Annotated in this window: 62 protein-coding genes and 3 riboswitches (1 of these 65 running past the window's edge); of the genes, 10 read left to right on the top strand and 52 right to left on the bottom strand. The window is 36.3% G+C overall.

Going from position 1 to position 57671, the window contains the following annotated elements; translation table 11 throughout:
- The 16 genes from ACFSCX_RS07940 to ACFSCX_RS07865 form a co-directional block, all read right to left on the bottom strand.
- On the bottom strand, positions 1-72 hold the start of the coding sequence (locus tag ACFSCX_RS07940; protein WP_377927651.1) for a nitrilase-related carbon-nitrogen hydrolase. The gene continues 819 nt to the left of window position 1, outside the view; the window shows 72 of its 891 coding nt (coding positions 1-72); its start codon is at positions 70-72; the stop codon falls past the left edge of the window.
- Positions 73-827: 755 nt separating this feature from the next.
- On the bottom strand, positions 828-1538 hold the full coding sequence (locus ACFSCX_RS07935; RefSeq protein WP_377927650.1) for a toast rack family protein: 711 nt from the start codon (positions 1536-1538) through the stop codon (positions 828-830).
- Between the two features lie 243 nt (positions 1539-1781).
- A complete protein-coding gene (ribB, locus tag ACFSCX_RS07930) occupies positions 1782-2426 on the bottom strand; it encodes a 3,4-dihydroxy-2-butanone-4-phosphate synthase (protein ID WP_377927649.1) in 645 nt (214 codons plus the stop codon).
- A 116-nt stretch (positions 2427-2542) separates the two neighbouring features.
- Positions 2543-2688, bottom strand: a riboswitch (FMN riboswitch).
- A 65-nt stretch (positions 2689-2753) separates the two neighbouring features.
- Positions 2754-3635 carry a GNAT family N-acetyltransferase gene (locus tag ACFSCX_RS07925; protein ID WP_377927648.1) on the bottom strand — a complete coding sequence of 294 codons (882 nt, stop codon included), beginning with the start codon at positions 3633-3635 and terminating at the stop codon, positions 2754-2756.
- A 12-nt stretch (positions 3636-3647) separates the two neighbouring features.
- Entirely contained in the window at positions 3648-4088 is a 441-nt protein-coding gene (locus ACFSCX_RS07920) for a MarR family winged helix-turn-helix transcriptional regulator (protein WP_377927647.1), read from the bottom strand.
- Positions 4089-4228: 140 nt separating this feature from the next.
- Positions 4229-4414, bottom strand: coding sequence for a hypothetical protein (locus ACFSCX_RS07915; RefSeq protein WP_377927646.1), 186 nt, complete (start codon positions 4412-4414; stop codon positions 4229-4231).
- A gap of 310 nt (positions 4415-4724) precedes the next feature.
- Positions 4725-6608 carry a molecular chaperone HtpG gene (htpG, locus tag ACFSCX_RS07910; protein ID WP_377927645.1) on the bottom strand — a complete coding sequence of 628 codons (1884 nt, stop codon included), beginning with the start codon at positions 6606-6608 and terminating at the stop codon, positions 4725-4727.
- A 491-nt stretch (positions 6609-7099) separates the two neighbouring features.
- Positions 7100-8293 carry a hypothetical protein gene (locus ACFSCX_RS07905; RefSeq protein WP_377927644.1) on the bottom strand — a complete coding sequence of 398 codons (1194 nt, stop codon included), beginning with the start codon at positions 8291-8293 and terminating at the stop codon, positions 7100-7102.
- Complete coding sequence (locus tag ACFSCX_RS07900; protein WP_377927643.1) at positions 8277-8852, bottom strand: sigma-70 family RNA polymerase sigma factor; 576 nt, start codon at positions 8850-8852, stop codon at positions 8277-8279. Before ACFSCX_RS07900 ends, ACFSCX_RS07905 begins: the two co-directional genes overlap by 17 nt.
- A 314-nt stretch (positions 8853-9166) precedes the next feature.
- Positions 9167-10300: a GerAB/ArcD/ProY family transporter gene (locus tag ACFSCX_RS07895; RefSeq protein ID WP_377927642.1), complete on the bottom strand. Its 1134-nt coding sequence runs from the start codon at positions 10298-10300 to the stop codon at positions 9167-9169.
- Positions 10301-10302: 2 nt separating this feature from the next.
- Positions 10303-10488, bottom strand: coding sequence for a hypothetical protein (locus tag ACFSCX_RS07890; RefSeq protein ID WP_377927641.1), 186 nt, complete (start codon positions 10486-10488; stop codon positions 10303-10305).
- A 66-nt stretch (positions 10489-10554) separates the two neighbouring features.
- On the bottom strand, positions 10555-11754 hold the full coding sequence (locus ACFSCX_RS07885) for a Ger(x)C family spore germination protein (RefSeq protein ID WP_377927640.1): 1200 nt from the start codon (positions 11752-11754) through the stop codon (positions 10555-10557).
- A 1-nt stretch (position 11755) separates the two neighbouring features.
- Positions 11756-13381, bottom strand: a complete 1626-nt coding sequence (locus ACFSCX_RS07880; protein ID WP_377927674.1) for a spore germination protein — start codon at positions 13379-13381, stop codon at positions 11756-11758.
- 509 nt (positions 13382-13890) lie between these two features.
- The gene (locus tag ACFSCX_RS07875; protein ID WP_377927639.1) at positions 13891-14334 is read right to left on the bottom strand and encodes a MarR family winged helix-turn-helix transcriptional regulator; all 444 of its coding nucleotides are present in this window, start codon (positions 14332-14334) and stop codon (positions 13891-13893) included.
- A 107-nt stretch (positions 14335-14441) separates the two neighbouring features.
- A complete protein-coding gene (locus ACFSCX_RS07870) occupies positions 14442-14642 on the bottom strand; it encodes a hypothetical protein (RefSeq protein WP_377927638.1) in 201 nt (66 codons plus the stop codon).
- 368 nt (positions 14643-15010) lie between these two features.
- The gene (locus tag ACFSCX_RS07865; RefSeq protein WP_377927637.1) at positions 15011-15319 is read right to left on the bottom strand and encodes an NAD-dependent epimerase/dehydratase family protein; all 309 of its coding nucleotides are present in this window, start codon (positions 15317-15319) and stop codon (positions 15011-15013) included.
- Positions 15320-15600: 281 nt separating this feature from the next.
- Here ACFSCX_RS07865 and ACFSCX_RS07860 point away from each other — a divergent pair, with 281 nt between their 5' ends.
- A complete protein-coding gene (locus ACFSCX_RS07860; protein WP_377927636.1) occupies positions 15601-15807 on the top strand; it encodes a small, acid-soluble spore protein, alpha/beta type in 207 nt (68 codons plus the stop codon).
- Between the two features lie 346 nt (positions 15808-16153).
- Here the strand turns inward: ACFSCX_RS07860 and ACFSCX_RS07855 are convergent, their stop codons facing one another.
- The 6 genes from ACFSCX_RS07855 to ACFSCX_RS07830 all read right to left on the bottom strand — a co-directional run bounded on the left by ACFSCX_RS07855 (position 16154) and on the right by ACFSCX_RS07830 (position 20200).
- Positions 16154-17404, bottom strand: coding sequence for an EAL and HDOD domain-containing protein (locus ACFSCX_RS07855; RefSeq protein ID WP_377927635.1), 1251 nt, complete (start codon positions 17402-17404; stop codon positions 16154-16156).
- A gap of 297 nt (positions 17405-17701) precedes the next feature.
- The gene (locus ACFSCX_RS07850; protein ID WP_377927634.1) at positions 17702-18625 is read right to left on the bottom strand and encodes an MBL fold metallo-hydrolase; all 924 of its coding nucleotides are present in this window, start codon (positions 18623-18625) and stop codon (positions 17702-17704) included.
- Between the two features lie 20 nt (positions 18626-18645).
- On the bottom strand, positions 18646-18906 hold the full coding sequence (locus ACFSCX_RS07845) for a hypothetical protein (protein ID WP_377927632.1): 261 nt from the start codon (positions 18904-18906) through the stop codon (positions 18646-18648).
- Between the two features lie 353 nt (positions 18907-19259).
- The gene (locus ACFSCX_RS07840; RefSeq protein ID WP_377927631.1) at positions 19260-19691 is read right to left on the bottom strand and encodes a DMT family transporter; all 432 of its coding nucleotides are present in this window, start codon (positions 19689-19691) and stop codon (positions 19260-19262) included.
- 171 nt (positions 19692-19862) lie between these two features.
- On the bottom strand, positions 19863-20036 hold the full coding sequence (locus ACFSCX_RS07835) for an H-type small acid-soluble spore protein (protein ID WP_377927673.1): 174 nt from the start codon (positions 20034-20036) through the stop codon (positions 19863-19865).
- 26 nt (positions 20037-20062) lie between these two features.
- Positions 20063-20200 carry a hypothetical protein gene (locus tag ACFSCX_RS07830; protein ID WP_377927630.1) on the bottom strand — a complete coding sequence of 46 codons (138 nt, stop codon included), beginning with the start codon at positions 20198-20200 and terminating at the stop codon, positions 20063-20065.
- 134 nt (positions 20201-20334) lie between these two features.
- On the opposite strand from ACFSCX_RS07830, the gene ACFSCX_RS07825 reads away from it, so the two are divergent.
- Positions 20335-20607 (top strand): hypothetical protein, encoded by a 273-nt coding sequence (locus ACFSCX_RS07825; RefSeq protein WP_377927629.1) that lies wholly within the window; start codon positions 20335-20337, stop codon positions 20605-20607.
- Positions 20597-21592 carry a potassium channel family protein gene (locus ACFSCX_RS07820; RefSeq protein WP_377927628.1) on the top strand — a complete coding sequence of 332 codons (996 nt, stop codon included), beginning with the start codon at positions 20597-20599 and terminating at the stop codon, positions 21590-21592. Before ACFSCX_RS07825 ends, ACFSCX_RS07820 begins: the two co-directional genes overlap by 11 nt.
- On the opposite strand, the gene ACFSCX_RS07815 is transcribed toward ACFSCX_RS07820, so the two are convergent.
- From ACFSCX_RS07815 to ACFSCX_RS07805, 3 genes are all read right to left on the bottom strand, one after another.
- Positions 21582-21995 carry a YugN-like family protein gene (locus ACFSCX_RS07815; protein ID WP_377927627.1) on the bottom strand — a complete coding sequence of 138 codons (414 nt, stop codon included), beginning with the start codon at positions 21993-21995 and terminating at the stop codon, positions 21582-21584. The genes ACFSCX_RS07820 and ACFSCX_RS07815 overlap by 11 nt on opposite strands.
- Before the next feature lie 135 nt (positions 21996-22130).
- On the bottom strand, positions 22131-23480 hold the full coding sequence (locus tag ACFSCX_RS07810; protein ID WP_377927626.1) for a glucose-6-phosphate isomerase: 1350 nt from the start codon (positions 23478-23480) through the stop codon (positions 22131-22133).
- A 463-nt stretch (positions 23481-23943) separates the two neighbouring features.
- Positions 23944-25107: an iron-containing alcohol dehydrogenase gene (locus tag ACFSCX_RS07805; RefSeq protein WP_377927625.1), complete on the bottom strand. Its 1164-nt coding sequence runs from the start codon at positions 25105-25107 to the stop codon at positions 23944-23946.
- Between the two features lie 161 nt (positions 25108-25268).
- On the opposite strand from ACFSCX_RS07805, the gene ACFSCX_RS07800 reads away from it, so the two are divergent.
- Entirely contained in the window at positions 25269-25502 is a 234-nt protein-coding gene (locus tag ACFSCX_RS07800; protein ID WP_377927624.1) for a DUF378 domain-containing protein, read from the top strand.
- 38 nt (positions 25503-25540) lie between these two features.
- Here the strand turns inward: ACFSCX_RS07800 and yugI are convergent, their stop codons facing one another.
- Positions 25541-25930 (bottom strand): S1 domain-containing post-transcriptional regulator GSP13, encoded by a 390-nt coding sequence (yugI, locus tag ACFSCX_RS07795; RefSeq protein WP_377927623.1) that lies wholly within the window; start codon positions 25928-25930, stop codon positions 25541-25543.
- A 294-nt stretch (positions 25931-26224) separates the two neighbouring features.
- Between yugI and ACFSCX_RS07790 the strand changes: the two genes are divergently transcribed.
- Positions 26225-27055: an alpha/beta fold hydrolase gene (locus tag ACFSCX_RS07790; RefSeq protein ID WP_377927622.1), complete on the top strand. Its 831-nt coding sequence runs from the start codon at positions 26225-26227 to the stop codon at positions 27053-27055.
- Between the two features lie 931 nt (positions 27056-27986).
- Here the strand turns inward: ACFSCX_RS07790 and ACFSCX_RS07785 are convergent.
- From ACFSCX_RS07785 to ACFSCX_RS07770, 4 genes are all read right to left on the bottom strand, one after another.
- A complete protein-coding gene (locus tag ACFSCX_RS07785) occupies positions 27987-28247 on the bottom strand; it encodes a DUF1871 family protein (protein ID WP_377927621.1) in 261 nt (86 codons plus the stop codon).
- A gap of 94 nt (positions 28248-28341) precedes the next feature.
- Positions 28342-28929 carry a superoxide dismutase family protein gene (locus tag ACFSCX_RS07780; protein WP_377927620.1) on the bottom strand — a complete coding sequence of 196 codons (588 nt, stop codon included), beginning with the start codon at positions 28927-28929 and terminating at the stop codon, positions 28342-28344.
- 148 nt (positions 28930-29077) lie between these two features.
- Positions 29078-29287 (bottom strand): hypothetical protein, encoded by a 210-nt coding sequence (locus tag ACFSCX_RS07775; protein ID WP_377927619.1) that lies wholly within the window; start codon positions 29285-29287, stop codon positions 29078-29080.
- 11 nt (positions 29288-29298) lie between these two features.
- Positions 29299-30021 (bottom strand): peptidylprolyl isomerase, encoded by a 723-nt coding sequence (locus ACFSCX_RS07770; RefSeq protein WP_377927618.1) that lies wholly within the window; start codon positions 30019-30021, stop codon positions 29299-29301.
- Positions 30022-30112: 91 nt separating this feature from the next.
- Between ACFSCX_RS07770 and kapB the strand changes: the two genes are divergently transcribed.
- Entirely contained in the window at positions 30113-30499 is a 387-nt protein-coding gene (gene kapB, locus ACFSCX_RS07765) for a kinase-associated lipoprotein KapB (protein ID WP_377927617.1), read from the top strand.
- Between the two features lie 149 nt (positions 30500-30648).
- Here kapB and ACFSCX_RS07760 read toward each other — a convergent pair whose 3' ends face one another.
- Complete coding sequence (locus tag ACFSCX_RS07760; RefSeq protein WP_377927672.1) at positions 30649-31032, bottom strand: hotdog fold thioesterase; 384 nt, start codon at positions 31030-31032, stop codon at positions 30649-30651.
- A 352-nt stretch (positions 31033-31384) separates the two neighbouring features.
- On the opposite strand from ACFSCX_RS07760, the gene ACFSCX_RS07755 reads away from it, so the two are divergent.
- Entirely contained in the window at positions 31385-31558 is a 174-nt protein-coding gene (locus ACFSCX_RS07755) for an asparagine synthase (RefSeq protein WP_377927616.1), read from the top strand.
- Positions 31559-31879: 321 nt separating this feature from the next.
- Here the strand turns inward: ACFSCX_RS07755 and ACFSCX_RS07750 are convergent, their stop codons facing one another.
- From ACFSCX_RS07750 to ACFSCX_RS07725, 6 genes are all read right to left on the bottom strand, one after another.
- The gene (locus tag ACFSCX_RS07750) at positions 31880-32047 is read right to left on the bottom strand and encodes a hypothetical protein (protein ID WP_377927615.1); all 168 of its coding nucleotides are present in this window, start codon (positions 32045-32047) and stop codon (positions 31880-31882) included.
- 368 nt (positions 32048-32415) lie between these two features.
- On the bottom strand, positions 32416-32658 hold the full coding sequence (locus tag ACFSCX_RS07745) for a YueH family protein (RefSeq protein WP_377927614.1): 243 nt from the start codon (positions 32656-32658) through the stop codon (positions 32416-32418).
- A 25-nt stretch (positions 32659-32683) separates the two neighbouring features.
- Complete coding sequence (locus ACFSCX_RS07740) at positions 32684-33244, bottom strand: GNAT family N-acetyltransferase (RefSeq protein ID WP_377927613.1); 561 nt, start codon at positions 33242-33244, stop codon at positions 32684-32686.
- Between the two features lie 75 nt (positions 33245-33319).
- A complete protein-coding gene (locus tag ACFSCX_RS07735) occupies positions 33320-34642 on the bottom strand; it encodes a cytochrome P450 (protein WP_377927612.1) in 1323 nt (440 codons plus the stop codon).
- 29 nt (positions 34643-34671) lie between these two features.
- A complete protein-coding gene (locus ACFSCX_RS07730; RefSeq protein WP_377927611.1) occupies positions 34672-35049 on the bottom strand; it encodes a hypothetical protein in 378 nt (125 codons plus the stop codon).
- A gap of 206 nt (positions 35050-35255) precedes the next feature.
- Positions 35256-35516 carry a stage VI sporulation protein F gene (locus tag ACFSCX_RS07725; protein WP_377927610.1) on the bottom strand — a complete coding sequence of 87 codons (261 nt, stop codon included), beginning with the start codon at positions 35514-35516 and terminating at the stop codon, positions 35256-35258.
- 184 nt (positions 35517-35700) lie between these two features.
- Here ACFSCX_RS07725 and ACFSCX_RS07720 point away from each other — a divergent pair, with 184 nt between their 5' ends.
- The gene (locus ACFSCX_RS07720; RefSeq protein ID WP_377927609.1) at positions 35701-37296 is read left to right on the top strand and encodes a hypothetical protein; all 1596 of its coding nucleotides are present in this window, start codon (positions 35701-35703) and stop codon (positions 37294-37296) included.
- A 25-nt stretch (positions 37297-37321) separates the two neighbouring features.
- Here the strand turns inward: ACFSCX_RS07720 and ACFSCX_RS07715 are convergent, their stop codons facing one another.
- From ACFSCX_RS07715 to ACFSCX_RS07695, 5 genes are all read right to left on the bottom strand, one after another.
- Entirely contained in the window at positions 37322-38305 is a 984-nt protein-coding gene (locus ACFSCX_RS07715; RefSeq protein WP_377927607.1) for an ABC transporter permease, read from the bottom strand.
- Positions 38302-39792: a sugar ABC transporter ATP-binding protein gene (locus ACFSCX_RS07710; protein ID WP_377927671.1), complete on the bottom strand. Its 1491-nt coding sequence runs from the start codon at positions 39790-39792 to the stop codon at positions 38302-38304. The genes ACFSCX_RS07715 and ACFSCX_RS07710 overlap by 4 nt, the downstream gene beginning before the upstream one ends.
- An 81-nt stretch (positions 39793-39873) precedes the next feature.
- Entirely contained in the window at positions 39874-40950 is a 1077-nt protein-coding gene (locus ACFSCX_RS07705) for a sugar ABC transporter substrate-binding protein (protein WP_377927606.1), read from the bottom strand.
- A 175-nt stretch (positions 40951-41125) separates the two neighbouring features.
- Positions 41126-41230: riboswitch (SAM riboswitch) on the bottom strand.
- Positions 41231-41329: 99 nt separating this feature from the next.
- Positions 41330-42010, bottom strand: a complete 681-nt coding sequence (locus tag ACFSCX_RS07700) for an HAD family hydrolase (protein WP_377927605.1) — start codon at positions 42008-42010, stop codon at positions 41330-41332.
- Positions 42011-42324: 314 nt separating this feature from the next.
- Entirely contained in the window at positions 42325-42474 is a 150-nt protein-coding gene (locus ACFSCX_RS07695; RefSeq protein ID WP_377927604.1) for a hypothetical protein, read from the bottom strand.
- Positions 42475-43012: 538 nt separating this feature from the next.
- On the opposite strand from ACFSCX_RS07695, the gene ACFSCX_RS07690 reads away from it, so the two are divergent.
- On the top strand, positions 43013-44080 hold the full coding sequence (locus ACFSCX_RS07690) for a DUF3900 domain-containing protein (RefSeq protein ID WP_377927603.1): 1068 nt from the start codon (positions 43013-43015) through the stop codon (positions 44078-44080).
- 302 nt (positions 44081-44382) lie between these two features.
- On the opposite strand, the gene ACFSCX_RS07685 is transcribed toward ACFSCX_RS07690, so the two are convergent.
- The 5 genes from ACFSCX_RS07685 to ACFSCX_RS07665 form a co-directional block, all read right to left on the bottom strand.
- Positions 44383-44994, bottom strand: coding sequence for a DedA family protein (locus ACFSCX_RS07685; protein WP_377927602.1), 612 nt, complete (start codon positions 44992-44994; stop codon positions 44383-44385).
- Positions 44995-45607: 613 nt separating this feature from the next.
- Positions 45608-47470, bottom strand: a complete 1863-nt coding sequence (locus ACFSCX_RS07680) for an S-layer homology domain-containing protein (RefSeq protein ID WP_377927601.1) — start codon at positions 47468-47470, stop codon at positions 45608-45610.
- A 153-nt stretch (positions 47471-47623) separates the two neighbouring features.
- Positions 47624-49732 carry a PAS domain S-box protein gene (locus tag ACFSCX_RS07675; RefSeq protein ID WP_377927600.1) on the bottom strand — a complete coding sequence of 703 codons (2109 nt, stop codon included), beginning with the start codon at positions 49730-49732 and terminating at the stop codon, positions 47624-47626.
- A gap of 359 nt (positions 49733-50091) precedes the next feature.
- Positions 50092-50343, bottom strand: a complete 252-nt coding sequence (locus ACFSCX_RS07670) for a hypothetical protein (protein WP_377927599.1) — start codon at positions 50341-50343, stop codon at positions 50092-50094.
- 108 nt (positions 50344-50451) lie between these two features.
- Positions 50452-50537: riboswitch (cyclic di-GMP riboswitch) on the bottom strand.
- A gap of 124 nt (positions 50538-50661) precedes the next feature.
- Positions 50662-51222: a Type 1 glutamine amidotransferase-like domain-containing protein gene (locus ACFSCX_RS07665; RefSeq protein ID WP_377927598.1), complete on the bottom strand. Its 561-nt coding sequence runs from the start codon at positions 51220-51222 to the stop codon at positions 50662-50664.
- 282 nt (positions 51223-51504) lie between these two features.
- On the opposite strand from ACFSCX_RS07665, the gene ACFSCX_RS07660 reads away from it, so the two are divergent.
- Entirely contained in the window at positions 51505-51939 is a 435-nt protein-coding gene (locus ACFSCX_RS07660) for a YndM family protein (protein ID WP_377927597.1), read from the top strand.
- A 32-nt stretch (positions 51940-51971) separates the two neighbouring features.
- On the opposite strand, the gene ACFSCX_RS07655 is transcribed toward ACFSCX_RS07660, so the two are convergent.
- From ACFSCX_RS07655 to ACFSCX_RS07635, 5 genes are all read right to left on the bottom strand, one after another.
- A complete protein-coding gene (locus ACFSCX_RS07655; RefSeq protein ID WP_377927596.1) occupies positions 51972-52568 on the bottom strand; it encodes a sulfite oxidase-like oxidoreductase in 597 nt (198 codons plus the stop codon).
- Positions 52569-52580: 12 nt separating this feature from the next.
- On the bottom strand, positions 52581-53369 hold the full coding sequence (locus ACFSCX_RS07650; RefSeq protein ID WP_377927595.1) for an SDR family NAD(P)-dependent oxidoreductase: 789 nt from the start codon (positions 53367-53369) through the stop codon (positions 52581-52583).
- A gap of 35 nt (positions 53370-53404) precedes the next feature.
- Positions 53405-54550: a thiolase family protein gene (locus ACFSCX_RS07645; protein WP_377927594.1), complete on the bottom strand. Its 1146-nt coding sequence runs from the start codon at positions 54548-54550 to the stop codon at positions 53405-53407.
- Complete coding sequence (locus ACFSCX_RS07640) at positions 54547-55959, bottom strand: AMP-binding protein (protein ID WP_377927593.1); 1413 nt, start codon at positions 55957-55959, stop codon at positions 54547-54549. The genes ACFSCX_RS07645 and ACFSCX_RS07640 overlap by 4 nt, the downstream gene beginning before the upstream one ends.
- A gap of 289 nt (positions 55960-56248) precedes the next feature.
- Entirely contained in the window at positions 56249-56812 is a 564-nt protein-coding gene (locus ACFSCX_RS07635; RefSeq protein ID WP_377927591.1) for a biotin transporter BioY, read from the bottom strand.
- Positions 56813-57671 lie beyond the last annotated feature (859 nt).

Here is a 57671-nt window from a genome sequence, read left to right as displayed (position 1 = left end):
AACCTGTACTGGTTCTTGGCCATCCACATCATTTGAGGCTTGAATTAAACCAATTTTCACTAGATCTGACACCATAAATTCCCCCTTTTGATCATCACATTAGTTTCTAGAACAAAATGGAACAAACAAAGTAAACGCATCTAATGAAAACGCTTTCATTGTTAGTGAGAACCTAACTGGCAATCGACACATTTACTTACATAAAAATTCTGAATGTTCTATTAATTTAACCTACTTTCATCAAAAATTATGTAAAATTAGGTCGTCCAGTAAAATTTTTAACCCTATATTAAAAAAATGTTACCTTCTCTTGTAACACCTTGTACGAAGCACATTAATAGTTGAAATAACTAAAATAATACAGTTATTCACATACAACCCGTTATTTTTATCAAATAGTAATCGTCTAAAAATCGTTCGACAAACTTGTTTTTTTGCCATGCTTGTCATTTAAGAATGGCCATTTCATTAAACATCTCTGATTTACTGTCACATTCGACACAGATTGATTAATTTCCCGGGAAAGTCAGTTTATTTTACATAACAACTGCAATGAATGCGTCATAAGTTGTAGGAATATGTTATTAATAAGGAACAAAAGGCTCAGGGCGCCCCGTTTAGCCTCAGACATAGCAAATGTTCCTTGAAGAGAAAAAGGGCGCTCTTCCTTTTACTCTTCAAGGGTTATTTGACCTCGAGTGGCTAAACGGGGCGCTGGAGCCGGATTACTACGTACATCACTCAGTTATCCACAAATAGTGAGTTTTTATCATTTCCTAAGCAACAAAAAAGAAAGAGAGAACCTGATCATGGTTCTCTCTTTCTTCTTATTCTTCTCTAACATCGATGGACCCTACTCCAACCTTTAAGTCAATTTCAATTTTCATTTCTGATGAATCATACAAATCGTTCACATAAACATTATCTTCTTTCGATATTAAACCATTTATATTTGTATCACCAATACCGTTTTCAATCTTTAATTTTACACCTGTGCTTTTGGGAAGGATTAACTCTGTCTCTCCTACACCTGCATTAATTTTAGCATGAAAGCCCTGTCGCCAATCCCCGCTAAGGTCAATCAGTGTTCTTCCAACGCCCGCATCAACCCCGAGTTCGTTTAATTGAAGTCCTGATAAATGGAGTTCAGCTTCGGATGCTCCCGTTTTTACATTTAGGGAAATAGGAATTTCTTGAGTAAGGTATAAATCCCACTTATTTTTGTATTCCTTAATTGAGGTTAAATGGGCTGTACTTGGCTGTTCAATATCTAAATGCCCTGTATCTCCTTTTAACTTGTATGACACTTCAGGTTTCATATTAGGTTTGCTAAATTCGAATGCTCCTTCTGCCCATTCATTGGATCCACTCGTTACAACCATTTCACCTGCACCAAGATGTAAATCAACCTTTAACTCCTTAGCACCGTCTTTTTCGATTATATCTTTAGAGGATGTCATATCACCATTAACAATATTGGTACAGCCCATCATCAAAAATATCGCTATCACACTTAATCCTATTAACCATTTTCTCATAACAAACACTCCTTATTCCTTAACTACTCTTAGTATCCCATCCTAAATTGTTAATGGATAGATGAAGACAGTAATAACTTTATATGATGAAAGTCATATTTAGGTAAGACTAAGGGAGTAGCAAATTTTTAAAGGTACAAAAAAACCGTCCTTTCTGGTTAAATGTAAGTGACAAAACCAACATTCAAGAAAGGACGTTTTTTTGGGGCTTATCGGACAGCCCTATCAACTAAAGTTAGTTATTTATTTATTTAATTGGAATTGGAGTAATCCTTTTTCTTTTCGATAATTAACAATATCTTGTACAGTAAGTAAGACTAAATGATGTTCATTCGCAAACGCTTCTAACTCTGCTCTTCTTGCCATATGACCGTCACTCTTCATAATCTCACAAATGACAGCAGCTGGCTTTAACCCCGCGAGTCTCATTAAATCGACGGACGCTTCGGTTTGGCCTCTTCTATCTAGTACACCGTTTTGTCTTGCTTTTAATGGAAAGACATGACCTGGACGAACAAAGTCTGTTGGCTTTGCTGCTGGATCTATTAATTTTTGGATGGTATGTGCACGTTCAAAGGCTGATATTCCTGTTGTAATTCCTACCTTTGCATCAACTGAGACTGTAAATGCTGTTCTCATCGATTCTTCATTATCCATTACCATTTGTGGCAGATTAAGAGAATTGAGCTTTTCTTCTAGCATCGGAGTGCAAATCAAGCCTTTTCCATAAGTCGCCATAAAATTAATGTTTTTCCCCGTAGCATACTCCGCAGCAACTACTAAGTCTCCTTCATTTTCTCTTGATTCATCATCTTGAATGATAACCATTTTACCCTTTCTTACTTCTTCCATTGCTTTTTCCACGATTGAAACTGTTGTTTGAATCATTCAAAAACCCTCCCGTTAAGATTTTTGAACTGATACAACCGGAAAGTGCCCTAAATCGGTGTTTTAGGACACAGGAAAGTAAACCTAGAGTCTTGGTCGTTTTTTATCTAGGTACACATAACCTTCTCCCATCCGGACTTTAACCGTCGGCCTTAGGTTTTCACTAAGTCAGTCATCATATATCTATAATGAGTCGCGGGCTTAAAAACAAATATGTTTTATCACCGCCGGTAAGGAATTCCACCTTGCCCCGAAGGTTGTATTCAATTCTTTACCATTATATTGTAAAGATGCGAACTATTTCCAAGATTATGCTTTTAAAGATTATTATGCTTGTGATGTAATGGGATGCTTAAAATATAATGGCAAAGTTACCGCATTTGTTTTCACAAACAATACTTCACTTCCATAAAACTTTTCCCTCGTAAACGACTCTTGGTCACAATGGTAAGGAGTAAAATGAAGAATTACCTTTTGGGTTTCCATCATAGTAATTCTATCAATGACTTTTAACATATCCGTCTCTTTTTTACATATTACATCATAAATATGTATTTCATCACCAGCGCCTTGATAAATAACAATTGTATCATCCTCTTCTATATAGTGAATATGCTCTGGAAATACATACATACAGTAAAACATTAGTAGATTCTCAGTATGGTCTGTTCCAAACTTATTGGAACAGGGAATTCTTTCTGTTGCAAATTGATAGATAAAGTCCAAATCATCCTTATTACGACCATTTAATCTTTGAAGTGATCTACTAGGAGTCTGTTTTCTTGAATAATTCATTGTCCACTTGTATTCGTCTACAGCTCTAAAGCCAAATTTAGGATAATAATCTAAAACAGTTGAATTAGCAAACAGATAGAACATGTCATAATGGCTTTCATATTCATCTGCTATTTTTTTCATCAGGCTAGCCGATAAGCCTTGATTTCGGTAATCTGGATGTGTCATTACTGTTCCAAGTTGGATGGCTCTTTTCCTTTCACCATTAATTATCAAATCTAGCTTATTAACCGAAACATTAGCAACGATTCGATTTGAGATTGTATAACAGTATGGCTCATACCTATCTGTCCAATACCCGTATTGATACCAGGGTTCAAAGTCTATTCCAAAGATTTGAGAAGCTAACTCATTAAAGCCACTCCTATACTTCTCATTATTTTTAATCTCTTTAACAAATTTTATCTCTTCCATGCTCTCGCTCCCTTATTCATGAACAATCCCGTATAATTTTTTTACTAAATCTTTAAACACAATTACTTCTTCAACGGTAAACTTTGAATAGTACTTTTCTATAATATAGTCATCTACTTTCTGGTACGCTTCAAATAGTTCCTTTCCTTTTTGGTCTGTCGTTACAAAAATCTCACGTCTATTGTCTGGATTGATTTCACGCTTTATATAACTGCCCTTTTCCATTTTGTTTAGCAATTGACTAATAGAACTTGCTGATAAATCTAATCGTGTAGATAGCTCATTTACTGTCATTTTCCCCTCTAAGAAAATGGTCTTTAAAATCAGCAATTGTTTCGCTGTTAAGTTGTGACTAATCAATGATTTGTGCTCATTCATTACTTTTGTAGTAACTTTATCTAATAATTCAAAAGCTTCTTTGACGTTCTTTCTTATTTCATTCATGGAATTCATTTAAGAAATGACACCTCTATTTCTAAATAAAAATATATTTTATGTACTTAAACTATTAATATAGTTAAATAATAAATTTGTCAAACTCTATTTAAAGAAAAACCCCAACAGCCACGTACGGCTGTTAGGGTTCTGAGTATTCATCTACTACTAAAAAGAGCCTTAATTCCTGCAAATATGATAACGGAAGAGAATAATAATATCGTTAAAGCTCCAACTAAATGAACAAACGGACTAAAAGGTTCTAAAAATACAGGTAATGGCACCTTTAATAAGGCATAACCAGCCAAAATACACGCTGCCCAAAGCATTGAAAAGCGTTCCATCTCAATCCATCCCTCCTCTACTAAAAAAATATGTTAAGGTTCTTAAAAGTAGAAGTTTACTCGTGAAATTGTTCCTCTTTCTTTTAGAGATAACTATATTCACGAAATATTAAATATCTTGTACTATAAAAATTAGTAAAGCTGTAAATTGGTTAACCGCATCCTAGAGAGGAGAAGTATAATGTTGTTGAATCCCTCATAAGATGACGGTGATTGACTTAGATGAAATTGGTCAATTTAATATTGTTGTATAGGATGAAAAATATAAGAGTGCCCAGATTAAGTAGATCTGGGCACCTTGCTTATTTCTTTATACCATTACCTTACAAATATCATTTGTGAACTCGACTGGGTCTTCAAGTGGCAATCCTTCAATTAGAAGGGCTTGATTGTACAATAAGCTCGTAAATAAATCTACTTTTGCTTTGTCGGTTTCGAAGGCTTTCTTTATAGATTGAAATACCTCATGGTTTGGATTGATTTCTAGTACTTTATCTGCCTTTACATTATCATTATTGTTTGGCATCGCTTTTAGAATCTTTTCCATTTCGATTGAAATCTCACCCTCAGTCGTCAAGCAAACTGGATGAGATTTTAACCGTTTTGAAACTCTGACATCTTTTACCTTACTTGATAACACCTTTTTCATGTATTCAAGTAGATCTTTGTTTTCATTATTTATTTCTTCTGACTGTTCCTTATTATCATCAGCATCAATACCTAAATCCCCACTTGAAACAGACTTGAAGTCTTTTTCTTTATAGTTCATTAACATTCGAATCGCAAATTCATCAATTTCATCGATAAAATATAAAATTTCATAGCCTTTATCAGATACAAGCTCAGTTTGAGGAAGTCTTTCGATTCTTTCATATGATTCACCAGACGCATAATATATATATTTTTGGTCTTCTGGCATTCTTGAGACGTATTCATCTAGAGAGACTAATTTCTTTTCTTTTGAGGAGTAAAATAGCAGTAAGTCTTGTAATGTTTCCTTATTACTACCAAAGTCACTATATACACCGTACTTTAATTGTCTACCAAATGACTTGTAAAACTCCTCGTATTTTTCTCTATCGTCTTTTAGCAAACTCAATAATTCACTTTTAATTTTTTTATTGATATTCTTTGCAATTAATTTCAATTGCTTATCATGCTGTAGAATTTCTCTAGAAATGTTCAAAGAAAGATCTTCAGAATCAACCATACCTTTTACAAAGCTGAAATGATCAGGTAATAAATCTGAGCACTTTTCCATAATAAGGACGCCGTTAGAGTATAGCTCTAATCCTTTTTCAAATTCTTTCGTGTAGTAATCAAATGGCATTTTTTCTGGAATATATAGAATGGCATTATATCTAATTGCACCGTCAACGCTTATGTGAATATGCTTAATTGGTTTATCAAAACCGAAATGCTTTTCATTATAGAAGTTCTCATAGTCCTCAGACGATAACTCGCTTTTATTTTTTCGCCAAATTGGTACCATGCTATTGATTGTTTGTTCTTCTATTACTTCTTCAAATTCGTTGTCGCTACCTTCTTTCAGCTTTCTATCCGAAACCTGCATCTTAATTGGGTAACGAATAAAATCAGAATACTTCTTAATAATTCCTTTTAAGCGATACTCTTCTAAATACTCATCAAAGGTCTCATCTTCATTGTTCTCTTTTATTTTTAACACGATTTCTGTACCAACCTCTTCTTTATCGAATGGTACAATGCTATATCCATCTGCACCCTTTGACTCCCATTTATAGCCTTCCTCACTTCCAAGGGCTTTGCTATAAACCGTTACAACATCAGCTACCATAAAGGCTGAATAAAAACCAACACCGAATTGACCAATAATATCATGACCATCTTTTGCTTCATTTTCTTTTTTAAACGCAAGTGAGCCACTCTTTGCAATGGTCCCAAGATTTGTTTCTAGATCCTCTTTTGACATACCAATTCCTGTATCCTTGATGGTAAGTAAGCGATTTTCCTTATCCACTTCAATCTTGATAAAATAATGATCTTTGTCAAAGCGTAATGTATCATCAGTTAGTGCCTTGTAATAGATTTTATCAATTGCATCACTAGCATTCGAAATTAATTCTCTAAGAAAGATTTCCTTTTGTGAGTAAATAGAATTAATCATCATTTCAAGTAATCTTTTCGATTCTGCTTTAAATTGCTTTTTTGCCATTTCTGTTTCTCCTTTCTTGTTTTCACAAATAAGTCGAGCTATTAATTCGCAATTAGCACTCTAGCACAAAGAGTGCTAACCACTATTTTAATACCATATATTGACTAGGCTTGTCAATTGATTACCTAAATAGACGCTGTTCAAAATTCTTGGTAACTGGCCTTTCGAATTCCCTCTTATTTCTAGTCTTTTTGTTAATAAATTTGTCTGTTGATTTGCTCTCCAGGCACTTCGCTTTCCGCGGGCGGTATGGGGAGCCTCCTCAATCGCTATGCGCCTGCGGGGTATCCCCTGGCCCTAACTCCCTCAGGAGTCTTCGTGCCTTCGGCTCCAATCAATAGCGTGCACATTTATCGAGAGCAGGCTTTTACATAACAAATTTTTATAAGGCACAAAAAAATTGTCCTATCTAGTAGATATGTATGTGATAATACCTACTTCAAGAAAGGACAATTTTTAGGGACTTACGGAAAGTCCCAGGTTTATACACTTTATTGATACGGCATCCAATTAACTCTCCATATCCCGCCTGCATCTTTTACTAAGCCAAATCCCATCTCGAGATTCACTACGATAATGCGTGCGCTTTCTTCCCCTATCTCTTCTTTTATAAAAATGTTCTCGACTAAATCACTTGTTATAACATTTTGTAAAATTCTCTCTCTCTCGTGCAAATTGTCGCTTTCAACTGCCTCTAAATATTCATCATATGTTTCAAACACCTTAACATACTGTTCATCCTGGATAAACAACTCATATTGTGTTCGAAAATCCTTTCTTTCCTCTGCTGTATAATAGAGTCTAAAGATTTCTAAAGGACTAAGACCTCTTAAGTGCTCTTTATTAAAATCCTTACTAATAGCCTCATAGATATCTTCAAGCTCCGGGCTTAGCATAATACTTGAAGCGCCGTGAGAGAATTCAATCATTGCAGAATCTAAAATATCTGATTCAAAGAAATTAACTTTATAGTCTGTAAGCGTTACTTTCATCCCCTCTAATATATCTCCTTGCGATGTTTGAAGGAGCTCTTTCGCTTTCTCTTGATTTTCAAACATAATCCATTTATTCGGATTTCTCGTATCATGATGAGAAACCGGTAGAAGTTTGGCCGATTCCTCCGTAGGAACGAATATGATCAGGTTCCCGTATAATTCGTTGGTTGCAGGAATATGTTCTATCGTTCCTGTAATCGTTACTTTCCCATCAAAGTGGGCTTTCGTCATATCATATGGATATTGTATGTTACCAGGTGTTACATCTATTTCTGTAAGCTTCCAGCCAGCGACAAAATCACCTTTCTTAATAGTAGTTGGGTTAAATATGTTATTCCCCTCATGAGGTAACCCTTGTCTTGATAGCTGCTCCTCTATTTTCTCTTCATTTGTTAGTTCTTTAATTGTTTCAGTAGGATTTTCTATATTCGTAGGAGATTGCGGTTGTTCTTCCATATTTCCTAGCTTAATTAATTCTGTTTTTATTCCAACTATGCCAATTGTTAAAATAAACATGGCCGCAAGAACAATATATGACACCGTTCTTGGAAAGACATGTCTTACAGATTTGGTCATCTGATTTCCTTGAATTCTCTCTCTAATCCTTTCTTTATCTGCTTCTTTGAAAACCGGGTACAAAGGCACGATTGAATTGTATTCTTCAGATAGTTCTTTAAGCTTTGAGTCCATTAATGTTGCCCCCTTCCAAAACATAGCTTTTCCTTAGCTTTTCACGACCTCTGTTCAGTCTCGTTTTAATGGTAGAACTATTCATTTCGAGGATGTCACTGATTTCTTCTATCGATAATTCTTTTAAATAAAATAAAATGATGACTTCACGATATTTCACTGGAAGCTTATATATTTCAGCTAATAATTGCCTATTTTCTAGATTTTTTAATAACTCCTCTTCTGGTTGCAAACGAGGGTCACGTTTATTCTCTGAAAATTTATCTGCTAACACAAATTTTCGATATGAAAAGCTCCTCAAATAATCTTTTGCTTTATTTATAGCTATACGATATATCCATGTTTTTAAGGACGATTCTCCTCGAAATTCATCTAGTTTCAAATAAACGGTTACAAATGTATCTTGTGTTAAATCATCGGTAATGGACCAGTTTTTCGTATATCCATATAGTATTCGTTTAATGTCTTCACCATATTGAACCATAACTTTTTCCAGTAGCTGTTCATTCGTTTGTTCAGGAACCAATTGATCTGGCACCTTCTGTTTTTGGGTTTTCATTGTCCCGCATCCTTTTCCGAATTAGTTTTTTCATATTTTCAAGTTTTTTGTTTGCTAGTTCGTATTGTTATTAGTTTGACGTTTCTCCTTTTTAACAGGTTTCATCTTTTTTAGAACAAAAGGCGCAAAGCGCCCCGTTTAGCCTCAGGCAGAGCAAATGTTCCTTAATAAAAAAAAGGGTGCTTTTCCCCTTTTACTCATTTGGAACATTTGACCTCGAGTGGCTGGGTGCTGGAGCTGGATTCCAAGTCACTAGCCCATTCACTTGCTGAAAACTTAATAATAATAAAATAACCGTCAAATAAAACGGTTATTTACGTAGATGTATGTTGGTCGACTTCCTTCTTATCCTTTTTGTTCAATCTCTCTTTTCTCATAAGTGCAATAAACACAATTAAGGGTATGATGACACAAATAAAAAAAATGTAAGGTCCTTGAGCCTTTTGATCAAATTCTGTTAAAAATATTGAATTTGGAATCATGATAATGGTTGAGATTACTAAAAGAACAGCATATGGTAGCGTAAGAGGACGATAATCCTTTAACCCAAGTATCTGACTAGTCCCCAAAACAAGTGAGTAAAAAGCAATAGCTAACTTAAATAAAATACTTAAAAACCACATGATTGCAATAACAATCTCGATTCTTTGGAGAAATTCCCCAATTGCCACCTTTTTCCCAAGTATATATACAGGAAAGGCATTTCGGGCTGTGAAATCTGGTCCAAGTACATAAATACAAGCCATTGTTACAATAAACAATACAAAGGTTCCTCTGAAAAATCCATTTAAAAAAGCACTTTTTATTTTACTTGGGTCATAGATGTTTTTGGTTACCATTAAAAACAAACTTAATTCTAGAATTGGAAAGCTCATCATATGATAGGAACCAAGTAAGACAGGGCGAATACCATTTTCCAAGATCGGTAGAAGATTTGTTATTTGAATGCTTGGTATGACAAAAATGATAATGATAAAGAATAGCCCATACACCCAAGGGACAAAAATCTCAGCTGTCCTCGCTACACTTTCGATACCAGATCTGACCGTATAGACAATGGTCAAGATGAACAGTATAAACACTGCCTGAATAGGGGTTTCCACGATAATTTGAGTAACCATAAAATCTCCAATATCCCATAACAGGAAGGTACAGAGCAAAAATGGAAAAGTCAAATAGAAAGCAGCAAGAATACCTCCAATTTTTTTGCCTAAGGCATATTGACATGCCTCTATAAATGTCATATTTTTTAGTGTGGTTCCGACCTTTGCAAAAAATAAGACAAATCCAATACCTATAGTTGTAGCTAACAAAGCAGAAATCCAACCGTCTTGTTCAGCAATTCCTGTTAAAGTGGCAGGTAAAAACAAAATAGCACTTCCAATTGTAAAAAGAGCAACTAAAATTGCAAATTGTCTAGGACTTATATTCTCCTTTTGCTTAGTCATCTCTATCCCTCCACACTGCCACTTATGAATGAACGAATTGCCATTGTTATGGGCTCAAGTAATACAATTAACCCTTCTAGAGGGTTTGGTATGTGTATCTCAAATCCCTCTAATATTGATAAAGCTACTCCTATTCCCAATAGGAGTAAAAAAACAATGACTTCTTTTTTCATGTTTTCCTTTTTCATCTTTGGTATCTCATATAAACAGATGAGACATGAAACTGCTAAAATTCCAATCGCTTGAAGCATATATTATTCCTTTCCTTGTTCTTGAAACGATTCTGTGATGGTTCCTAATCTTCGTATAGTGGATTCTGCTCTTATTTCAATTTCTAAATTTGGAAATAGTTCATCGTTCCAATTGTCTCTCATACCTTTCCATGCCTTTGGATTGGCACGTCTAATAGTATCACCGAATCCAAACACATCTGCCTTATGTTCCTTTGCTTTATTTATAGAAGCAAGTAAGATTTTTTTTATTTGTTTATTACTCTTCTCTTCAATCCACTTGATCGTGTCCTCTTCACTTAATTTCCTTTCACACTTACTAACTTCCTCCACTTTAAGTTCACACTTTATGTCTATAATAATTTTTGGTTTTCCCTGCTTAACTTGTCCCTCTACATTCGTATTCGAATTAAACAGTTGTATGGTGATCCTCCCATTATTTTCCTCGCACTCAATAACTCCAACGGTTTCTTTTATATTATCAGTTATATAATTAAACCCTTTTGCTTCAATTGTATTAAACCAACCAACAAGCCGATCCCCTCTAAACAATGCAAGATTTTCAAGTTCAACCCTCGTAGGGGACGACACACTTTCTATATTCTTTAATGAAGAGCCTTCTTCAAGATTCCCCTCATACTTAATCCCCGTTAATACCGGATTATTTCCATCACTGATGATTTTCGAGATCAAATCATCTAGCTGCACGCCCTTTGTTGGTGCCCAGTTTCCTTCTGATACCTTAATGGAATTAAAGATCTTGTTGGCAGGGATTTTTTCTATAGGTGTTAAGATGGATAAAATATCGTGCGCAGTTTGGTCTTTTGTAACAACTAAATAAAAATCAGTCCGCGCTTCATAATATCTAGACAAATAATCAAGTATTTGCTTTAATCCTTCTTTTGCTATCGTTTCACCTATCACAACAATCCTTACATGTGATAAATACATTCTTCTTGGTGCTTCTTTTGACATTTTACGAAATGCTTCAGATATACTTCTTCCTTCTACCTCATAAGTACTTACTGCTGTTCGATTTGAGAGGGCTTTTCCAGCTATTTCACCCGGATTAATGATTTGAGCCGAAACTAAATATTGATCCTCCTGTTTATCGATACCTATGGCAGTTGTAATAGCTAAATCTGACAATTCCTTTTTACTCCAGCATCCTGAAAGCGCAATGAAGATCAATGTAAAAACGATGATTCTTATAAGCTTTATCACGCTACTCAGTCTCCTTTGTCTTGTCTGTTGTTTTCTCACTTTTACTTTCTGAAGCATTAGGTTCTGGTTCTGGCGCTGGAGTTTGATTTCTCTTCGAATCTTGTTGACTTATTAAACGAGGTCTAGTTCCTAGCGCCCAATGCGGTAGGCGTATGATAGCATCCTTTTGATCCTCCCTAATGTAAGGTGCCATCGGAGTCAGGTAAGGAACACCAAATGATCGTAAATTCACTAAATGAGTGATCATGACGATTAATCCCAATATAATTCCAAATAATCCAAATGATGCAGCAAGAATCATAAACATAAAACGTAGTATTCTAATTGAAATGGATAAATTGAACTCAGGTAGGACGAAGCTACTAATCGCTGTTAGAGATACAACGATAACCATTGTTGCAGAAACAATTCCCGCTTCAACGGCTGCTTGTCCTAATACTAGCGCTCCAACTATAGAAATAGCGCTTCCGACCGCCCTAGGCATTCGAATCCCAGCTTCACGAATAATTTCAAAGGTAATTTCCATTAGTAACGCTTCTACAAATGCTGGAAACGGCACACCCTCCCTTTGAGCAGCTAAACTAATAAGTAATGTGGTGGGTAGCATTTCCTGGTGAAAGGTTGTTACAGCAATATAGGCAGATGGGACTAATAATGCTAGTAGAAAAGACATAACCCTCAGTAACCGTAGTAATATTGAAATGTCAGATCTTTGATAATAGTCTTCTGGTGATTGAAAGAATTGAACAAAGATGGCAGGTGCTAATAGTACAAACGGTGTTCCATCTACGATAATCCCAATCCTACCCTCTAAAATTCCTCCACAAATGGCGTCCGGTCTTTCCGAATTATAAATGGTGGGAAAAGGGCTGTATGTCTCATCTTGAATGAATTCTTCAATATAGCCACTCTCTAAAATCGAATCAACTTCAATTCTGTTAATCCGATCCTTTAACTCTTTTACGATACTATCAGTTGCTAGACCATGAATGTAAGCTATTGCAATGTCTGTTTTCGTCCTCTGACCAACCTGCATATGATCAATTCGTAAGTTAGGGTCTTTTATTCGTCTTCGGATGAGAGCTGTGTTTGTTCTTAATGTTTCGGTAAATCCTTCTTTTGGACCTCTTACTGTAGTCTGAGACGATGGCTCCTCAACAGCCCGCTTGTCCCATCCCTTTGATCCAACAGAAAAACCACAATCCCATCCATTTAGCAAAATAACAGTATCCCCTGATAGAATTGAATTGTAAATGTCACCATACGTCTTGACTTCGTTTAATTCACTAACTGCTAATGAAAACTTTTCTATGATTTCCTTCTGTTTAAAATTCAAAATTGATGAGTCATCAATAGAAGTAGCTCTTATATCGATCATTAATGTTTTTAAGATAAAATCTTGTATAAGCGTTTGATTTACGAGACCATCAACATATATAACAGCAAGTGATTGTTTCCCTTGTTCCCCTAAAACAAATTCTCTCACAATAATATCCTTACAATTTCCTAAGGTAGATTTAATAGTTGTAAGTGCTAGTTTTAAATCTTTATCTATGTTTATATTTACTTTATATGTAGATTGTTCCGTTTCCATATCGGAAGAAGATGGAGAATTAGATTTGTTCATGCTTCTTTTATTCCATGATTGAATAACATTTTGTTGTTTTTTTTCTTTTATCTCATCTAACCAATCAGTAAGCTTTTTCAAAAATGATCGCTCCCTAACGAATGGTTATATACTACATTCATTTTCGTATTATTTCCTGAACATTCAATTACTAGTCGCATTATTATTTCTTTGTTTATAAAAGTTAGATCATGCGAGAAGATTGTGTGAGGAAATTCACTTAGTTTGGGGAAGAACAAAAGGCTCAGGGCGCCCCGTTTAGCCTAAGGCAGAGCAAATAACCTGTCATGAAAAAAAGGGTGGTTTCCCTTTTATTCATGACAGGTTATTTGACCAAGGAAAAAGTGATTTTCTTTTTCCCTCGAGTAGGATGAAATGGCAAAGATCGTCGCCATTTCATCTTGGCTGGGCGCTGGAGCTGGATTTAAACGTAACTTTGTATAAACTAAACACCAGAAACTTATACTTCTAACTTATAAAAAAACCGACACTTTGTCGGTTTATTCTGCCTAATGAGATTTACAACATGCGTTTGACTTTGCCATACTTTCATTTAGTAAGTGTATCGACTTAACGACAATTTCCTTTTCATATTCACTCATTTCAGAAAATATTCCCTCTAAATATTTATTCATCTCGTCACTAATACTTGATACAACATATTTTCCTTTTGGTGTAAGAGATAAAATATACGTTCTTTTATCTTCACTATGCTGCTTCTTATCTACTAAGCCCATACTCTTTAGCTTTTGAATTTGTCTACTAAATGTTGACATGTCAATACCTAGAGCTTCTGCTATTTGATTCATAGATGGTATATCACGTGTACTAATTTCATATAGAATATGACTTTGAACAATAGAAACCTCAATATCATCTACGATGCAACAATTTTTGTTCAACAATCCAATTCGACGTGTTAGTTGTTGAAATAGTGAACGATAGTTCTTCATCCTTCCACCTCAAATCCAAATTATTTGCATTATTCAACTAATTACCGGATGATCAAAGGAAAGAATCTCTTTTGAAATTTCCTTTTCAGCCAAATCGAAAGACACACTTACATATCTGCTAGATAATAAAAACGAACAAGCTTTTCTATTAAGTGCTCCAAAGAAGTAAACTTAAATCCTAGAGAACGCGCACGAGCGTTATTTACCGACCAATCTCCAGGAAAGTTATAAGGAGATGGACTTCCGTTCAAATGAGCAATCGCCTCTTTTCCTATCACATTTTCAATTAATGTAAGCAATTCTTCCAAACTCATATCTCCTTCAGACCCAGGATTAATAGGACCTCTGAAATCCGAGTTTGCTATTTGGTAAAGAAACTGAGCCGCCTCCGTTGAGTCGATAAAGCTATATCTACGCTTATGATTTTCGATAAACATTTGACTCTGATTTTTAATATGTTCCATATGGAATTTTAATCTATTTGTATAGTCATCTTGTCCAACAATAATTGGAAATCGAACTGCAACAACAGGAACATGCGCATTCTGAAATAATACCGCTTCTGCGGAACGTTTCGCTTCTTGGTAGCCTTCAGCCTATATATTCTCTTCTCGCTTTTAACACTGGTTGATAGATCCACGGATTAAAATTTTCTTCAATATGATTTGTACCAAAATCATACCGCTTGGCTTGAAGTAATTACGTACTTTGCTATTTTTCCTTCCAAAGCTTTTGCTGATCCTAGTGCCTCTAATGGAGAGTAGCATGTTTGATCAAACACAACATCCCACTTTTCACCTTCAAAAGCTTCTACTAACGACTCATTATCTTCACGTTCAATAATCAATCTACTAACTAAATTACCAAATGCATCATCCGTCTTACCTCTTGTCGCAATCGTAACTCGAACACCTTTATCTATCAGCAGCTGAACTAACCTTTTTCCTACAAATTGTGTTCCACCAAGTATTAAAGCAGTTTTCATAGACTTCATTCCTTTTAATAGCTTTACTTGTTAAAACCTAATTAAAAGCATACACTTTTTACATAAAAATTCCAATAAAATACTTGAAATAATCAAATATTTTATTTCGATTTTCAAAAAATGAGTGGAGAAAAGAGAGGAAGAAGAGGATAAAAGGTTAAAGGTCGCTGTGGAATAAGAAATATCATCTTTTCCACTAAATACCATGAATAGAATGTACAAATCGAATTAAACTATTCCCAAGTAACACCATTACAATATTTAGGAGGAATAGATAAAAAATGGCTAGAAATAATAATTCTAATCAATTAGTTACTCCGAATGCAAAGGCTGCAATTGAACAAATGAAGGTTGAAATTGCTCAAGAATTTGGTGTTAATTTAGGACCAGATACAACTGCTCGAGCAAATGGGTCTGTTGGTGGAGAAATCACGAAGCGTCTAGTTCAGATGGCTGAACAACAAATTGGTGGACGTTTCACTCGTTAATGATTCAAGAAGTAGACTGGTTCATATACGAAGTCATACATGATAGCTATACGAGTTCGGGATATATTCCTTCCCAACATGAAGTTTATCATTATCAAAAACAAACTCGAGCAACTGAAGTTCCTATCAATCAAATCGAAACAATGATTCAAACATACTTACACATCCAATTACATGCAATATAGCTATCTCCACCTGAAAAAAGCAATCGCCTGTATTCATGAACTTGGCGATTGCTTTTTTATTTATAGATATATGATTTTAATCAATCAGTCATCCATTTTCCAAAAGATATAACATCTTTTTTAGTACTATACCTAGCTGTTTATACTGAGTATTAATTATATTAGTTCACTTCAATCCCGTCTACTTCTTTCATTAATTGATCAGCCCATAAACTTGCTTCAGAATAAAGGGCAAATAAATCAACGTCCTTCAATACTGTAGAGAAGGAATTCACCACTTTAGCTTTCAGTTGCATCCGTTCAACAGACTTGACAACATCTAAAAGTTCCTTTAACTCGTTTGGTTTACCGAGAAGTGCTTCTTTAATATCAGAAGCTAATGGTAATTCAGATAGAATTTTTTCCATCGGCACATGTAAAATTGAATCTACTAACGAAAACATTCCAAGTAAAAAATATTTTGAACCATTTAATTGTTGTCCTAAGGAACTACCAATGAGTTCACCTAGCTTTGCTCTTAGTAAACTTAGATGAATGATTTCCTTTGAACTTTCATCTTGTTCACTACTTTCTCCTTTAATAGCCAAAACATAAATCCACTTTTTTATTTCAATTAATCCTAATAGAACAACAGCTTGCTTGATTGAACTGACCTCGTATTTTGGTCTAATCACGGGTGAGTTAATCAGCTTTAATAGTTTATAGGAAATGGATAAGTCTCTCTCAATAACCTTAGTAATATGGTCAATATCAGGAATTGGCATATCTAGCTCTTCTAGCACTAATAGATAGGAATAATAATAGGGTGGTATATCATGACTTTGTAAAATAACGGGCTTACTAAAAAAGTAGCCTTGGAAATATGTATATCCATCTCTTGTTGCCTGATCATATTCATCTCTTGTCTCAACCTTCTCAGCAAGAAACTTAAGATTATAAGGTTTTAAATACTCCATTAATTGATTTCGCGCTTCTCTAGTTGTGGATCGAAAATCAATTTTTACAATATCTACGTAATGGAGAAGTGATAAAACATTTTCATCACCATGGAGTAAGAAAAAGTCATCTAAGGCTATCGTATAACCGTGTTGTTTTAACTCTTTGCAAATGGAGATAATTTCATCAGTCGCCTTCACATCTTCTAATACTTCAACCACAATGGACAACGGTGTGAAGTATGTTGGTAGCTTTAGCTTTAATAGATTTTCTGTAAAATTGATAAAACAAGGCTTGCCTTTAGAAAGCTCACCAAGACCAATATTCAAAAAGCTGTTAACGATTACCTCTGATGTCGCCTTATCACCATTTGTATGAGAGTACCCATTATGAGGACTATTTCGATACAAGAGCTCATAGGCTGTTACTTCTTCCTTTTCATTGAAAATTGGTTGTCTTGCAACATATACTTCCATGTAGTAACCCACCTCTATATTAGCTGCTTCCAGAATGTCTTACTTTAATAATAATATAAATGATATCAGTTGAGGTATGAAAATTTATTAGGTTTTGGTTTTTTTTATAGATTTGCCATGATACACCAAAAACAAGAAGAGACAGATAATCATCTGCCTCTCCTTTTAGTAACTTTAAAAAATGAAACTTCAATCAGTGGAGGTGTTCCTCATGCTCCACTGATTGTTAGATGATGCCCACACGAAGTGGGTCATGTTGTCAACACCCATTCACCAAAGTTATTTATCAATTTATAATTATAGCCAATACGTTTCTCCTATTGCTAATACCTTCAACTTATCACTCTCTATACCTATACGCTCCCATTCATGAAGCAAACGTTTTAGTGCTTCAGGGCCGGTATCATCAGCAAGGCGATATGCACCGTAATGCATTGGAATAAAGGTTTTGCCCCTCAGCTCTAAAAATGCTTTTATAGCGTCTTCTGGATTAATATGACTAGATTCCATAAACCATTCTGGTTCATATGCTCCTATTGGCATAAGCACGATATCTAAATTGAAGCGAGCTGCGATTTCACTAAACCCGTTAAAGTACCCAGTATCCCCTACAAAGTACAATGTACGATTATCCTTATGACTATCGTGTATAATCCAACCACCCCAGTGAGACGTATTCGTATCAGTTAAGGTTCTCTTCGTCCAGTGCTGTGCAGGAACAAATGAAAAGGTGAGAGAGGTACACTCAAACTGGTCCCACCAATTTGCCTCTACTACTTTATAGTAACCTCTCCTTATAAAGGCAGATCTTAGTCCAATGGGTACATAAAAAGTCGGTGCGCCTTTAAGTTTTTTGATGGTACCGAAATCAAGGTGATCATAATGTCCATGAGAAATAAAAACCACGTCAATTTCTGGTAGCTCTGAAAATGATAATCCTGGATTTGTTAGTCTTTTTTGTACCCCCATACGTTTTGCTAGTACAGGGTCTGTTAAAATATTAAGCCCGTTCATTTGGATGAGAAAACTAGCATGACCAATCCAAGTGATTGAGCTCTTTGTTCGATTAGCTTGAATCACCTCTACTTCCCTTGTTTCAGCCATAGGAATTTGCACGGACAAATCCTTTCGCTTCGCTTTTCTTTCTTGATGCCACTTTCTTAGCTCAGAAAATGATTTACTGGTCTGGACACCACCAAGATTTTCGTATCTCTTCTTCATCTTAATTCCTCTTCTTGAAATTATTCACTCGTTTTATTGATTAACTTTACAATAAACATACCGATTACGGAACCTATTACCGCTACTCCAAAAGTCATAAAATATACAATCTCCGCTAGAACTGCCATTTCAGGGGCAGGAAAAAATATGGCTTTCCCCCCAAATAGTAAGGTTAGTAGTAAGAAGAGTAGTGTGGGCGACCATTTTATCCATTTTGATTTAGCCTTTATAAATAGAAATGGAATTAGCGCACCACACACAATGACTATTATAAAATACATAAAAATCTTCCCCTTAGTTGTGTCTTTCCTTTATAGTTAGACGATATATTTACGGAAATAGTTTCAAAAAATAAAAAGAACAACCTTGTAAAAGGCTGCTCTATAATATTTATTGTTTAATGTCTAATTCATAAAATGAAGTTTTATCCACCTCTGCAAGCCCGTCCATAATTGTCTTGGATAAGAAAATTTCCTCTAAAAGCACCGTAATAACATAAAATAAGCCATAAACATACTTGTTTTTACTGTACTTAGTTACATTAGGAATTAGAGCGAGTTTCCTTTAGACATGCCTCATAAATATAAGAAGTATTTTGTGACATTTTTAACAGTTAAATAGAGTAGTTGCATGGTTATTTTTTATAAAACAAAAATAGTGCACTGACTAATAAAACAATACCAAGACCTCTTTTTAAATCAAATGGAATTTGTTTCCCCAATAATCCGTAATGATCAAGAATAGAACTCATTAGAAGTTGACCAACAATAACTGCCATGATTGATGTAGCAACTCCTAGTTTAGGAACGACAAGTACCATGATAAAAATGTAAAAAGCACCTAATAAACCACCTGTTAACTGCCACTTGGGGACAGAAAACATTTGCAACAGATTCCCTTTCCCAACGAACAGTTGTAATAAGAACAAGAAAATGGTTCCTATTAAAAAGGAAACAAAGGCCCCTTCGATTACACCAATTTTTTTCCCAAGACTACCATTTACACTTGCTTGAATAGATACTGCCATCCCTGCGAATAAAGCAACTATCATAAATATCCAATTCATCTAGTTCTCCCTATCAATCTATCTTTAAATCAACTATAAGCTTCATTAAGTATGTACTCCCGCATTGCAATACTCTACTCATTTTTTAGTCTATTATAGACTCTTGTATAAATAAGTCAACCTAAAAATGGAAAATCAATCCCCCATTATGATGAGGGATTGATTTTCCATTTATCTTTCATTTAATTCTGCAACCTCAACATCTCTTAGATCATTTGGATTCGATCTAGTATGTACCCGAGCAGTATTTGCATTCTCATCATAGCTATCAATCCAAATTGGTACATCATGATACATGACGACAATCTCTTCAGGCGATGAAACAATTTGCTTTACACGATGCATATCCAATTCCTATTCCTCCTTCTCATTTACGAAGTTGAAGATCCACCATCACTTTGCCCACTATTCCCTCCAGTTTCATTGGCATCTGGAGTATCGCCTCCGCCCGCTGCACAGCCTGATAGAACTGTCATAATAGCCAGTAGAAAGATAAGTAACTTTTTCATTGCTACACCTCCCTTAAGTAAACAACATTTATAGTATGATACACATTATAAAAATTAATGCCCATTTTATCTCCTTCTCTAAGTGATGTTATGAGGCAAGAAAGTTATGGTAACAATAGAGTCGAGGTGAGAAGATGAAGGTTAATGATCAAGAAAAGCAAACATTAAGTGATGCTATTGATAAAATGAATGAGGGGCTAGATGCATTTATACAGCTTTACAATGAGGCGGAAGAGGATAGACCCTTAATCCAATTTTCAGATGAGGTTACAGAGATTATTGGTAGAGTAAAAAATATATACGGGGACAAAGAGATAGATGACCGTATTAATAAGCTCGTAAAGGAGATCTTATCGTTATTACCGTTAGATCAAGCATCAAATAAGGGGCAAAAAGATGAGGCTTAGTAATGTACTAATTTCATACTTACGTCTCCCGATTGTTGTGAGAGTCGCCCTTTTAGCCCTCTTTATCATTTTTTTATTTGGAGCCATCATTCATGTTGTAGAGCCTGATAATTTTCCAAGTTATTTTGATGGGATTTGGTGGGCCATTGTAACCGTTTCAACGGTTGGCTATGGTGACTTTTCTCCTTCAACCTATATAGGACGTATTTTTGGAATGCTCTTAATTCTTGTTGGAGTAGGATTTATGACCTTTTATTTTGTTTCTTTATCAACTGCAACTGTGACAAGGCAGAATTCTTTTCTAGAAGGGAAAGCCTCCTACAATGGAAAAAAACATATTATATTAGTTGGCTGGAATGAGCGTATTCGTGAAACTTTACACCAACTAAATGGAATTCATTCAAGAATCCCCATCGTTTTAATTGATGAAACGCTTGATAATAATCCCGTTGACTACAGTAATGTTACTTTTATAAAGGGAAATCCAACTTACGATGATACATTATTAAGGGCAAGTATAACAGATGCAGACATACTCATCATATCTGCTGATCAGAGTAAGAACGAGGTCAACGCAGATATGGCAACTATACTTACGTTAATTGCTGCTAAAGGCCTAAAACCCAATTTATACTGTATCGTAGAAGTATTAACAAACAACCAAATATTAAATGCAACCCGTGCGGGAGCCGATGAAATTATTCAGACAAATAAACTATCAAGTTTTGTGATGACCAATAGTATTGTGTCCCATGGGATGTCAGCCACTCTATTAGTAATGCTTGACAATTTAGCAGGGAACAAATTTGAGTATATTAAGTCAACTCCAAATCATATTGGCAAAACATATCAAGCCTGTATTAATGAGTTATTAGAGGAAGAAATGCTGCTTATCGGTATTAAGAGAGGAGATGAATCCTTTATCAATCCATCTCCATCATTTACTATATTAGATGCTGATGAACTTCTTATCATTAAACATTAGCCTCTAATAATACATCTTCTAATTCCTTAACAAGCGACTTCCCTAAATCGATATACTTATCCGGAAACTGGGCATCTGGATCTTCGGGTTCAGAGAACTGATTCAGTGAAGCGGACTTATTCCAAACCATAACATAGTCATCCAATCCAATTTGATACTTATGTGATAGCAGAAATGGTCTCCCTAGTTGAACAGATGTATTTTGTGAATCTAGCTGCCCATCTACTGCTTTAAAAGGGACACGGAGAAACTGGTACCCTACTTCGTCATCAATTTTATAATCAAAATAACCATGATCATAATCCCAGTTTCCACCTATATCATACCCAAGTGGCTTTAGTTCCTGCTCAAGCTTATATAAGTTAAAGGAATGACCCTCTAATTTCGACGGGACCTCAATCATCTTACCAGCTCCTTTATTTAGACTAAGCTTAGGTTATCCAGATAGAGAAAAAATATTTGAGAACAAATGAAATTGGGAGTCTTGCTTATTTCTTTAAATATAAAAAAGAGGACGACATTGTCCTCTTTTTTAGAATTATTTCAACCTTTTCTCTAACTCAGCACGCTTTTCTTCAAATCCTGGTTTTCCAAGTAGGGCAAACATATTAACTTTATATGCTTCTACTCCTGGTTGGTCAAATGGATTGACTCCTAGTAGGTACCCACTCATGGCACAAGCCTTTTCAAAGAAATAGACAAGATAACCAAATGTATACTCATCTAATAGTGGAACTTGAATGATTAAGTTGGGTACTCCTCCATCAGTATGAGCTATCATTGTCCCTTCAAAAGCCCTTTTATTAACAAAATCGATGGTTTTTCCTGCTAAGTAGTTTAAGCCGTCGAGGTCTTGGTTTTCTTCTTCGATCGTTAACTCATGACGTGAATGCTCAACATGTATGATCGTTTCAAATAAATCTCGACGACCTTCCTGAACATATTGTCCTAATGAATGCAGGTCAGTAGAAAAATTGGCTGATGAAGGGAAAATTCCTTTTTGATCTTTTCCTTCACTCTCTCCAAATAATTGCTTCCACCATTCTGAGAAATATTGAAGACTTGGCTCATAATTGATTAACATTTCAATTGTTTTTCCTTTGTTATAAAGGACATTTCGAACAGCCGCATATTGATAAGCAATATTATCCTCAAGCTCAGAATCACTTAATTCCTCACTCGCTTTGGCTGCTCCTTTCATCATCTCTTCAATGTTTGCTCCACTTACTGCAATCGGTAACAATCCTACCGCCGTTAAAATTGAATAACGGCCACCAATATCGTCTGCTATGACAAATGATTCATAGCCCTCTTTATTTGCTAGAGTTTTTAATGCTCCTCGTTCTTGATCCGTCGTCGCATATATTCGCTTTCTCGCTTCTACCTTCCCGTATTTCTCTTCTAATAACTTCCTGAATAATCGAAAAGCAATGGCTGGTTCAGTAGTTGTCCCTGACTTAGAGATAACATTAATCGAGAAGTCCTTCCCTTCTAATACATCGATTACATCTTTCATATATGTAGAGCTAATATTATTTCCGACGAAAATAATTTGTGGTGCTTTTCGTTGTTCTTTCGTTAAAGAGTTATAAAAAGAATGGTTTAGTAGCTCAAGGGCTGCCTTTGCCCCTAAGTAAGATCCACCAATTCCGATTACTAAAAGAACATCGGAATCTTCCTTTATTTTATCAGCACTCTTTTGGATTCTAGAAAATTCCTCTTTATCATATGTAGTAGGTAAATCTATCCAGCCTAAAAAGTCACTACCTGCTCCTGTTTTTTCATGCAACGAGTGGTGTGCTACTTTAACTGCATCACGTAAATATGTAAGTTCATGTTCTCCAAAAAAAGGTAGTGCTTTTGAATAATCAAATTTAATATGTGTCATTCCTCATTACCCTCCTTTACTGTCTAAAAACAGTATTACCTCTTTCACTTTATCGAATCCGTTCCATCAAAGCAAGAAGTTAACCAAAATGAAAACGCATGTCAAAAATATGCTTTGGAGAGAACAAGAGGCACAGGTCGCCCCGTTTAGCCTAAGGTCCTAAACGAGAGAAAGGGTGCTTTTCCCCTTTTATTCATTTAGGGTTATCCTCTCCAACTAGCGATAAAAAAACAAAAACGCCAGTTGGAGTCCGATCGGTTCAACTAACCATCAGAAAAAATCACTGATGGTAGTTTCACTGGATCTGACCTCGAGTAGGATGAAAAGAATGATCGTCGCCATTTCATCTTGGCTGAGCGCTGGAGCCGGATTATTAAGCTCATCGTAATAAGATTCTATCAATACTTATAATTTTTTTTGATCAAAAAAAGAGGCCCCAAAATGGGACCACACTAAAAATATCTTATAAGGATGCACGTAAAATAGCTTCAACATCTTCCTTGTGTAATGGCTGGAAATTACCGAATACACCTCTAGCCATTGCCTTTTCAGCCATGACGTCTATTTTATCATCATTGATATCATAGTCCTTAAGTTTAGAAGGTGCACCGATACTAGTCCAGAACGAACGTAGCTTCTCAATTCCTTCTAAAGCGATTTCTCGATCAGTCTTTCCTTCAGGGCTCACATCAAATACACGAATAGCTAGTTGCTTATAGCGTTCTAGATTTGTATCAAGCGTGTGCTTCATCCAGTTTGGAAACAGAATAGCTAATCCACCAGCATGAGGAATGTCATAAACTGCAGACACAGCATGTTCAATATTATGTGTTGCCCAGTCTCCTCGATATCCCATTTGAAGCATACCATTTAATGCAATCGTACCACTATAAAGTATCGTTTCACGCAGGTCATAATTCTCTAGGTCATTAACAAGTTTTGGAGCTGCTTCCATTACTGTTCTTAAAGTTGCCTCACATAAACGGTCTTGCAAAGGCGTATTTGTAACATTATGGAAATACTGTTCAAATACATGCGACATCATATCAACAATCCCATAAATTGTTTGATCCTTAGGTACTGTAAAGGTATGGGTAGGATCAAGAATAGAAAATTTAGGGAAAGAAACGGGGCTACCCCACCCATATTTTTCTTGTGTTTCCCAATTCGTAATTACGGAACCTGCGTTCATTTCTGAGCCTGTTGCAGCAAGGGTTAGTACTGTACCAAACGGCAATGCTTCTTTAGGTTCGTGGACTCGTGTCACAATATCCCAAGCATCTCCATCATATTTAGATCCTGTTGCAATAAGCTTTGTACAATCTATAACACTACCCCCACCTACAGCTAATAAAAACTCTATTCCTTCTTTTTTACAAATTTCTATTCCTTTTTTGGCAGTTGATAAACGAGGATTAGGCTCAACACCAGGTAGTTCGAATACCTCTACCCCTATTTCATTTAAAGTTGAATGGACACGATCATATAGTCCACTCTTCTTGATACTTCCACCACCATATACTACTAATACTTTCGTACCGAATGCTGGAATCTCATTTTTTAGCTGCGATAATGTATCTTTCCCGAATATCAGTTTTGTTGGATTATAAAATGTAAACTGTTCCATATATGTAAAGCCTCCCTAAGTGTAGTTTTAACTTTATTATGAATCACTTTCAATTTCTTTGTAAAGAAATCGGCTCCTAGTAGCATTATGCATAATTTAGTTAAATTGTACTCATCCTATTGTTGAAGTTATGAATTTACACTATTAAGGAGGGAACCCTTTTGAGTACATTACAACGTCTCGCATTAGCACTAACAATTATCGGAGCTATAAACTGGGGACTAATTGGATTTTTCCAATTTGACCTAGTAGCAGCTATCTTTGGTGGCCAAGACTCTGCTCTTGCTAGAACTGTATATGGATTAGTGGGAATTGCTGGTTTAATTAATCTTGGTCTTTTATTTAAACCATGGAAAGAAGTTGAAACAAGTCCAGAACCAAGAGCAACACGCTAAAAATAAAAAGGGTAGGAATGAATCCTGCCCTTTTTATATTATCCTTTAAGTAAATCCTCACGATCATTTGATTGTTCAATCCACTCTTCTAGCTTCTCTTTTAATGTATTAAATCCGTGAACCTCTGTATCTGGTTTCTCAGCGTTTTTCTTTAATACTTTTTGTAGAGAAGTTTTTTCTGGAGCTTTCTCCGTTGCACGAATAGAAAGGCTGATTTTCCCCTCTTCTTCATTTACAGAAAGAACCTTCACTTTCACTTCATCTCCAATTGAAAGATGTTCACTTACATCCTTTACAAATCCATGTTTTATTTCAGAAATATGAACAAGACCTTGTGTATTTTCGTCAAGGGCTACGAACGCACCATATGGTTGGATCCCAGTAACCTTTCCAGTTAATATACTTCCTACTTCGATTTTCTCAGACATCGCCAACACTCCTAATGATTATTTTTATCCTCTTATATACGCAATAAAATATTATATCATAATAGAAAAACTTAATCAAAAGAAGGACCATATCAAAAAAATTTCAATTTATGGTTTAAGACTGTGAGAAATTGGCTACATTATCAATATAAGGCTTTCTAGTATTCCCCCCTTTTATTGGACAAGTATGTTACGTACTTGTCCTTTTTTTTGTTTTCTTTTCTACTACTATCCTGGGTGATTTTGAACTTTTTTGGATACACTAATTCACAAATAGTGGTTGGAGTGAAGGATATGACGATCATGACTGAGACACATTTCACGACTACCTTGAAGGGTATTGACCTCCATTATGAGGTGTATCATCACAGAGCTAATCAACAAAAGCCAACATTTGTGTTAATACATGGATTCTTATCTTCTACTTTTAGCTACAGGCGTCTAATTCCTCTCTTAGCAAAAGAGTATAGGGTGGTTGCAGTTGACTTACCACCATTCGGGAAGAGTGGAAAATCAAATAACTTTATTTATTCCAATAAAAATCTAGCTAGCCTCATTATTGGTTTATTAGACTTATTGGGTATAAAAGATATTATTTTGGTTGGTCATTCCATGGGTGGGCAAATTGCTTTGAATATGATAAAGCAAAAACCAGAATATGTTCGAAACGTCATTTTGCTCTGTAGCTCGGGGTACTTAAAGAAAAGTAAACGTTCACTTGTGTTATCCTCTTACTTGCCTTTTTTTGCAAGTTATTTGAAATACTACTTAGCAAAACAGGGGGTTTTACACAATTTACGTAATGTCGTATTTGATCATACGATGATTGATGAAGAAATGATGCTTGGGTATGAACAGCCTTTCTACAATAATCAAATTTTTAACGCATTAGCGAAAATGATTCGTCATCGTGAAGGCGATTTAAGCTCAAAGGATTTACAAGAAATCGATACTAAAAGCCTCCTAATTTGGGGAACGGAAGACAAAGTGGTACCCCTTCATATTGGAGAAAGACTACATGAAGACTTGAGAAACTCAAAACTGATTACTTACGAGAAAACCGGACATCTCCTCCCTGAGGAAAAACCATTTCACATTAAGGAACAAATTCTGGAATTTATCTAGAAAAAACAAAATTCTTGCTAAAATGATGAGTAAAAAAGGAGTGGCTGATAAAAAGTAGTCAAAGTTGCCGAAAAAATAGAGTTGAAAAAGTTGTCATTGTTGCCGATAAAGTCGAGTGCTGAAAAAGTTGTCATTGTTGCTGATAAAATCGAGTGCTGAAAAAGTTGCTGATAAAATTATCAGAGTTGCTGATAAACGCACCAAAGTTGACGGTAAAATTGAAAGTTGATGATAAATCCAAAAACTTGCTGATAAAATCAAATAGTTGCTGAAAAAATTCCAATAGTTGCCGTTAAAATCGAACAAGTTGATGATAAATTCCAAGCGTCTATAAAAAGATCAAGATAACAGCCAAATTGACTTTGCAAAACTAATATAGAAGCTTTTATGAACAATATTTCACGAGAAAATGCCCAAAATTAGTAAATATTGCACATTTTTTTAAAAAATGGCATATTATTTTTGGTTATGGTTGAGTGTAGGATCGAGACTCCTCCAACGAACTGCTGACGGGAGACTCATGCAGGTGAATCAAGCCGAGGAGGCAGACTTTGCTAAAGTCCACTACATCCTGTCGCAAGTCAAACTAGAAATACGAGCACATCCAATCCAAGTGCGGAATGGGAGTCCCTTCAAGGTTAACCTATATAATTAAAGCTAAAAACGCTGAGATAAAGAATCGACATGAGACTCATTCCCATGGTCATTTAGCAATGCAAATACAAAGTGTACGGACGATCTTCGTAGTGAATATGAAACGAATCGTCACCTTAATGGGTTAGAAAATAACCTATTAATTACCTCTTTTCTGCCCAAACCAATAAAAAGATTAGGGGAGTACACAAAAATCCCCCCCTAATCTTTTTTAATTTCATTGCGGTAACTTTAAATGCTTATTTTTTCAGCTATCTCGTAATAACTCCCCATTTTATTAGTTTAAAGAACAAGATTCATCTTCAAGTTTCATCTGAAGTAGCTCCTTAGCGACCTTTTTTGTTTCCTCACGAGCCGGAACCTTTTCAAACGCAAATTCAAAAATCTGTTGTATTTTTTCGGTAAGTTGTTCCACATGATCTGTTACGTGAACGGCTTGAATAATATCCGATATCTCTGGATCGTAGTTGCCTAATCCTATTCCAAATGGATCCCATTCATAAAGATAGCTATATAAATTTAAATTAAATGTATTCAAGATGAATCACCTTATATGTTATATTTTTATAACATCATATCATAAATCCTTCATAAAAAAACAGACAGTCCTCTGGCCTGCCTGTTTGCTATCACTATTTCTCCTCTTCTTTCTCAGGTTCATCCAGTTTTTCTTTCGTTACATCCTTTTTTTGTTGATCTTCTAGACTAATAACCCCGCACGCAACACGCTTCCCAGCATTTCCAGCTGGATCGTTCATGCCATCATCAGCCTTTTCATGAATGATTAGAGCCGTTCCTTCTTTCTGGTATAATGTGTTCTTCCCCTCCTTAAATGTAACACCAGATGCCATGACTTCTGCTTGAACCGTACCATCCCCTTCAACAATAAGGTTAGGTAAATCTCCAGCATGCGCTCCTTCTGGATTTAGCAATCCGTGGGATTTGTCCTCTGGATTAAAATGGTCACCAGCCGATAGAAAGTCAGGACCTTCACATTTGCCAGTTTCATGAAAATGAAAGCCATGGGCTCCTGGTTCAAGACCTTTAAGATCAACTGTTACCATTAGTCCATCTGCCCGCTCCTCTAACTGCGCTGTTCCGAGCGAATCTCCCACATCATTTTTCAGATCCACTATAATTTTAGTGGGTCTTACTTCAGCACAGCCACTAACCATCATTAATGCTGTTACTGATACGATACATAACCATTTATTAAACATCATTAGCCCCCAACATTTCTTTTTGTTCGTAGGATAGCCAATTCAGTTTAGATTTAAACCCCTCCACACCGAAACGGACATCGGTGTAAAAAAATAAAGCAAACGCCCTCAACAGGTGCCTGCTTTGTTTACTACTCAATAACCCGGATTACTTATCACCCGAATTTTCCTCATTCCATTTCTTCATTCGTTCTTCTGCTTCTTTCTCCTTTAAGAGCTCTTTTTTGGACGCTCTCATTATAAGCCTCATTACAATAACGGCCATGATAAAAAAGATAGAAAAAGAAATGGCTGCTGGAATATATTCTGATTTATCCTCTGGAAAATAAAGAAACAACCCTAAAATAAAAGATAGCAATATTTCCACTCCTATTCATGCACAACGATTTCTTCAATCAAGACTGGCTCGGTTGGCATCGAATTCGCATCAACCTCAACGGAAGCAATCGCATCAACAACCTCCATGCCTTCAACTACTTGTCCAAAAACCGTATGTTTAAAGTCTAACCAAGGTGTTCCGCCACGCTCACTATAGGCTGCCACGACATCCTTTGGAAAGCCAGCATCAATCATCTGCTGCTGAAGCTCAGCTTCAACCTCTGTTTTTTGAACGATAAAAAATTGACTTTGATTTGTGTTAGCTCCTGAGTTCGCCATCGATAAGGCTCCTCTAAAGTGATATAGTTTATCAGAAAACTCATCTTCAAAAGGCGCCCCGTATATACTTTCTCCACCAGTACCATTTCCGAGTGGGTCTCCACCTTGTATCATGAACTCATTCATGACACGATGGAAGGTTAGTCCATTATAAAAACCATTCTTACTATGAGTGAGAAAGTTCTCAACTGCCTTTGGGGCGATTTCCGGATATAATTCAATTGTAATTGTTCCTTTGGAAGTGATCATATCAACCGTCGGAATATTATTTTGCCCTGCATAAAGCTGTGGATAAGGGTTCGCCTCACCATTACCTTCTACTACAGTCGATTTCGTTTCTTCCTCAACATTCTTCGATTGTTCATCAGCTGTTCCACAAGCAACTAATAGAAACATGGATAAAATCATTATTGCTAATATGTTTACGATTTTCATTTCATTACACTCTCCATTTATCTTTCTTATGACTTTTCCTCTATGTTACTATGTAGACAACAAACTAGCAATGTAAGAGGAGGACATAAACATGAATGAATCTTTACAAATTGGTGATACCGTAAAAGCACCCTATAAGACAGGTGTTTATATTGGGGAAATAACAAACATTCGTCCAGAGCATTATCTTGTAAAGGTACTCTCTGTCTTAAAGCATCCAACACAAGGGGATTTGCACTCACACAAATCAGTTGATGTTCCCATTTTTCATGAACGCCGAGCACTGGCTGAACGTGAACAAACAAATATTCCAAAACAGATGGTTAAAAGATTTGATGGGGAGGTTCCTGGATACAAGGAATCACTAAAAGGGGCGATTGATAAACTTCGACAGGAACTCGAGTCTGAAAAAAGCGATTGGAGTCGCATGAGCATAGAAAAATTAAACATACTTGAAAAAGACTACTTCAAGGAATAAGCCTTGAGTTTTACTATCACCAAAAGGAAAGCGAACACTTTAAAAGAAATGTTCACTTACTTTCTTTCCTTCCAATCTATATATGGGGAACAGCACTATTTTTGGCTAATAGGTTCACAAGGTTGCTGTCCCTTTGTTAATGTAAAATTTTACTTTATTTTAAATACTGCAACTGTACATCTAGAAACACTAATCAATTTTTCTTCCTCATCCACAATCTTTATATCCCAAACCATGGTCGTGCGACCTCTATGTAGGATTGTTGCAATTGCCGTAACGATTCCTTCTTTTTTGGGGCGAACATGATTCGCATTAATTTCTAATCCAGCACAGCTTTCCGTTTCATGATCAACTAAAAAATATGAACCGATACTCGCCACTGTTTCTGCTAATGCGACAGAAGCACCTCCATGCAAAACGCCAAACGGCTGGTGTGTCCGAGCATCCACTGGCATTGTTGCAATTACTCTACCTTCTTCTACTGTTTTAATTTCTATTCCTAACGTTTCAATTAATGTATTCTCTAATTTCATATTTAGCTCCCTCTCTTTCTCTTTTCCAAAACATTCGATATTCATTTATAATTTCCTTCTACGATTACTTTGCCATCTAACTTTTCCAAACATAAAATCTAGCTCCAATCAGTGGAGGTTTTCTCATCCTCCACTGATTGTTAATTGAGGCCCGCATGATATGGTCACTCAGACGTCGCCACAGAAAGTGGCGATCTTACTATTATCGGGTTCTTACTGGTGTTTATCCCCCACTTAAACTTATTCGAATCTTCTAAAGTTTTGAAGTAAGGTCTAGCGCTAGTTAGGCGGGATAAACATGTCTTTAGTGGTTATTCTAATATAGAATTCCACCAAAAAGGAGGGCTTACGAATGGATATACGTGAGGGATTAATTCCAACAGTATTAGGTACAGCCGTTACAGCCACGGGGTATGCCTTGAAGCAAAATCGAAAGGTAAGTCCGATGATTTCGAACACCATCTTTGGTTTTGGCTTAGCACATGTTGTGCTAGGTGCGATTGATTTAGTAGAACATCGCCGGTAGGAATTCAAAAAGCGAGCATTATGCTCGCTTTTTACTTAATAAGTGAATCTTCAATCAGGTTTTTCTTATTCTCCACTGATTGTTTGTTTTGGCCCGCGTGATGTGGGTCACACAGACGTTCCACAGGATGTGGCGAACTTAGTCTGTGTTCCTCTTATCGCAGGGTTCATACTTGCGTTTATCCCCCACTTAAAAACTTCTTCGAATCTTCTATAGTTTTGAAGTATGGTCTTAGTGCCAGTTAGGGCGGTATAAAATCCAAAGTTGTAAGTAGGTGTTCTCAATGATGGAATCTTGTAAAGAAATTCTCACTTCAATGAATTAAGGTGAACCGTTTTCATCGATTTTTTGTCTGGTTCCTTCATAGAGTGGATTTGATTTCCGCAAATCATATTCGTCTCCATCATATTCCGTAAAATGGATAATATCTTCTCTCGCACCTCGTTCACTTGCATCTCTAACCGTTCCTAAATCATCTCTTTCACTCATAAATTTCCTCCTTATGATGAATCTTGGATTGTTCAAGGGTTTTCTGGTACAAGTGGCTTTTCCAACCATCCATGATTAAGTAAGATGTTCACTCCATCCTCTGCATGTAACTTCCTTTCCTATATTAATTTACGATAATATTTTCCTCAATTACTTAAGATATATCCAAAAACGAACAAAAGACTCAGGCAGAGAGAATGTTCTGGCATAAAAAAAAGGGGCGTTTGCCCTTTTATTCATGACAGGTTATTTGACCTCGAGTAGATCGTCGCCACTTCATCTTGGCTGAGTGCTGGAGCTGGATTCCAAGTCACTAACCCATTCTCTTACTTTCTAAATCATTAAAAAAAGAAGGGACGCTTCCCTTCCTACATTTCATGAATCCACATAAATACCTTTGCTACAAGTTCATCTGCAATTTCACTTGTTTTTGTTTTTTGAATCGAGTCTTTCATTTCTTCTTTTACTGAGGCTAAATAATCATAAGGTAGTTTATAAGACCATTGTATCGCTGGAACTGCGATAATGAAGTACTCTTCTTTTTTGTCTTCGTATATGTAAGTATGTATAAGCTCTTTATGATTTTCAAACGCTGCTTTTCTTATTTTCACAGTAAACCACCCTTCCTTACATTTTCTACCTTGCGGGATATTCTGACTTTAATAGTGAATAGACAACTGTATCATGGTATTGTTCACCATCAAAATCAGTTTGTCTAAGCACTCCATCCTTATGGAATCCATACTTTTGTAAGAGCTTGCTTGAACCAACATTACCGGCAAATATATCGCCTACTATTCTGTTTAACTGTAGGGTATGAAAACCATATGATAAAATCGGTTCTAAAATTTCTGTCATCACCCCACTATTTTGAAATTCCTTTTTGATGACTACGCCCATCTCTGTTTTTTTATGCCAAGTATGCAATTTATGAAAACGGAACATCCCAATCACTTCTTCGTCTCGTTTATTTAGGATGACCCATGGTATTTCTTTATTTTGGGTAAAATTGATTAAACTCTGTTCTATACTCTTCCTCATATCCTCTAACCTTTCGATAGGATGGGGAGTAATATACTTCATCGTTTCTTTGTCAGACATAAACGAAAATAAAGATGGAGCATCCTCAATCATCATTCCGCGCAACAAATAGCGGGTTGTTTCAATAATTGGTATCTCAAGTTCTTTACATTCCATATCTTCACCTCTTTATCCAAACCTTAAAGTGCTCCCTCCAGGTAATACTAGAGAGTTCACTTACTTCTATTATAACTATTCACGTTTAACAAGTCTCATTTGAAGACCATCCTTAATTCGAAGTGACAGTAAAGGCTCCGGTAGTACGTGATCGTTTGGATTAGCTAACCTTAACTTAAACTTCTGACTAATCACTACAAACACTAATACAGCCTCCATCATGGCAAACTGACTTCCAATACACCCTCTTGAACCTGCACCAAAGGGAAAATAGGAGTAGCTTTGAATGGATGAAGCCTGCCTTTTTTCAAATCGTTCTGGGATAAATTTCTCCGCGTTTTCAAAATAGGCGGGATGACGATGTATGGCATATGGACTTATAAGAAACGAGCTTCCTTTTGGAAACGAGTATCCTGCGATGCTAACATTGGCATTTGCTTCGCGTAAGATGATCCATGCTGCTGGGTAGAGTCTAAGCGTTTCTTGGAATATTTGTATGCTATATGGAAGTTTGGAGAGATGTTCAAACGTTGGGGGTTCTCCTTTAAGAACAGTATCAATCTCTTTCAATAACTTGTCTTCAACATTAGGATGCTGACTGACTAAATACCACATCCATGACAGAACATTAGCAGTTGTTTCATGCCCTGCAATTATAAAGGTTACAACCTGATCCCTAATTTCTTTTTCCTGCAATCTTGTTCCATCCTCATATCGAGTATGTAATAACATAGTTAATAAATGCTCTTCTTTATATTTTTTGCCTAGCTCAATTAATTGATGTGATAAATGATCGAGTACTTCAATACTTTGTTTATAGCGTTTATTACTTTTGGTAGGCCATTTTTCTAAGAAAGGGAACGGCCAAAGTAATAGCTGGGCCGATTTATCAATAATATTATTGACAGCCGTCGTAATCTGCTCCTCTTCTCGATTTATATCTGCTCCAAACATTGTCTTTACAATAATCCTTAGCGTTACATTCATCATGTCTTGACTTATTGTTCGTACCTCTCCATCTGTCCATGACGAAATTAGGTCATTTGTATAATCCGTCACAATTGTTCCATATGAAGAAATTCTTCTCTTATGAAAGGCTGGTTGAATTCGTTTTCTTTGTTGTTTATGGGCATCTCCTTCACTTGTTAGTAATCCATTTCCAAGGGTCTTACTAAAAATTCGGGATGAGTTTCCTTTTATAAAGTACGGATCCTTTGTTGTTAGAATTTCTTTTACACTTTCAGGATGATTAATGACATATGAAGGTTTAGGGACCGTTTTACTGATGGCAACAATGTCCCCTAATTTCAGCTGATCATATAGCCATTTTAATGGGTCTTTTCTAAAGTTTATGTAATTCATGATTTGTGGTCCTTGTATACTAGCTAGCTTTACCAATTTACTCCTCCACTTTCACATTAAATTCGTTATTGCTTATATTCAGCTTGATAGGAATTCTCACCTGCATGAACAGACAACAAGGTGTCAGCATAGCCAACCAATCGATTGACCAATTCGTCTGCGATTCCATAGACAAGTGGTGCATTCGTTGACGTATGTAATGTAGGGTCATCGAAAATTACGGTTGTGTGTATGAAGATTTCTCGGTTTCCTTGTAAATCATAATGGATAATTACCTTTCCTGCCGCACCACCCGTTTGAGGATCTTGAAAACTCGGTATGAAAACATACCATTCCTCTGATGTATACGATCTGAAATTTTTCGTAAACGACATCGCCTTAATTTCATGTTCTAGACGGTCTTTCAATTCCGGGTGAAGGACTTCAGAGATTTTCTTCTTCATCGTATCACTCCTTTTAACAAACTTTTTATATCATAGTATCTCCACTTGGTTTTGTTCGATAAACATAACTCTCTCTCTATGTCCTCTTACTACGTTATCATTTTGCCCGTTACTGAATTACTCTATCAAATAGAAGGTGTCTCTTGACAATACAAAAACAAAACAAGGAAACCTATTGATATGGTTTCCTTGTTTTTATTGGCTCTTTATTTTTTTTTGTTATTTCCCATCATCTTAGAAATAGTTGAAGCATCAATATTTTGTTTCTTATTTAATAGCGTCTCCACAATTTTATCCTCGGTTTGCTTGGATACATTTTTATTCGCTAATTTAGATACTTGGGCAATTAAATTTCTAAGGCCCTTTTCATTTGAAAGGTCTGAGGACTTAACCGAGTTCGCAACTTTCATGATATCATCCATTTTTACGCCCGTTTTCTTTTCTATACCTTTAAACAAGTCACCCATTTTTTGAAAACCCCTCCTTTCCTTCGTTTGGTGTATTCTATTCAAAAGAAGAAAAAAAGGACTAGGCGTCTGTGTCAAGAACACATGGTAATTTGTAATATTTGTAAAGTGCTGCAAAATATTGGTATACTTATCCTGTAAAATAGTATAGAGATATTGTATTTTCTTGGGAGGCGTCAATGACATGACACATACAAAGACAGAAATTCAAAAGAAACAAACATTTTTACAAACTGGCGGAATGATAAAAATCCTCCTCCTCCCTTTTCTTCTTACGCTGATATTTTTATCCCTAGTATTCTGGCAAAATTTAAGCCTAGAAAGAAGCTTACCAAGCGAGGGCTGGAGTAGAACGATTTCATTACATGGGGAAGTTGGGATGAGTCCAGCTTTTGTCTACAGTGACGAGGCTGGCATCCATATTTATAGTCATAATGACCATAAAGTAACTCATTTTAATGCAACAGATGGATTAAAGGTTAAGAACAAAACTGAACTACCTGTAAAAATTCCAGCAATGGCTCCATTCTGGGCAAAAGACAATAACGTACTATTTTTACAGAATCATAGTATAGTTTTTTTCAACGGCGAAAAAGAAGAGGTTCTTCTTGAAGGTGTCGATGGTTTTAGTACAAGTAGTGATAAAATGATGTATTGGCAGGATAAGAGAATTTATTCTCTAAGTACTACTACCTTTGAAGGAACACTTGTAGGGGAAAGTGAATTTGAGATTGATAGTATTTCTGTCGCGGATGAGAGTCCTTCATTCTTGGTGCTTTCTGACCGAACAACACGGGTGCTAAAGGCAACTCTCTTTCAGCACAATAACGGTACCTTTACACCAACACCCTTATTTACAGTTGATGAAACAGGTGTCGAAGAATTTACAGGTCTTGATTTTATCGAAACAGATTCGGATATTCATATACTTTATTCAACCTTTAGTATGGCTCAGCAGAAAAGAAATTACAGAACGTATTTTGCTTCACTTTCTAAGGATCAAGTACAAAATGGCGCCGATTTTAAAGAAATGCACTATTATGATGACAAGACGAGAGAACGTATTCGAAAGCCACGTTATCCCGAGTTATTCCTAAAGGATGGACAACCAACTGTCCTCTTTTCAGCCGAGGGTTCAACAGTTGGCAAAAGAACGGCTGTAAATATTTATGAAGCAGTTCAAGTGGAAAGCAACTGGTTATCAGAGAGAAGAAGCACCTCGAACAGTGTATCTGTTGAACCTGCCCCTATAAATAGTGAAAATGTCATCTGGTTAGATTTTTCTGGTGAACAGTACGCGATCGTCGGATCAACAACAAATGAAGAGGCTATTGCTCAAAGTCTTAAGATTACTGACACCGACATCAAGTCAGCTTCTTCAGCTACCTTAACAAGTGTGTTCACAGGCTTTTTAATGTTATTTTTATCAATCATGTGGATTATCTTTCCTACCGTTTTCCTAACGATTATTTTCTTTAAGGATAATGAATTAATTGAAGGCAAAACAAAATGGGTGGAATACACAAGTGTAGCTCTATTTGTTGCTGCACAGTTATTATTCCATGAAAAATTATTTAATCGTTCTTTCTACTCATTAGCACCCGATTACTTAACCTTTAGTGGGAGCCAGTATATGATTCCCATCCTATTAGGTGCACTTTGTTACGTTATCACGATGATTAGTCATAATAGAGAGTGGGGAATAGTCTCAAAAGTTTCTTACTTTATGGGAATAAATATATTATTCATTATGATTCTTGTAGGACCTTATACCTTGTAAAAAGAACAGCGTTTGCTGTTCTTTTTTACACTTTTCTTCTTAAATGTATGAATGTAACTGCTAGTGCTAATACGAGAACTGTTCCCTTAATGATTTCGAATGTATAGTAAGGGAAGTTTAGCATGGTTAACCCATTCAGCAACACTCCGATTAGAACTGCTCCAAAAAAAGTTCCGATTACATTCGGCTTACCCGCTCCAAATACAGAATAGCCAACAAAGACAGCAGCAACAGATTCCATTAATAGTGGTGCCCCTGCATCAATTTGCCCCGAGCCAACTCTTGCAGCGAATAAGATACCACCTAGTGCCGCAAAAGCCCCTGACAATACATAGGCAATTGTTCGTATTTTGTTTACTTGAATACCAGACAATCGAGCAGCTTCACGGTTTCCACCAGTAATGTACAAAAGGCGTCCCCACCTCGTATAATTCAGGAAAATATGAACGGCACCTACAGCAAGTACCATAATTATAACTGGCACTGGGATCCCTAGAAGTCGTCCTTGTCCAATCCATAAAAAGGATTCATAAAATGATCCAGGTGCGGCCTTTCCATCCTCTAAAGGCATTTGGTTATAGATGGAATAACCTTTTGTATAGGTGCGATGAATTCCACTAATAATGTACATGGTACCTAATGTAGCAAGCAAATCCGGAATCCTAATTTTTACGATGAGGAGAGCATTAAACAGTCCAATGAGGCCACCGACGAATAGAGGCCCAATGAACACCAACCATAGTGGATATTGATACCACACCATTAAGGTTGCGACAAAAACAGTTGTAATCGATACGGTTGAGCCAACGGATAAGTCAAATCCATCTACAATAAGCGAGAAAGTAACTCCTATTGCTACTAGTGTTACAATTGAGATGGATCTGAGGATATCCGCAATATTATCATACGTAAAAAAGTATTCGTTCACGATTGAGAAAAATACGATTACTGCCAATATCACGAGGATGGCTCCATATTTAAATGAGAACGACATCATTTTTTCTTTCATGCTGTGTGTTCCTCCTCTCCACCGCTTGCATAATACATAATTTCCTCTTGACTAGCTTCCTCACGTAGTAATTCCTTTACAATTTTTCCATCACACATAATATAAATACGACTAGCAATTCCTAATACTTCTGCAATTTCACTTGTGAAATACAAGATTCCCTTTTGTTTACCAGCAAGTTCTCCTATTAATCTGTAAATCTCACTCTTCGCCCCTATGTCAACACCCTTTGTAGGCTCATCAAACATGTACACAGCTGCATCCGTTTTTAACCACTTGCCAACAGCAACTTTTTGTTGATTTCCACCACTTAAGTGACCTACTACCTCATAGGAATTCGTTGTTTTAATTTTTAGCTGGTTAATCATACTTTTCGCATGCCTTAATTCTAACCCTCTACTAATAAAGCCTAGTTTGGTCATCTTAGACAGTATGGGGAGTGACAAATTTGTGTTAATGGACTCCTCTACTAAAATTCCTTCTTTTCTTCTTTCTTCAGGTACGAGAACAATTCCATTTTGAATGGCTTGTAATGGGTGGACAATTGATAATTTTTTATTCCCCTTGAATATCTCTCCAGTATATGTGGAGTAAGCCCCGTATATCGCCTTAGAGAGCTCTGTTTTCCCAGCACCAACTAACCCTACAATACCAACAATTTCCCCTTCACGAACATGTAGATTGACTTCTTTTACCTTTTCACCTGAAAGATTAGACACAGTAAGTAATGATTTCCCAGGATTTGAATGAATGATTGGAAATTCTTCTTCAAGGCTCTTTCCTAACATGTTCTCAATTACTTCATCAATTGTTGTGCTAGAAGTAGGAATTGTCACAACCTTCTCTCCATCACGCATTACGGAGATTTGATCACATATTTGGAATACTTCTGGAAGTCGGTGCGATATAAAGATACAACCAACACCTGTATCTCGTAATGTTTTCATAATGGTAAACAGTCGTTCTGATTCATCTGCGCTTAACGGCGCGGTTGGTTCATCAAAAATAACAATTTTCGCCTGCTCCTTTATGGCTCTAGCAATTAAAACTAACTGTTTTTCAGCTAGCGATAAATCTTCAACCTTTTTCTTAACAGATAAGGAAAATCCAAGCCTCTTTATAATTTCCTCTGCTTCATGATAAAATTTCTTCCAAGATATCCATAGCTTTCGATTTCGGTCTGTTTGCCGATCTAACAGTATATTCTCTGCCACGGTTAGATGAGGAACTAAGGCTACATCTACCTCTTGATACACACATTGAATGCCCAGTTCTTTTGCTTGTTTAGGATTATTCATTTTTACAGGTTTATCGTCTATGAAAATATCACCACTATCAGCTGTATAAGCACCAGACAGGATTTTCATTAGTGTACTTTTTCCTGCCCCGTTTGCACCCAGCAACGCATGGATTTCACCTTTTTTAATAGAAAAGTGAACATTTTTTAATGCAGGTACTGATGAAAAAGATTTATTCATTTGTTTCATTTCTAGTACGTTCCCCACAAACAATCACTCTCCTTCATAACAGGAAGTCCAATCGTTATTTCGACTGGACTTCTTATATTCTTATTTACTGCTCTCAAGCTCTTTAATATAGTCTGTATACCCTTGCAGACTATTTCCCCATCCTTCTACATGTTCATGCAGCTGGTCTGTCGTAATATTCTCACTTGGAAGCTGTGTACGCTCAACAAACACCGGCTCTAGAATAACCTTCTCTGGCGTATCATCACCATGTATCTTTTGGTATAAATAACGTACTTGAATACGACCAATATCTGTTGGATCAACAGCTGCAGAAGCAACCCATGGACTATTAGGATCTTGAATCATTTGCAAGTCTTCATCACTTAAATCGATTCCATATACTTTAATTTCAGTCCGTCCCGCTTGCTGGATTGCTCTAACGGCACCTTTTGCAAACTCATCCCATGCTGCCCAAACCGCTGTAATATCACCTTTATTCGGATATTGTTTTAATATTGCTTCCATTTGTGCCTGTGTATCTAAAGCGGTGTTGGCAGTCGCAGCACCAAAAGCTGCGATTTCATTAATATTTGAATATTTTTCTAAAAACTCTTTATATGCAACTTGACGACGCTCCATTGGGGCAAAGCCAGCCACCCAAATTTTTACGATATTTCCTGTTTCTCCAGCATCTTGTGCAAGTTTTTCCAAAGTCATCTCAGCCATCTTTTGATCACCTTGCTCTAATACCGTCACACCATCCACTACGATATCTGCATCAAACACAACAACTGGTATTCCTTTTTCAGACGCTCTCTTAACACCACTTTCAAGAGCTTCCTTCGTACCATGATCAATTAAAATTCCATCAAATTTTTGGTTAATGGCTGCATCTAGATTGGAGGCCATTTTCGCTAAATCACCATCGGCTGTAAAGACAGTTACTTCCCCGCCAAGCTTCTCAACTTGATCCTTTACTCCCGATATGTATTGGGAAGAAAATGTCCCTAAATTAATTTGCATGATAAGCGCAATTCGTTTATTATGTAACGAATTCTGCTCTTGGTCCCCACTTATTTTTGTGTCTGTTGATGTATTCGAAGAGCTACATGCTGATAAAAGACCTAGCAATACAGTTAAAAGTAATGTATAAATCAGACTCTTTCTATGTTTCATTCCCCTTACCCCTTTTCTCTTATTATCAAATTAACGCATTAAAGTTTAAGTGTACAATACTTCCTAATTTCCTCCCCTTCCTTCCCGATGAAAACTTTCCAATCTTAAATCATGGACGCTAAAAAGCCTCTTTTCCATAGAAAAGAGGCTTACCAAATACAAGGATTTCGGCAACCTCTCATCTATCAGGAATTCCTTCCTGCAGGAGTTAGCACCTTTCCGTAAACGGTAGGTTGCCGGGCATCATCGGGCCAGTCCCTCAGCCATCTCTTGATAAGAGTTGTTTTCGCTTTATTTTTTTTTGTGATTAATTAGCATAATAAAATGTTTGCACCACTTTGTCAATAAAGAAATTTAAATAATTTGAATTTTTTGCTGGTTATTGTTTTTCGTTCGATACCATAACGCCCGAAACTAATAGTTTTCTTAACTCTTCCACATGATGAACGATGTAAGTAGGAGTACACTTTTTTAATTCGTCTTCTGATCCATACCCATACGTTACACCGATTGAATCGACTCCTACGTTTTTTGCCCCGATAATATCATGCATACGATCACCAATCATTACTACATCTGAATATGATGAGACATTTAACTGTTGCACGATATATTCAATAATTTCAGTTTTAGCACTGCGAGTACCATCTAGATTACTTCCTACAACTAACTTAAAATAGTCCCGAATAGTAAAATAATCTAGAATTTGGTTTGAGAAGACTGTTGGTTTGGATGTAGCAACTACTAAAATGACTCCGTTATTTTTAAGCTCTGATAACAGAGAAGGAATTTGCGGGTACAATGTATTCTCATACATCCCTTTTTCTTTGAATCTTTCCCGATAAAATTCAATTGCAAGTTTTGTTTGATGTTCATTGAAACCATATTTACTAGAAAAGGTTTCTTGCAGGGGAGGACCAATGAAGCAGTCTAGTCTATTTAAATTCGGTTCATTTATACCTAGTTTATTTAGGGCATATTGAACCGATTTTGTAATCCCAACCTTCGGATCAGAAAGTGTGCCGTCCAAGTCAAATAAAACAATCTTATATGTACTCACGTTAAATCCCTCGCTTTTCTACCAATAATACCCTATTACTGTTAATTATACTATGTATATAAACTTCTAGTTTAGATAGACATCTCACATATCATTAGGTAATGTACGGACCTATTTGAAACAAGTATCAATGAAGACTTTTATACTATCTTAATATTGAAGAAAAGGCTGCTTCCAAATCATAAGAATTTTTTAAAGTTGTTACCTTACCCACTTGGGAGCTGGAGCTAGATTTAGCAGTAACATTGTATAAACTAAACACCAGAAACTTTCTTAACTTAAAAAAACCACAGGAAAGCATTGCTTCCTGTAGTCTAATCTTGATAAGAATATTCCATCCAATGTTCAGTGTGTTTGAGTAATTGGTCAATATCAATTTCTTTCATCATAAAACATGAACATTCTTTAGCTATATCTGTTGTATCGTCGAGAAGTTGATCTATATCACGCCAAAAGAACTTCACGGTGAGCCTCCTTATAATCCATCTGATTTATGTCTCAATGCAATAACTTTCGATAGTAAGCCTGTATTTATGGGGGTCTAGGAACAAAAGGCGCAAGCCCCCGTTTAGCCTCAGGAATAGCAAATGTTCCTAAATGAGAAAAAGGGTGCTTTCCCCTTTTACTCATTTAGGGTTATTTGACCAAGGAAAAAGTGATTTTTCTTTCTCCCTCGAGTGGCAGGGTGATGGAGCTGGGTTCCAAGTCACTAGCCCATTCTCTTGCTAAAAACTTTTATACTTTCGTCATAATTAGATCAGCTCTTATGATAATTTTAAATGATTCCCTATTTTTCCAATATAATTGAATTGCTATTTTACTTATTTCCATGCTATTCTAATAGAGCGATGAGCTGAATTGTGTAAGTCGACGGACATACCTTTTAGGTTAAATGCACGATGTGGCGTGCAGTCTTTCGCCTCAATACGCAAAAAGACACCTTTGGTGTCTTTTTTTCTTTTCATACATAGAAATAATAATTACGGGATTTAGGTGAAGGAATTGGACTTTCAAATATTGTATCTATCATTTTATGTCATAAAAGTAGAGGGCAGCGGTGAACATGCCCAAAAAAGCTATAAACATTTTCAAACATTAGATGAATCTAGTTATGAGAAAAATGCCTTGAAGGATTTTCTTGATGGAGAGCTAACAAAGATTGTAAAGCGAAAAGTGGAACGCCATCCTAAAACCGAACTAGTTCCAACAAAGGTAGGCTACTTTATTACTGCTGAAGGGCATGAATTAGATTCAAATCCTAATTACAATCTATTTAATCGTGTTCGCTTTGCAGAGACGAAGGAAAAATTTAAGGACGAAAATGAAAAATTTGCACGAGCTTATATTGAAACAAGCGCTGTTCGAGAAGGCGTATTTATTATAGCCACTGCCAAACTAAGAAAATATTTCGATGATCCATTTGTATTTATCATGAAATGTGACTTTGAGCCAAAGGTAGCTTCGATATCAGATGAGTCTACACTTATTCGAAATGTCGAAATGGCCATTACAACAAAAAATATGAAGTCCATTCAATACCCCTATATGCCTGAAGAAGGAATGCTAGAGGAACGAGAGTTAAAGATTCACCAGTCCTCACACGCTCGTTATTTTGAGGATTTCTTGAAGTATGTGGAATATGGACAATCAATGCCCGAAATTGTAAAGACACAGGTTCTTGGAATGGTTCAACAGCATATCGAGGAAACGTATGAACCAGAAAGTGAGTCTCGCCAAAACTTTGAAAATGCAATGGAGGTTTGGGCATCTAGTCCAAAGCGTGAGCTACAAGAACGATTTACTAGTGACCAAGTTATCGAGGCTGCTTCTCAAATTATTGAGCACACACCAGAAGTAGATTTAAGCTTTAAGTTAGATTCAATGCAAGTAAAAGCCCTACTTGCTGATTTCGGAGAAACGATTCATATTGCAAAGGTCAATGGTCGTTATGTTGTTGTCCTTGAAGGAGACTCTATTTTATTCGAGAAAGGATTTACCCCACTTGAGTTATTAAAACCGGATGATTTGCATTCTGTAATTGAGCGGATTGAATCAAAAGGGCAAAAATAAAGGTCGGTCCACCGATCTTTATTGTCTTTCAATTTTGGTTGTTTGGGCGGTACTTGCATTTTGGTGCCCAGTAGTTACACCTAGTTCGGCATAGATGTCACTGTTTGACCCGTAATTGCACGTATTTGACCGGTATATTCACAGATTCGACCTGTATTGACGATTCCAGCACGAACTTACCCGAGTTGTTGGACCATTTCGCTTGTATATACCTCGGTCATAGGACAACTTTCGATCAGGTAAGCGATCTACATATTGGCATAGTAAAAGGGATCTCTACTTAAACGAGATCCCTTTACAATTTATCTAGTTTTTGCTCTCTTTTTTAAATATAGTATGACAATCCAAATGAACAAAAGAGCTAGGATTACATAGACAATGTTTGAATAGATGTCCATATAATGAACGATGTCTTCCCATGAAGCTCCAACTGCTGCTCCTATATTCACTAAAGCAATATTCCAAATTAGTGTTCCAAGTGTGGTGAAAATAAGGAATATAAAAAAATTCATGTTTGACATACCTGCTGGAATCGAAATAAGACTTCTTATTAGCGGAATCATTCTGCAAAAGAACACGGTCCAAACCCCATATTTATCAAACCATGCATCTGCTTTATGTATATCCTTTTTCGTTAAACGTAAGATATGACCCCATCTATCTATAATTTTTTCTAATCGCTCCACATCAATAAGTAAACCAATTCCAAATAATATAATGGCACCTAATACAGAACCAATTGTTGAAAAGATTACGACCCCGGTAATTGTCATTTCCGTTTTAGTCGTCATAAATCCACCGAATGTCAAGATTACTTCAGAGGGAATCGGAGGAAATAGATTTTCTAATGCAATTAACAGGAGGATTCCAACGTATCCATAAGTCTCCATAATTTCCGTAATCCAATTTTCCATTTAAGCACTCCTTATGTATTACATTTTCTTTGTCACTTGAACGACCCTCTTTTATTTTACAGGCTTTTACTGCAATTATAAAGACAATCCTATATTAAGATTTTATGAATAATCTATAACGTTTCCATACTAAAAATATGTTCTGCTTGTACAATACATGCTTACTTTTATTTGAAGAGAAGAATACATTAGTGTACAAATACAGATTCTGGAACAACATTTTCCTTAAATAATCAAAAAGAAAAAGCAATCCGAGGATTGCTTTGCTTGTTGAAAAACCTTCTCAAAAGATTTTTTAGTATGTCCAGCTCTGTTCATGAACATTTCACACCTCAAACCACGTTAAAATGTCGAATAACCCCTGTTCATGAATATTTCACACGTCAAACCACGTTAAAATGTTGAATAACTCCTGTTCATGAACATTTCACACCTCAAACTACATTAAAATGTCGAATAACCTCTGTTCATGAACATTTCATACGTTAATCCACGTTAAAATGTCCATATAATTCCTGTTAATGGAGACATTCTGTTCAAAAGTCTTAGAAACCAATGAGATAAAAGACTATGGAGAACTTTCTCCACAACCTAAGCAATCCGAGGATTGCTTTTAAGGTGAAGTAATGAACTTAACATAATCACCATGAACAAATGCATCTGTATAGTTAGGGTCTTCAGAAATAATTTGGTGCCATACAGTACCGTTCACATTTTCTGTTGTGATTGCCATGGCCATCCCATTTCGGTGATATCTATAAATAGATGCGATATTTGTACTAGCTGTAGGTCGAACAAACAAATAACCCTCGGTAGAATTAACAAGTGCCAATTGATACTTGTTACGTTCCTGTCCTCCAAGTAACTTATCAATACGGTACATTCTTCCGGCAATTTTTTGACCCCAATATGGGTCAGAGGCATACATTACGTTTAAGCCGCTATGCTTATTTCCTAGAAATGCTCCATGATATAAACCGTAGCTTCCATCGCCAGGTGTTAAGTACTTTTCAGAAATATATTTGGCAAAATACATAATGCATTCTTCGAGAGAAGTGAATGATTTTGCGGTTACTCCTGGATCTGCATCAATGGCTCCTAAGCCAAACAGATTATTTTTCTCTCGTGCAATTCTGCTTTCGCCCCAATCGCTTTCAAGGATAGCATGGGCTAACATATACATAGCATTTACATTATATTCTTCTTCTGCTTTTTTAAATACATCACCCATACCAATCAGTGGACTATCACTGTCGCCCATCGCTACATACTGATCTAACTGTTCACCCGTATAGCCCGTTTTCACGCGCAACGGTAAAAACTGAAAATATTGATAAGCGATCTGGCCATTTTCAAAATGAATCCCATCACGACTATACAGGATATCTCCTTCACTCATTCCCTGTAATGGTTCTCCGAAGAAGTTCTTGTAATATTGCCCATTCTGATACACAAACAGCTTTAAATCTCCATCTTCCACTTGATAGTAGTTACTACCCTTCACTAAAGATGACGGAATTAATTGAAGTTTATCAGTCGAGACATATCCTTCTAACCCACTAATTCTTATCTTTGCTACATTTAAGTGAATACTTAGGAGTTCCATTTCATATCCAGGTGGAATGTATGTGTGTTTTTTTGATAGTGTTTGGTCAAGAAATATTTCAAGAACATCTTTTCCAATTCCTCTTGCTGCACCTTCTTTTACCCATACGATACGATTATTTTGTAAAATTACCTCTGTTCCATCCTGCTTTACCACGTCCATTGCCTCCAGCAATGAAGCATAAGAAGGTTGATTTATAACCACTTGATTTCCAGTTACGTTTCCAGTTTGGTACGTCATTGTCACAAACTTTTCATCTAGAACTCGAGATATAAACGCTGAAAATTGTGATCTTGTTAAGGAACCTTCGGGAGTAAATCCACCATTAGCCGTTCCAGTTGTGATTCCGTTCACATACAGGGTTTGAATATCTGAATAGGCCCAGTAAGTATTGGGTACATCATTGAACGCTTTCGGTACATCAATGGTATTAATCAGCCCATATGCTTTAACGAGGATGGAGGCCATTTCAGCTCTCGTAATCTCTTTGTATGGCTCGAATTTACCATCTTTGATTAAGTGATTTATTATCCCTTTCTTATATAAAGTATGCACCGCATTGTATAGCTCTTCATCTGTTGTTCCTTTATTCATATCATGAAACGTAACGCCCGTATCAATAGAAGCTGTAAATTGTCTCTCACGGAAAATCATTAACGCTACATGTGCTCGGTTTAACGTATTTTCAGGACCAAATCGTCCATCCTCGTAGCCTTTGATTACTTGCTTCCCACTTAAAAAATCAATTTCTTCTTTTGCCCAATGATCGATTGGAACATCTTTAAAAGTACTTGTAGCAAGCACACTTTGACCACTGACACCCAATACAAATAATAGTACAAGCACTAACAATTTTCTAAAACCAACCACCATAATCCCTCCTGCATGCTCTATGTATCTATTAACATATGATAACAAAAATTGTGAGATTTTAGGGATTATTATCGATAATTGGTAAATAATAACTATATGACCCTTACAATTTTCACTAACAAATTCATATGCACAATATTCTAACAGTCATTATTCATCCTCTAAAACGGGAAGTCTAACGGTTATCGTAGTCCCTACATTTTCTTCACTTGCAATGTCTATAGTTCCGTTTAATCGTTCAATAATACTGTTACTTACTGCAAATCCAAGTCCTGTCCCTTTTTCCTTTGTAGTAAAAAACGGTTGACCGAGTTTGTTTAATTGCTCCTCTGGTATCCCGCAACCTGTATCTGAAAACGAAATAATTGCTCTCTCTCCCTCTACTGCGGTTCGTATTTCAACCCGCCCGCCACTTGGCATAGCCTCTATCGCATTTTTGATAAAATTTATACATACTTGCTTTAATTGATTTTCATCACAGAATAATGCGATTTCATTCGAAGTGAATTTTTTATCGAATACAATATCCATTAAGTTTGCTTCCGTCTCTAAAAGTGTTATGACCTGGTTCAAGATGGAATGAAGCTCTCTTTTTTTTAATTGTAGGTCAGAAGGCTTTGCTAATAGTAACAATTCACTCAAGATGGCTTCGATTCGAGATATCTCTGAAGACATAACATCTAGATATACATTCTTCAATTCGACCCCCGCGTTTATTAGATGTAGAAAACCCTTTATAGCAGTTAAAGGATTACGAATTTCATGGGCAATACCAGCAGCAAGTTGTCCCGCTAAAGTCAACTTCTCTGATTTTATCATGAGCTCCCTCGCCCTTACTCTCTCTGTCACATCTCTACCGATTGCTAATATTTTTTCGATTTCCCCTGATTTATTTTTTATTAACTTACTAGAACGTTCAATCCATACGTAATGGCCTTCCTTATGCTTATAACGTACTGTAATGACTTCTTGATCCTTTAATAACCTTTTTTCTGCATCTTTTTTATCTTCTGGGTGAACAAACTCAATACCTCTTCTTCCTAATAGTTCATCTACCTCATACCCTAACAATGAGCGAATGGCTGGTGACAAATAGGTTAACGTTCCATCAGGAGAACTATATGTAATAACATCTTGTGAATTTTCAGAAATAACCCGGTATAATTCTTCACTTTTTTCGAGTTGTTCCTGTTCTTTTTTTCTTTCTGTTACATCCTTGATAATACCAACAATTTTCGTTATTCGTCCCTCTTCATTTACTAATGTTTCTCCTGTGATTTCTACAAACCTAATATCCCCGTTATCTAGCCTTATTCGGCACTGACAGTTTAACGATTCTCCTTCTGTTGCTCTTGTAAAATGATCTTTTACCTTTTCTATATCAGTTTCTTCAACGATTTGAAGGAAGTCAAGAAACTTCAGTTTCGTTACCTTCAATTGTCTTCCAATTATTGTAGAAACGTTATCCTCCCAATAAAAATAATTATTTTTCAGCTCCAACTCCCAGCTTATGAGCTTTGCAATGGTTAATGCTTGATTTAACCTTGCTTCTCTTTCTTGTCGCTCTTGTTCAATAAGCTTACGATCGGTTATATCTTTAGCAATTCCGTAAACCCCGATTATCTCTTGATCTACGACTATAGGTAGATTAGTCACAGCAACTTCTACTTGATCCCCATCTTTTGTCAGACATGTAACTTCATAGCTTTGAGGGTAACCTCTAGAAGCTTGCTGAAAAAAATAATCTACACTCTCTTTATCCTCAGTAGAAAGCAGAATTCTGTAGTCCATCTTTAGAGCCTCTTGCTTTGAATAACCAAATAATTTCTCAAAACTCTTATTGACCGAAAGATAGTTTCCGTTTAAGTCAAATGAATAAACCGCATCCGGGTGAAAAGTAAATAATGATTCGTAATGTTGTTCTGTCTTCAGTAACGCTTTCTTTGCTTTACTTATACTACGAAAATGTACGACCAATCCTTCATTATTCGGATAGGCCCTTACATCAAACCATTCATTTAGCGGTGGATAGTACTCTTCAAACTCAACAGTAATACCTTCATTTACAGCTCGATGATATTGATGAAAAAATGTTGAGTCAACGGTTTCCTCAAATTCATCCCATACTAGTTTTCCAATGAGGTCAGCCTTTTTTCGAGACAGTAATTCTTCACCAGCCTGGTTTATGTAAATAAAATTCCAATTATTATCCAAGACGAAAAGAGCATCCCTTAAATCGTCAGTAAAGTTGGTATTCATTTTCTCTTATCCCTTCTACAACCAATAGTATTTTCTGTTCGTATTACGGAGACGCTAAAAAGGCCACAACAAATATAAGATTAGAGATACACCTTACACTTTGTTTGGCCTTATGACTAACACTTCTATTGTTTAGTTCATCTGTGCACAATAGCTTTATTCATTTGTTTGAACATAATCTGTATAGAAATGAGCATCACTCTCACTGTCCATCTTAACTATACTCTACCTTATTATTCTTTTCAATTATTTGGAAGTTTCATAGTATGAAACTTCCATCATTGGAGGTTTTCCTCATCCTCCACTGATTGTAGATGTGAGTCTCACAGACGTTGCCACAGGAAGTGGGGGTCTTAGCGCTAGTTAGAGCGAGATAACCTACCTACACAAATATCTTGTTTATGTAGTAACCTTTCAAAAGCAATTGACAGGTTTCGCATACATTCTGATCGAATATTTTCTTCACATATAAAATCAGAAAATATTTCATTTTGCAACCTATTTAATAATATTGAAAGCTTATCCTCCTCTATTTCATTTACACCATTACCATTAATGAAGGAAATAATTTCACTTTGAAAGTATTCAATTGAGCCAAACAAAACCGTCATAATTGCTCCCACCTTTATGAAAAAAATATGTTATGTAAAAAAGCCCACCAAAAAGATTAGTGGACTTTACCGGTGATTGGTTCCAATTAACCAGATAAGTTCATTCTTTTTGGCAGCCCGACTATCATAGCTTATTCAACCTTAGACTCGTAGCTTTGCGTCCTTATTTTTCAATAAGTTTGCCTTTTACCTATTATACTTGAATCATAAAACGGAAGACATATTTCTTCAACAATTTTCAGCAAATTCTACCAAAAATAGTTAAATTATCCCGAGTAAAAAGTACTAGAAAGTATGCTAGAGAGTGTCACTGCGGCCTCAATATCCTTTTTCAATCTTTATGATCTCTCCATGGAGTTGTACTTCTTCTCCATTTACACTAATCCAATCTCCATCTTTACAAGCATATATTGGATGATGACTTTTCAAGTTTTCTAATTGTGAGATCAACCTTGAATCTCCTTCCCAATGTGGCATAAACTCAAAATCAACTAAATGTAAGGAATTAATATTATTGAGTCTGGAAACATTTTCATCGAGAAAGGTTGCCATTTCAATTGTCTTAGACATTAAAATACTGCCGGCACTTTGACCGATTAAAATACCCCCATTTTCCACATATTTTTGGAGCAGTGGAATGAATCCTCGCTTTCTTATATTCTCTAAAAATATAAATGTGTTACCACCTGACAAAAAAATTGCCTCTCTATTAAGCAATTCGTTTGTAAGTGAAGGGGTATACTCTACATCTAATTCAAAATATACAATATCCTTGAACCCGATTTCATTAAAATAGGTACGACCCACATTAAAGTATTTTCTGCTTAAATCAGACTGTGAAGTGATATACCCCAGCTTTGGAATGAAGTGGTAATCCAATCTGCCAATAATCCTCGCAATTCGATTATTTGTTTATGATGTAGGTCACTTAATAAAATTAGTCGTTTCAATCTTCTGTCTCCCTATCTATTTGTCGTTATTTATTTTTCATTGTAGTAAAACGTATGTACTTCTTCCCCTATTCCAATAATTCGGAAGCATTTTCTTCCATACAACGTGAAAGTATTCTAACAAAATTAGTATGAATCATACATAAATACAACACAATAATAGTTAACGAAAAATACTGTTTAAGAAAAGCAATTTTTTAGGAGGAAAAGCATGAGTCATCTACCTGTACTTTTGATGAAATTTATTTCTAGTGTCCTTATCTTTACTATCGCGCTAGATTTATTTTTCGAGGCTTCCTTTGTAGATATATTGTCTTTTAGCTTGCTACTTACCGTCTTTTCATACTTTATAGGTGATCAAATATTATTGCCTCGAATTGGTAATGCTAACGCTATCATTTCTGACTTTTTCCTTGCGTATGTAACTGTTTGGATATTCGGTAGCATTCTTCTTCATAGCTACCTGCAAATTGCATGGGGAAGTATCATTACCGCCAGCTTTGTTGCTGTTTCAGAGCTATTCGTTCATCGATATATGTTGAGAAGAAGTCCTATAGCACAAGAAACGCAAAGGTCTGCTTTTAATGAAAGATTAGCTTATGGAATGGAGATGGCTGAAGAGCAGAATCCAAGGGATAAAAAATAAATAAATAGCCCCAAAATCCTGAGGCTATTTATTTAATCCCACGTAAACCTTTGTTCTTTCCAAGGATTCCCATACATATGATACCCGTTCTTTTCCCAAAAACCTGGTTTGTCTTCCTTAACAAACTCAATGGCTCTGATCCATTTTGCACTTTTCCAAAAGTATAAATGTGGAACGACAAGCCTTAACGGATATCCATGCTCAGGCGTGAGACTGTTACCATTGTGGGAGTGTGCCACAAGACTCGTCTCATGTAAAAAATCCTGAATCGGCAAATTCGTTGTCCAGCCTTCTTCTGCATGGATGATTACATGTTTTGCTTCTGCTAATGGTTTTGCCTCTTTCGTAAGAATCTCCGTTGACACACCTTCCCATCCGTTATCAAGCTTTGACCAGCCTGTCACACAATGTATATCATTCTTTGTCATTACGGACGGAAAGTCTAGTATTTTTTCAAAGGTATACGTGATTGGGCACTCAACCAATCCAAAGATTTTGAGGTTCCAGTCTGATAAATCAGCTTTATAATATGGCACATTCCCATGATGTAGGACGGGAAATGTTGTCGTTACGTTTTGATTGGGAGGGACACGCCCTGAAGTTTGTGGTTTTGATTTTCCAAAATACATTGCTTGTTCCTCCTAAAAAGTAATCTCTTCATAGGTTGGGGGATTCCACTTCCCGATTTTCTTGCCATTAACACTAAAAATTTGTCCTGATTCAAGTTGTTCACGCTTTTCAAGCAATCTCGCAATAAAAGCTGCCACATCCTCAGTACTTCCTATTTTCCAATAGTCAGGCAATGGTTCCATGCGGACTCTCGCTCGTTCTTCAGCCTTTTCTATATAAGGTCTTGTCATATCTGTTAAAGCAGCAGGAGCAATAGCAAATACTCCAATTCCCGCTTTTTTTAACTCTTTAGAAAGCGTCCATGTCAATCCTAGTATACCCGACTTTGCCGCACTGTAATTGCTTTGACCAACGGTCCCTTCTAAACCAGCAGTTGATGTCATATTTAAGATGGTTCCTTTTATTCCATGCTCGATCATATATGGCACAACTGCTGAGGTCGTACAAAAAGCTCCTCTCAAATGACACGAAATTACATCATCCCATTCATTTTCGGTCATCTTGATAAAAAGGCGATCTCGAATAATTCCAGCATTATTTACTACAACCGTAATCCGCCCAAAACAGTCGTGAGCTGCTTTTACAAGCTTTCTACCCGTTTCAATATCCTCTACTTTTCCGGCAGCCCCAGTGGCTCTACCACCAAATGAAATGATTTCTTGAACGACTTTTTTGACATCCTCTTCATTTCTAGCGTTAATTACAACAGCTGCACCAAGTTTCGCAAGCTGAATGGCTATACTTCGTCCTATCCCTTTCGTAGAACCAGTTACGATGACAACTTCGTCTTTAAAAACCATGATAACAACCTTTCTCTATATTGAGTGTATGTTTATTACTCTATCCGTCTGATTAAGGTAGCGACGCCCAGTCCTCCGCCTATTCCAAGTGTAGCTAGCCCTAATCGTTGTTCACTATTTTTTAGTTCACTACACAATCGCGTGATAAGTATAGCTCCTGAAGCACCATACGGGTGTCCAAGTGCAATTGCACCTCCTCCTTTATTCACTCGATCAAACGGAATATCTAGTTCCTGTAAGGAAGCTAAAACTTGTGAAGCAAATGCTTCATTGAATTCTACTAGGTCAATTTCATGAATTGACAGAGAGTTTCTATTTAATAACTTTTTCACGGCGGGAACAGGTCCAATTCCTAATAAATTTGGATCCACTCCTGCACTTGTTGAATCCATATATTGAGCTAGTGGTGTTATGCCGAGCTCTTTACACTTATCTTCTGACATCAATAGAACCATTGCTGCCCCGTCATTAATAGGACATGCATTACCTGCCGTCACGGTCCCATTTTCCACAAAAGCAGGCTTCAGTGCACCTAAAGCTTCTAAGCTGGTATGGAGTCTAGGGCATTCGTCCTCTCCGATTCCATTTATGGATACAATTTCATCTTTGAATAATCCATTTCTTTGGGCATATACCGCTTTTTGATGACTATTCAAAGCATAAAGATCCTGGTCATCACGCGTAATCTTGTAAACTCGTGCCACATTTTCTGCTGCCACTCCCATATCAGGATCTCCTATTGTGCCTGGTGAAAATTTTGCCCTTGAATAAAAAGATGGTAAGTGACTCGAATAAATGGAGGATGGTTTTTCGACTTTCCAAGGAGCTAGGCTAGTGCTCTCAACCCCTCCAGCCAAATAAATGTCCCCAGCACCAGCTTGGATATGTCTAGCTGCAATATTAATGGCTTCTAAACCGGAACCGCACTGCCGATCTATCGTAACCCCAGGAACCTCATAAGGAAATCCAGCGGTTAATAATGACAAACGCGCTAGGTTACCACCAGGGCCAATCGTGTTTCCTACTATGACCTCATCAATTTCTTGTGGGTTTAACTGTAAGCTTCCGACGATATTTTGCAATAGAGCAGCAACTAGTTGTTCTGGTGGAATATCCTTGAGTATTCCTCCTATCTTTCCTATCGGTGTTCGTTTTGCGGCAACAATCATTACATTTTTCATAGAATTTCACTCCCTATACTGACGTCCAATTGCGTTCTTGCGATCTTTCCACTAGACGTATAAGGAAAGTCTTGGACTGAATAAAACACTTTTGGACATTTATAAGAGGATAAGCCCGATTTACAAAACGATACAATATCCTCTTTCGACAGAGCTTGACGACTCTTTATTTTAATTAGGGCTACCACCTTCTCCCCCCAATATTCATCAGGAACTCCTACCACTGCTGCTTCTTCAACGCATGTATGTTTTTTTAGAAAAGCTTCAATTTCCTCAGGGTAAATATTGAGACCACCACTAATGATCATGTTTTTTTGCCTTCCAACTAATGTTAGATATCCATCCTCACTTATATATCCTAAATCTCCTACTGTAAGTTCATTTAATGCCGAATCAATTTGATCTTCAAGATAACCAGAAAATAGCATTGTACTATTTACAAAGATCAACCCTATCTCATTTGCTCTTAATTTATGACCATTTTGTCCTTTAATAGTAACCGTTACGCCTGGAAAAACCTTACCTACTGAGTTCGGATAACGGTTAAATCCTTCCTCATTTAAATACGAAATATAGCTTGTCTCGGAAGCACCGTAAAATTCAATACGCTCACTGTTTGGGAATAATCTTCTAATCTCCTGTTTTTGGGTAGGAAGCCATTTAGCACCAGATGATAAGATTTTGGCTATGGACAACACTTCATCGTATTTTTGATCTAACATTGCCTTTAACATCGTTGGAACGACAAACATAGTAGTAGCGTTATATTTTTGTAGAGATGCTATGACTCCTTGCCCTTCAAAATGTCTATGTAAGATAAAGGTAGCCCCAATATGAATAGCATAAACAGCAGCAAACAATGATAACGAATGACATAGTGGACCAGGCGCTGCAATAATATCATGTTCAGATATTTGAAACGCTTCGTTACTTCCGTTGAAGCTATCGATCCATGATTGTTGATTTCGCATAAATCCTTTTGGTCTACCGGTAGAACCTGACGTATAGCCTATGTAAAACAAATCACCTAGTTTCGCGAATGATCTTAATGAACAGGATGTTACCTGGAGCATTTCTTGATATAGATCATTTGTTACAATAAGGTCTGGTTTACTATTCTTCAATACATAATCTAGCTGTTCATCCGTCCACTTCGGATCAAGAGGTATACAGCTGTAGCCAAGCATAACCGATGCAAAAAATACTTCAATAAAGCTCGGTTCATTGCCAAGTTTTAAGGCAATTCTCCTTGTCTTCTCCTGTGTTCCAAGTGTGTCTAGTAAATATTGTTGAATAGAACCGATATGCTGAACAAGTTGTTCGTAGCTTAACGTTTTTTCTTCATAAATTAGACCAATTTTTTGTCGGTCTTTTTCAATAATTTGAGTGAAGTTATTTCCAATACACATCAAACTTATCTCCTTTAATTCGATAAAGTGAAACTTCAATCAGTGGGGGTTTTCCTCATCCCCCACTGATTGTTAATTGAACCAATCGGGTTCTTACTGGCGCTTATCCCCCACTTAAACTTCTCGATTCATCTAAAGTTTTGAAGTGGGGGTCTTAGCGCCAGTTGGAGCGGGATAAACTAATTGTAAGCTGAATATATAAAAAAAACTAGGCAAGTACTATGTCAAAAGACATGAGCAATTACTTAGTTTTTTTAATAGAACATATGATAAACAAGATGGTAGACCCTTATGCTGCTTTAGCTCCTTGATCCTTTTGGATCATTGGATAGGATTTCTTTATTTGAAGAGCAATAATGCCTGAGAATACAGCCTTTAGAATATCACCTGGTATGTAAGCAAGTGAATATGACGCAGCAACATACCATGCTACATCTGTTACAATCGATTGGAACGTGATTCCGATTGCATACACGATTAGGACTCCACCGATTATATTAAAAATAACGATTTTAGAAAGGTTTAACTTCCCCCAATATTTTTCTACTAGAAAGCCGATTACAAAAGCGGCTATCGGCCAGCTTAAAACAAATCCACCACTCGGTCCAACTAGAATACCTAATCCGCCTCGTCCGCCTGATAAAACAGGAGCTCCAACGGCAACTAAAAGAACAAAGATTAATAGACTCATTCCACCTCTTCTAGCACCTAATACGGCTCCTGCTAACATTACCCCAAACGTTTGTGCTGTAATAGGAACTGGCGTAAAAGGTAGAGTAATAGGTGGTAATAACCCAAGTGCAGCAACGATGGCAGCAAACATTGCGACGTACATCATGTCTTTTAATTTCATAGTATGTATGACTCCTTCTTGTAAGAATTATTTCTATTATGAATATAAATAAAGCTAACACATATGTCAACCTAATTAACAAACTTGTTAACATATAGTTGTTTTTTGTTAGTTTAGATATAAGGAATTTATTTTTTGAGGGAAGATGGGACAAATCATGTAAGCATATTCGCTTGAAAAGAATAAGAAAAAATGAAAAAATTAGCTTGGGCTGAACTTTACTCATAGAGACAATTCAATTAGTAAAGTGAAGCAATCGAAAACTAATTGTAGTTTTCTAATATAGATTGACCATTTAAATAAAACAAAGTTTGGTCATGTAGAAAATAAAGTATGATTAAAATCATCTTTCTCTTTCTTAGAGCTAGGGTGATTTTTTGTTGTAAATTTATGTTAATCCTACTTTTAATAAGATTGTGAAATAATACACTTAAACTATAGGGTCGTATAGTTGTGCGAAATGTTCCTAGTTTAAATGGAGGATGGTAACATTTCTCTAGTAAAGACTAGGCAGTTCCTTTCGGAACTGAAGGGTTATATCGAAGAATCAAATGATAGGGTAACGCCTTGAAGGGTTCTCTCTTAGTTGAATAGCATTAAAGTTGGTAAGAATGATAATGTTATAAGCTCGGTGAAAAGGCGTAAGAAATTACCGTACCAGTTCGGCTGACGAAAGCCTACTCGAAGGAGAGGTGTAATTCATGATGCTTGAGTTGATTGAATATGGTGAGTATGCGATAAAGCCTATAAAAAGGGGCTAAGCTGACAAACTTCCGAATGTACGGGTCTAAACCGACAATACATAGAAATGTGTATATCACCAAATTGTGAGGTTAGATGTGGGTGAGTAAAACTAACT

Source organism: Bacillus salitolerans (genome assembly GCF_042680805.1).
GTDB classification, from domain to species: domain Bacteria; phylum Bacillota; class Bacilli; order Bacillales; family SA4; genus Bacillus_CJ; species Bacillus_CJ salitolerans.
Note: the sequence above shows the minus strand (reverse complement) of the source record. Positions and strands in the feature narration are given on the sequence as shown.

Bases quoted from the DNA above. Each gene is read 5' to 3' on its own strand.
- ACFSCX_RS07935 (WP_377927650.1), bottom strand. From the start codon at position 1,538: ATGAGAAAATGGTTAATAGGATTAAGTGTGATAGCGATATTTTTGATG.
- ribB (WP_377927649.1), bottom strand. From the start codon at position 2,426: ATGATTCAAACAACAGTTTCAATCGTGGAAAAAGCAATGGAAGAAGTA.
- ACFSCX_RS07925 (WP_377927648.1), bottom strand. From the start codon at position 3,635: ATGGAAGAGATAAAATTTGTTAAAGAGATTAAAAATAATGAGAAGTAT.
- ACFSCX_RS07920 (WP_377927647.1), bottom strand. From the start codon at position 4,088: ATGAATTCCATGAATGAAATAAGAAAGAACGTCAAAGAAGCTTTTGAA.
- ACFSCX_RS07915 (WP_377927646.1), bottom strand. From the start codon at position 4,414: ATGGAACGCTTTTCAATGCTTTGGGCAGCGTGTATTTTGGCTGGTTAT.
- htpG (WP_377927645.1), bottom strand. From the start codon at position 6,608: ATGGCAAAAAAGCAATTTAAAGCAGAATCGAAAAGATTACTTGAAATG.
- ACFSCX_RS07905 (WP_377927644.1), bottom strand. From the start codon at position 8,293: ATGGACTCAAAGCTTAAAGAACTATCTGAAGAATACAATTCAATCGTG.
- ACFSCX_RS07900 (WP_377927643.1), bottom strand. From the start codon at position 8,852: ATGAAAACCCAAAAACAGAAGGTGCCAGATCAATTGGTTCCTGAACAA.
- ACFSCX_RS07895 (WP_377927642.1), bottom strand. From the start codon at position 10,300: ATGACTAAGCAAAAGGAGAATATAAGTCCTAGACAATTTGCAATTTTA.
- ACFSCX_RS07890 (WP_377927641.1), bottom strand. From the start codon at position 10,488: ATGAAAAAGGAAAACATGAAAAAAGAAGTCATTGTTTTTTTACTCCTA.
- ACFSCX_RS07880 (WP_377927674.1), bottom strand. From the start codon at position 13,381: ATGAACAAATCTAATTCTCCATCTTCTTCCGATATGGAAACGGAACAA.
- ACFSCX_RS07875 (WP_377927639.1), bottom strand. From the start codon at position 14,334: ATGAAGAACTATCGTTCACTATTTCAACAACTAACACGTCGAATTGGA.
- ACFSCX_RS07865 (WP_377927637.1), bottom strand. From the start codon at position 15,319: ATGAAAACTGCTTTAATACTTGGTGGAACACAATTTGTAGGAAAAAGG.
- ACFSCX_RS07860 (WP_377927636.1), top strand. From the start codon at position 15,601: ATGGCTAGAAATAATAATTCTAATCAATTAGTTACTCCGAATGCAAAG.
- ACFSCX_RS07855 (WP_377927635.1), bottom strand. From the start codon at position 17,404: ATGGAAGTATATGTTGCAAGACAACCAATTTTCAATGAAAAGGAAGAA.
- ACFSCX_RS07850 (WP_377927634.1), bottom strand. From the start codon at position 18,625: ATGAAGAAGAGATACGAAAATCTTGGTGGTGTCCAGACCAGTAAATCA.
- ACFSCX_RS07845 (WP_377927632.1), bottom strand. From the start codon at position 18,906: ATGTATTTTATAATAGTCATTGTGTGTGGTGCGCTAATTCCATTTCTA.
- ACFSCX_RS07840 (WP_377927631.1), bottom strand. From the start codon at position 19,691: ATGAATTGGATATTTATGATAGTTGCTTTATTCGCAGGGATGGCAGTA.
- ACFSCX_RS07835 (WP_377927673.1), bottom strand. From the start codon at position 20,036: ATGCATCGTGTAAAGCAAATTGTTTCATCGCCTGAAGAGATTGTCGTC.
- ACFSCX_RS07830 (WP_377927630.1), bottom strand. From the start codon at position 20,200: ATGAAAAAGTTACTTATCTTTCTACTGGCTATTATGACAGTTCTATCA.
- ACFSCX_RS07825 (WP_377927629.1), top strand. From the start codon at position 20,335: ATGAAGGTTAATGATCAAGAAAAGCAAACATTAAGTGATGCTATTGAT.
- ACFSCX_RS07820 (WP_377927628.1), top strand. From the start codon at position 20,597: ATGAGGCTTAGTAATGTACTAATTTCATACTTACGTCTCCCGATTGTT.
- ACFSCX_RS07815 (WP_377927627.1), bottom strand. From the start codon at position 21,995: ATGATTGAGGTCCCGTCGAAATTAGAGGGTCATTCCTTTAACTTATAT.
- ACFSCX_RS07810 (WP_377927626.1), bottom strand. From the start codon at position 23,480: ATGACACATATTAAATTTGATTATTCAAAAGCACTACCTTTTTTTGGA.
- ACFSCX_RS07805 (WP_377927625.1), bottom strand. From the start codon at position 25,107: ATGGAACAGTTTACATTTTATAATCCAACAAAACTGATATTCGGGAAA.
- yugI (WP_377927623.1), bottom strand. From the start codon at position 25,930: ATGTCTGAGAAAATCGAAGTAGGAAGTATATTAACTGGAAAGGTTACT.
- ACFSCX_RS07790 (WP_377927622.1), top strand. From the start codon at position 26,225: ATGACGATCATGACTGAGACACATTTCACGACTACCTTGAAGGGTATT.
- ACFSCX_RS07780 (WP_377927620.1), bottom strand. From the start codon at position 28,929: ATGTTTAATAAATGGTTATGTATCGTATCAGTAACAGCATTAATGATG.
- ACFSCX_RS07770 (WP_377927618.1), bottom strand. From the start codon at position 30,021: ATGAAAATCGTAAACATATTAGCAATAATGATTTTATCCATGTTTCTA.
- kapB (WP_377927617.1), top strand. From the start codon at position 30,113: ATGAATGAATCTTTACAAATTGGTGATACCGTAAAAGCACCCTATAAG.
- ACFSCX_RS07760 (WP_377927672.1), bottom strand. From the start codon at position 31,032: ATGAAATTAGAGAATACATTAATTGAAACGTTAGGAATAGAAATTAAA.
- ACFSCX_RS07755 (WP_377927616.1), top strand. From the start codon at position 31,385: ATGGATATACGTGAGGGATTAATTCCAACAGTATTAGGTACAGCCGTT.
- ACFSCX_RS07750 (WP_377927615.1), bottom strand. From the start codon at position 32,047: ATGAGTGAAAGAGATGATTTAGGAACGGTTAGAGATGCAAGTGAACGA.
- ACFSCX_RS07740 (WP_377927613.1), bottom strand. From the start codon at position 33,244: ATGGAATGTAAAGAACTTGAGATACCAATTATTGAAACAACCCGCTAT.
- ACFSCX_RS07730 (WP_377927611.1), bottom strand. From the start codon at position 35,049: ATGAAGAAGAAAATCTCTGAAGTCCTTCACCCGGAATTGAAAGACCGT.
- ACFSCX_RS07725 (WP_377927610.1), bottom strand. From the start codon at position 35,516: ATGGGTGACTTGTTTAAAGGTATAGAAAAGAAAACGGGCGTAAAAATG.
- ACFSCX_RS07720 (WP_377927609.1), top strand. From the start codon at position 35,701: ATGACACATACAAAGACAGAAATTCAAAAGAAACAAACATTTTTACAA.
- ACFSCX_RS07715 (WP_377927607.1), bottom strand. From the start codon at position 38,305: ATGAAAGAAAAAATGATGTCGTTCTCATTTAAATATGGAGCCATCCTC.
- ACFSCX_RS07710 (WP_377927671.1), bottom strand. From the start codon at position 39,792: ATGAAACAAATGAATAAATCTTTTTCATCAGTACCTGCATTAAAAAAT.
- ACFSCX_RS07705 (WP_377927606.1), bottom strand. From the start codon at position 40,950: ATGAAACATAGAAAGAGTCTGATTTATACATTACTTTTAACTGTATTG.
- ACFSCX_RS07685 (WP_377927602.1), bottom strand. From the start codon at position 44,994: ATGGAAAATTGGATTACGGAAATTATGGAGACTTATGGATACGTTGGA.
- ACFSCX_RS07675 (WP_377927600.1), bottom strand. From the start codon at position 49,732: ATGAATACCAACTTTACTGACGATTTAAGGGATGCTCTTTTCGTCTTG.
- ACFSCX_RS07670 (WP_377927599.1), bottom strand. From the start codon at position 50,343: ATGACGGTTTTGTTTGGCTCAATTGAATACTTTCAAAGTGAAATTATT.
- ACFSCX_RS07660 (WP_377927597.1), top strand. From the start codon at position 51,505: ATGAGTCATCTACCTGTACTTTTGATGAAATTTATTTCTAGTGTCCTT.
- ACFSCX_RS07655 (WP_377927596.1), bottom strand. From the start codon at position 52,568: ATGTATTTTGGAAAATCAAAACCACAAACTTCAGGGCGTGTCCCTCCC.
- ACFSCX_RS07650 (WP_377927595.1), bottom strand. From the start codon at position 53,369: ATGGTTTTTAAAGACGAAGTTGTCATCGTAACTGGTTCTACGAAAGGG.
- ACFSCX_RS07645 (WP_377927594.1), bottom strand. From the start codon at position 54,550: ATGAAAAATGTAATGATTGTTGCCGCAAAACGAACACCGATAGGAAAG.
- ACFSCX_RS07640 (WP_377927593.1), bottom strand. From the start codon at position 55,959: ATGTGTATTGGAAATAACTTCACTCAAATTATTGAAAAAGACCGACAA.
- ACFSCX_RS07635 (WP_377927591.1), bottom strand. From the start codon at position 56,812: ATGAAATTAAAAGACATGATGTACGTCGCAATGTTTGCTGCCATCGTT.